Consider the following 57,671-nt stretch of genomic DNA (forward strand, 5'->3'; position numbering starts at 1 on the left):
AATCACAAGCAAAACCCGCCAAACGATAAATCCGGTTGCGGGAATGGAGTTCAGACGTTTGATTTTCCGTTGTGCTCCCTTCCCGCCGGGGAAGGTCGCTCACGGCGGCGTGGTTCTCGTTACTCCTTCGGCGGCTGGACGGCGCGGAACACCTCGGTGTCGGCAGCGTCGTCGTCGGTGCGGTGGCGGGCCTGGCCGGTCTCGTCGTATGCCTGGTACACCTCGGTGGGCGTGTCGTCCGAGTAGGGGCCCTCGGCGAATCCGTACCCGGTGTCGCCGCTCTCGTCCGACCACTGATCCTCGTGCGACCACTGCTCGACCGCCTCGGAGGCACCCGCCGCGCCGACCGCGACCGGCACCTGGGCCGGGGCGGCCACGGCCGCCCGCTCGTCCTTCTCCGCGTCCCGGTGGGCGATGAACCGGCCCACGGCGACCGCGAGCATCGCGGGTACGAACACGAGCAGCAGGGTGAACGCGGCGCCGGAGGTCAGCTCGAAGAACAGCGAGTTCTCGCCGAGCGCGATGTCCGAGACGGCGCCGACGAGCCAGCAGACCGCGCCCGAGAGCAGTCCGGCGACCGCCGCGGCCTTGAGCCACCGCATCGTCAGGTCCGTCTCGTCGCCCTCGGCCGGATGCGCCCGGGCGTCGCGGATGCCGTCGATGCCCGCCCAGACGAGGGCCGCGAGAACGACGACGATGATGCCGAGCCACCGCATCAGGGAGCCGTGCAGGGGCCACGCGGTGATGGCGATTCCGAGCACGACGCGCGTCACGACGTGTACGAAAGCCATACCGAGACCACGAACAATCCAGGGGTTCATGCGGACAGCGTAACGAGCATCACGTTCGCGTTGTGACCCAACCGACACTCGAGGTGACAGACATCCGGCGAATCGGACGATCGCCCTCGTCCGGATCGGGCTCGACCTGTCGTACGTTGAACACATGTCCTCTGCCGACCATGCTGCGCGACGTGCCGCGCTGCGCCACCTGCTCGCCGACCGCGACCTCGACGTTCTGCTGGTCACCGACCTGCTCAACATCCGCTACCTGACCGGATTCACCGGCTCGAACGCGGCGCTGATCGTCGACCTCGGCGACGAACGGGGCGCGGAGGACCGCACGATCATCTGCACCGACGGTCGCTACGTCACACAGGTCGGAGAGCAGGTGCCGGACCTGCGTGCCCTGATCGACCGGTCGAGCGCAGGCGCGCTGGTCCGCAGCCTCGCCGACCGGGACGGGGTGCGGGTCGGCTTCGAGAGTCACGTGGTGACCGTCGACGCCCTCGCGGCGTGGCAGTCCGCGGCGCCCGACCTGACCCTGACCCGCAGCCCGGGCCTGGTCGAGCGGCTGCGTGAGGTGAAGGACGAACACGAGATCGGTCTGCTGCGACGGGCCTGCGCAGCGGCGGACCTGGCCCTGGCGGTGCTGATCGAGCGCGGGGGCCTCCGGCCGGGCCGGACCGAGCGGGAGGTCGGCCGCGAGCTCGAGTTCCTGATGCTCGAACACGGCGCCGACGGCATCTCGTTCGAGACGATCGTCGCGGCCGGGGCGAACTCGGCGATCCCGCACCACCGGCCCACCGACGCGGTGCTGGCGTCGGGGGACTTCGTCAAACTCGACTTCGGTGCGACCGTCGCGGGGTACCACTCCGACATGACCCGTACCTACGTGCTCGAGTCGGCGGCGGCCTGGCAGCGCGACGTGTACGACCTGGTGCTGCGCTCGCAGGCGGCAGGCCGGGCGGCGTTGGCGCCGGGCGTCGAGGTGGGTGCGGTGGACGCTGCGTCCCGTGCGGTGATCGAGGAGGCGGGCTACGGGGAGCTGTTCCTGCACGGTCTCGGACACGGCGTCGGCCTGGAGATCCACGAAGCGCCGGGGATCGGCAAGGGCGGCACCGGTACACTGCTAGCCGGTGCTGCGGTGACCGTGGAGCCGGGGGTGTACTTCTCCGGGCGCGGAGGCGTCCGGATCGAGGACACCCTCGTGGTTCGCGAGCAGGAGCCGGAGCTCCTCACGCTCACCAGCAAAGATTTGACAATCGTCTAAAGGAGACGCGAAGCCAGTGGCTGACACCAGTGATTTCAAGAACGGGCTCGTACTGAAGATCGAGGGCCAGCTCTGGCAGATCGTCGAGTTCCAGCACGTGAAGCCGGGCAAGGGTCCCGCGTTCGTGCGCACCAAGCTGAAGAACGTCACCTCGGGCAAGAACGTCGACAAGACCTTCAACGCCGGCGTCAAGGTCGAGACCGCGACGGTCGACCGCCGCGACATGACCTACCTGTACCACGACGGCAGCGACTACGTGTTCATGGACGGCGAGACCTTCGACCAGATCTCGATCCCCGAGGCCACCGTCGGTGACGGCCACCGGTTCCTGCTTGAGAACATGCAGGTCCAGGTCGCCACGCACGAGGACGCGCCGCTGTTCGTCGAGCTCCCGGTCACCGTCGAGCTGCTGGTCCAGCACACCGATCCCGGACTGCAGGGCGACCGCTCCACCGGCGGCACCAAGCCCGCCACCCTGGAGACCGGTGCCGAGGTCCAGGTCCCGCTGTTCATCAACACCGGCGACAAGCTCAAGATCGACTCCCGTGACGGCAACTACCTGGGTCGCGTGAACTCGTAGCGTGACCGACAGCAAGAAGAAGTTCGGGGCCCGGCACAAGGCCCGCAAGCGCGCCGTCGACTTCCTGTTCGAGGCGGAGGCGCGTGACCTCGACCCGGTGAACCTCGCGGCCGAGCGTGTCGAGCTGTCCACCAAGGACGACACCGTCGCGCCCGTCAACCCGTACACGGTGACCGTGGTGACCGGCGTCGCGGAGAACCTGGACCGGCTGGACCGGGTCATCTCGGACCATCTGCAGGACTGGACGCTCGACCGGCTGCCCGCCGTCGATCGCGCCATCCTGCGGATCGCGGTCTGGGAACTGTTCCACGCGACCGACGTGCCGCCGGTGGTGGCCGTCGACGAAGCGGTCGAGCTCGCCAAGGAACTGTCCACGGACGAGTCGCCGGGGTTCGTCAACGGCATCCTCGGGCAGGTCGTCCTGGTCGCACCCCAGGTGCGGGCGGCGGCGGCGGCGACCGCGCAGTCTGCCTCGCCGCAGCAGTCGGCGAACACGGACGACGCCTGATTCGAACACCTCGGCTCCGCCTGGCTGAAGGGCACCTTCGTACGGTCCGACCGTACGAAGGTGCCCTTCGGCCGTTCCGGGTGTTGTGGCTGAGCACACCCCGTGCGGGTGCGGGTGATCGAGGCCCGCGCTGATAGGCTGAGCGACGTCAGACATCCTTTAACGACCCGTCCCGAGAGGCGGAGAAGGAGGTCCAGTTTGTCCACGCCTGCCGACTCCTCGGCGCACGAAGAACCCGGGGCGCCCAAGCCCTCCGGCCGCGAGTTGCTCTCCGCAGCCGACGTCGGTCGCACGATCGCCCGGATCGCGCACCAGATCATCGAGAAGACCGCGCTCGACGCGGAGACCGATCCACCTCGGGTGGTGTTGATCGGGATCCCGACCCGCGGCACAACGCTCGCTCACCGCCTCGCGGCGAAGATCGAAGAGTTTTCCGGGATCCGGCCACCGGTCGGTTCCCTCGACATCACCCTCTACCGCGACGACCTGCGTACCAAGCCGCACCGGCCGCTCGAGCGCACCTCGGTGCCGGACGGCGGCGTGGACAGCGCGCTGGTGATCCTCGTCGACGACGTGCTCTTCTCCGGCCGCTCGGTGCGGTCCGCGCTGGACGCGCTGCGCGACCTCGGTCGCCCGCAGGCCGTGCAGTTGGCGGTTCTCGTCGACCGCGGCCACCGCGAACTGCCGCTGCGCGCCGACTACGTCGGCAAGAACGTGCCCACCGCGCGCAGCGAGGACGTCCAGGTGCTGCTGGTCGAACAGGACGGCGTCGATGCCGTCACGCTCAGCAGCGGAGAGAATGAGGGAACCCCCCAGTGAAGCATCTGCTCTCGGTCACCGACCTGACCGCGGAGTCGGCCACCGCACTGCTCGACGAGGCCGAACGATTCCAGCAGGCGCTGCTCGGCCGTGAGGTCCGCAAGCTGCCGACCCTGCGCGGTCGCACCGTGATGACCGTGTTCTTCGAGAACTCCACCCGCACCCGCGTCTCGTTCGAGGTCGCCGGCAAGTGGATGAGCGCGGACGTGATCAACGTCAGCGCCTCGAGTTCGTCGGTGAAGAAGGGGGAGTCGCTGCGCGACACGGCGCTGACCCTGCACGCCGCCGGCGCGGACGCGCTGATCGTGCGACACCCCGCGTCGGGTGCGGCGCACCGGATCGCGGAGTGGACGGGCGCCGACGGCGACGGACCCGCGGTGATCAACGCGGGTGACGGCACCCACGAGCACCCCACGCAGGCGCTGCTCGACGCACTGACCCTGCGCCAGCGGCTCGGCGAGATCGCCGGCAAGCGGATCGCGATCGTCGGCGACATCCTGCACAGCCGGGTGGCCCGCTCGAATGCCTTCCTGCTGGCGATGCTCGGTGCCGAGGTGGTGCTGGTCGCGCCGCCGACCCTGCTCCCTGTCGGGGTGTCCACCTGGCCCGTTTCGGTCTCGCATTCGCTCGACGCCGAACTGCCCGGCCTGGACGCCGTGCTGATGCTGCGGGTGCAGGCCGAGCGGATGAACGGCGGGTTCTTCCCGTCGCCCCGCGAGTACTCGGTCACCTACGGGCTGTCCGAGAAGCGCATGGCGCAGCTGCCCGAGCATGCGGTCGTGCTGCACCCCGGTCCGATGCTGCGCGGCATGGAGATCTCGTCCGCCGTCGCAGATTCACCGAAAACTGCTGTACTGCAGCAGGTTACGAATGGAGTTCACATCCGCATGGCCGTGTTGTTCGGATTGCTGGTCGGAACCGAGGAGGGGGCGGCGCTGTGAGCTCTCCCGAAGTCCTCATCACCGGTGCCCGGATCTACGGCGAGGGCGAGCCGACCGACGTGCTGATCCGCGGCGGCGAGATCGCCGAGATCGGTGCAGGCCTCGAATCGCCCGCGGGCGCGACCGTCGTCGACGCCGCGGGCCAGATCCTGCTGCCGGGCTTCGTGGACATGCACACGCACCTGCGCGAGCCCGGCCGTGAGGACACCGAGACCATCGAGTCCGGGTCGGCGGCCGCCGCGCTCGGCGGTTACACCGCGGTGTTCGCGATGGCCAACACCAATCCCGTCGCCGACTCCGTGGTCGTCACCGACCACGTGTGGCGCCTCGGGCAGGAGGTCGGCCTCGTCGACGTCCATCCCGTCGGAGCGGTCACCGTCGGTCTCGCGGGCAAGCAGCTCGCCGAGATGGCGATGATGGCCGGCGGCGTCGGGCAGGTCAAGATGTTCTCCGACGACGGCCACTGCGTCGACGACCCGCTGATCATGCGCCGCGCCCTCGAATACTCCAGCGCGCTCGGCGTCCTGATCGCCCAGCACGCCGAGGAGCCGCGCCTGACCGTCGGTGCCGTCGCGCACGAGGGCCCGACCGCCGCCCGTCTCGGCCTCGGCGGCTGGCCGCGTGCCGCGGAGGAATCGATCGTCGCCCGCGACGCACTGCTCGCCCGGTACGCGGGCGCCCGAGTCCACATCTGCCACGCGTCCACCGCGGGCACCGTCGAACTGCTGAAATGGGCCAAGGGGCAGGGCATCTCGATCACCGCCGAGGTCACCCCGCACCACCTGCTGCTCGACGATTCGCGGCTCGAGACCTACGACGGCGTGAACCGGGTGAACCCGCCGCTGCGCGAACGCTCCGACGTGGAGGCACTGCGCGCGGCGCTCGCCGACGGCACCGTCGACTGCGTCGGCACCGACCACGCCCCGCACGCCGAGCAGGACAAGTGCTGCGAGTTCGCGCAGGCGCGGCCCGGCATGCTTGGGCTCGAGACCGCGCTGTCGATCATCGCGCAGACCATGGTCGAGCCCGGCCTGCTCGACTGGCGTGGCGTCGCGAAGGTGATGAGCGAACGCCCCGCGGAGATCGTCGGACTGCCCGACCAGGGCCGTCCGATCGCGGTCGGCGAGCCCGCCAACCTGACCCTGGTCGACCCGAGCCACGAATGGACCGTGCACGGGCCCGACCTCGCCTCGATCGCGAACAACACCCCCTACGAGGCGATGACGTTCGGCGCCAAGGTCACCGCAACGCTGCTGCGCGGCAAGCCGACCGTGCTCGATGGGAAGGTGCAGCGATGAGCCGGGTGCTGATCACCGTCGGGTTCATCGCGGTTTGGGTGCTGTTCGTGGCACTGATGTACTGGGGCTGGAAGGGCCGGGCCAAGCGCCAGCAGGATCGGGTCGGGGAACTGCCTGCGGTGCCGGCCGACCTCGGTGCCCAGCTGATCGCCCCGAGCACCGGGCTGTACGTCGGCAGCACGCTCGCACCGAGCTGGCAGGACCGGATCGCGGTCGGGGACCTCGGGTTCCGCGCCACCGGACAGCTCAGCCGCCACGAGCGTGGTGTCCTGCTGGAACGCGACGGGGCATCGGCGATCTGGATCCCGCAGGAGTCGATCCGTGCGATCCGCACCGAGCGCGGCCTGGCGGGCAAGGTCATGAGCAAGGACGGCGTCCTGGTGATCCGGTGGGAGCTGCCCACCGGAACGGAGATCGACACCGGATTCCGTGGAGACGACAAGACCGTGTACCCGGTCTGGGTGAACGAAGTGAGCCAGTGATGGCTGCTGAACGGAGAGAAAGCGTGAGCATCGTGCATGGTGGGCCCGCGGCCCTGGTCCTCGAGGACGGACGGATCTTCCGCGGCGTCGAATTCGGCGCCGTCGGACAGACCCTCGGCGAGGCGGTGTTCTCCACCGGCATGACCGGCTACCAGGAGACGCTCACCGACCCCAGCTACCACCGCCAGATCGTGGTCGCCACCGCGCCGCAGATCGGCAACACCGGCTGGAACGGCGAGGACGGCGAGGCGCTGTCCGCCGGACCGCAGGCGTCCGGCGAGTCGAACAAGATCTGGGTCGCCGGCTACGTGGTCCGTGACCCGTCGCGCCGCACCTCCAGCTGGCGATCGACCGGGTCGCTGCAGGACGAGCTGGTCGCCCAGGGCGTCGTGGGCATCGCCGGAATCGACACCCGCGCCCTGGTCCGGCACCTGCGCACCCGCGGCTCGATGCGCGCCGGTGTCTTCTCCGGCAGTGCGCTCACCGATGACGCCACCATGCTCGCGGCCGTCCAGGGACAGCCGTCGATGCTCGGCGCCGACCTGGCCCGCGAGGTCAGCACCGATGCCGGCTACGTCATCGAACCGATCGGTGGCGAGGCACGGTTCACCGTCGCCGCCATCGACCTCGGCATCAAGACCAACACCCCGCGGATGTTCGCCGAGCGCGGCATCCGCGTGCACGTGCTGCCGTCCACGGCGAGTCTCCAGCAGATCCTCGACCTGAACGCCGATGGAGTGTTCCTGTCCAACGGCCCCGGCGACCCGGCGACCGCGGACGGTGCGGTGCACCTGACCAAGGAGGTCCTCGGACAGGGCCTGCCCCTGTTCGGCATCTGCTTCGGCAACCAGATCCTCGGCCGCGCGCTGGGACTGAGCACCTACAAGATGAAGTTCGGTCACCGCGGCATCAACATCCCTGTGGTCGAGCACGAGACCGGCCGGATCGCGATCACCGCGCAGAACCACGGGTTCGCGCTCGAGGGCGAGGCCGGTCAGGAATTCGACACCCCGTTCGGTCGCGCCCAGGTCAGCCACACCTGCGCCAACGACGGCGCGGTCGAGGGTGTCCGTCTGCTCGACGGCTCCGCCTTCTCCGTGCAGTACCACCCCGAGGCCGCGGCCGGCCCGCACGACGCCGCGTACCTGTTCGACCGCTTCACCAGCCTGCTCGAAGGAGCCAAGAACTAATGCCACGCCGCACAGATCTTCAGCACATCCTGGTGATCGGTTCCGGACCGATCGTCATCGGCCAGGCCTGCGAGTTCGACTACTCCGGCACCCAGGCGTGCCGCGTGCTCCGCGAGGAGGGCCTGCGGGTCTCGCTCGTCAACTCCAACCCGGCCACGATCATGACCGACCCGGAGTTCGCCGACGCCACATACGTCGAGCCGATCACCGCCGACTTCGTCGAGAAGGTCATCGCCCGAGAAGCCGAGCAGGGCAACAAGATCGACGCCGTGCTCGCCACTCTCGGCGGGCAGACCGCACTGAACACCGCCGTCGCGCTGCACGAGCGCGGCATCCTCGCCAAGTACGACGTCGAGCTGATCGGCGCCGACTTCGACGCCATCCAGCGCGGTGAGGACCGGCAGAAGTTCAAGGACATCGTCGCCAAGGTCGGCGGCGAGTCGGCCCGCTCGCGGGTCTGCTTCACGATGGAGGAGGTGCACGACACCGTTGCCGAGCTCGGCTACCCGGTCGTCGTGCGGCCGTCCTTCACCATGGGCGGCCTCGGCTCCGGCATGGCGTACAACGAGAAGGACCTCGAGCGCATCGCCGGTGGCGGCCTGGCCGCGTCCCCGACCGCGAACGTCCTGATCGAGGAGTCCATCCTCGGCTGGAAGGAGTACGAGCTCGAGCTCATGCGCGACGGCCGCGACAACGTGGTCATCGTCTGCTCGATCGAGAACGTCGACCCGGTCGGTGTGCACACCGGTGACTCGGTGACCGTCGCCCCGGCGATGACGCTCACCGACCGCGAGTACCAGAAGATGCGCGACCTCTCGATCGCGATCCTGCGCGAGGTCGGCGTCGACACCGGTGGCTGCAACATCCAGTTCGCGATGGACCCGACCGACGGCCGCCTGGTCGTCATCGAGATGAACCCGCGCGTGTCCCGCTCGTCGGCGCTGGCGTCGAAGGCGACCGGCTACCCGATCGCGAAGATGGCCGCCAAGCTGGCCATTGGCTACACGCTCGACGAGATCGTCAACGACATCACCAAGGAGACGCCGGCCTGCTTCGAGCCGACGCTCGACTACGTCGTCGTCAAGGCCCCGCGCTTCGCGTTCGAGAAGTTCCCGGGCGCGGACGGCACGCTGACCACCACGATGAAGTCGGTCGGCGAGGCGATGTCCATCGGCCGCAACTTCACCGAGGCGTTCGGCAAGGTCATGCGGTCGCTGGAGACCAAGCGCGCCGGCTGGTGGACGGGCCCGGAGATCGAGGCCGAGAGCCTGGAGGCCCTGCTGAAGGACCTCTCGGTTCCGCAGGACGGCCGCATGTACGGCATCGCGAAGGCATTTGCGCTCGGCGCGACCGTCGAGCAGCTGTTCGACGCGACCAGGATCGACCCGTGGTTCCTCGACCAGTTCCAGCAGATCCACGAGCTGGGCGAGCACATCCGCGGCGCCGAGAACCTGGACGAGCTGACGCTGCGCCAGGCCAAGTACCACGGCCTGTCGGACCGGCAGATCGCCGCGCTGCGGCCCGAGCTCGGCGACGACCGGGCGGGGGAGGACGCGGTCCGCGCGCTGCGTGACGAGCTGCACGTGCACCCGGTGTACAAGACTGTCGACACCTGCGCCGCCGAGTTCGAGGCCAGGACCCCGTACCACTACTCGACGTACGAGCTGGACCCGAACGCGGAGACCGAGGTCGCCGAGCAACGGGACAAGCCGAAGGTGCTGATCCTCGGCTCCGGCCCGAACCGCATCGGCCAGGGCATCGAGTTCGACTACTCGTGTGTGCACGCGGCGCTGACCCTGTCCGAGGCCGGGTACGAGACCGTGATGGTCAACTGCAACCCGGAGACCGTCTCCACCGACTACGACACCGCGGACCGGCTGTACTTCGAGCCGTTGACCTTCGAGGACGTGCTCGAGGTGTTCCGCGCGGAGTCGGCGTCGGGCACCGTCGCCGGCGTCATCGTGCAGCTCGGCGGCCAGACCCCGCTGGGTCTGGCGCGGCGGCTCAAGGAGGCCGGAGTCCCGATCGTCGGCACCAGCCCCGAGGCCATCGACCTGGCCGAGGACCGCGGCGAGTTCGGTCGCGTGCTCACCGAGGCCGGCCTGCCCGCGCCGAAGTTCGGCACCGCCACCACCTTCGACGGCGCCCGCGACATCGCCGCAGGCATCGGGTACCCGGTGCTGGTGCGTCCGTCGTACGTGCTCGGCGGCCGCGGCATGGAGATCGTTTACGACGAGGCCTCGCTGCAGGACTACATCTCGCGCGCGACGGAGATCTCCGACGATCGTCCGGTCCTGGTCGACCGGTTCCTCGACGACGCCGTCGAGATCGACGTGGACGCGCTGTGCGACGGCACCGAGGTGTACCTCGGCGGCGTGATGGAACACATCGAGGAGGCCGGCATCCACTCCGGCGACTCGGCGTGTGCGCTGCCGCCGATCACGCTCGGACGCGCCGACCTGGAGAACGTGCGCCGGTCCACCGAGGCGCTGGCGAAGGGCATCGGCGTCAAGGGCCTGCTGAACGTGCAGTACGCGCTCAAGGACGACATCCTCTACGTGCTCGAGGCCAACCCGCGCGCGTCGCGGACCGTGCCGTTCGTCTCCAAGGCGACCGCGGTGCAGCTGGCGAAGGCGTGTGCCCGGGTGATGCTCGGCGAGTCCATCGCCGATCTGCGGGTCTCCGGGGTGCTGCCCGCGAAGGGCGACGGCGGTACCACGCCGGACGGCGCGCCGATCGCGGTCAAGGAGGCGGTGCTGCCGTTCAACCGGTTCCGTCGCGCCGACGGCACCGGTATCGACACCCTGCTGAGCCCGGAGATGAAGTCGACCGGCGAGGTGATGGGCATCGACAAGGACTTCGGTACCGCGTTCGCCAAGAGCCAGACCGCGGCGTACGGGTCGCTGCCGACGAGCGGCCGGGTGTTCGTCTCCGTCGCGAACAAGGACAAGCGGTCGCTGATCTTCCCGGTCAAGCGGCTCGCCGACCTCGGTTTCGAGATCCTCGCGACCGAAGGGACCGCGGATGTTCTGCGCCGCAACGGAATCGAGTGCGAGCAGGTGCACAAGCATTCCGGGGAGACCCTGCCCGAGGGCGCGCTGACGATCGTCGACCAGATCAAGGCCGGCGACGTCGACATGGTGATCAACACGCCGTACGGCAACTCGGGACCGCGCGTCGACGGTTACGAGATCCGTGCGGCGTCTGTATCAGCCAACATCCCGTGCATCACCACCGTCCAGGGCGCCTCCGCGGCCGTCCAGGGCATCGAGGCGGGTATCCGCGGTGACATCGGGGTGCGTTCGCTGCAGGACCTGCACGCCGTGCTGCGCGAGCAGACCTCGTGACCGAACCCGCTTGGGGCGACCGGCTCCGGACCGCGGTCCGGAGCCGGGGTCGGCTGTGCGTCGGCATCGACCCGCACCCGCCGCTGCTGGAGGCGTGGGGGCTGCCGCGCAGCGCCGCGGGACTCGGGGCGTTCGCCGAGATCTGCGTCGAGGCGTTCGCAGGCGAGGTGGCCCTCGTGAAGCCGCAGGTGGCGTTCTTCGAGGCGTACGGCTCCGCAGGCTTCGCGGTGCTCGAGAGCACGATCGTGGCGTTGCGTGAGGCGGGCACCCTGGTGGTCGCCGACGCCAAGCGCGGCGACATCGGCTCGACGATGTCGGCCTATGCGCAGGCATGGCTCGGCGACGGCTCGCCCCTGGCATCGGACGCGGTGACGGTGTCGCCGTACCTCGGTTTCGGGGCGCTCGATCCGGCGGTCGCGCTGGCCACCGAGACCGGCAGGGGACTGTTCGCGCTGGCCCGCACCTCCAATCCCGAGGGTGGGGTGTTGCAGGGCGCCAGGACCGCCGCTGACGGCGTTTCCGCTGGGCAGGGTCCGTCCGGTGCCGGGCAGGGGCCGTCGGTGGCCCAGTCGATCGTGGACGCCGCGGTGGCGCAGAACCGTGACGGCAACGACACGGTGGGCCTGGTCGTCGGGGCGACCCGCGGCCATGGCCTGGATTTGTCGGAGTTTTCCGGCCCGATCCTCGCTCCCGGCCTCGGCGCCCAGGGCGCCACCGTGACGGATCTCGCAGAGATTTTCGAAGGATCACGAGAGTTGTTGCTGCCCAACACTTCTCGTGACGTCCTCAAGCACGGTCCGTCCGTGACCGCGCTGCGAGAGGCGGCGCAGCGGGTCCGCGACGAGGTCGAGGCCGGACTCGCATAGCCGACCCGGTTCGACGCCGCCGTCCCGGGGGTGGGTTAGCAATCGGCGCCCGGCGTGAGTACGGTCGCTATCGCCCCTGGTTATCCGGGGGTTGTAGACATTGCACACGACGAGACGGAGGAACCGTGGCCCTTCCCCAGTTGACCGATGAGCAGCGCGCTGCTGCTTTGGAGAAGGCGGCTGCCGCCCGTAAGGCCCGGGCTGAGCTCAAGGAGCGCCTCAAGCGCGGCGGCACCGACCTCAAGCAGGTCCTCAAGGACGCCGAGAACGACGAGATCCTCGGCAAGATGAAGGTCTCGGCCCTGCTCGAGGCCCTGCCCAAGGTGGGCAAGGTCAAGGCGCAGGAGATCATGACCGAACTGGAGATCGCCCCGACCCGCCGCCTGCGCGGCCTCGGCGATCGCCAGCGCAAGGCCCTGCTGACCAGGTTCGATTTCGAGGCCTGAGTTCACAGGTGGCTGACGCATACAACGTGTCAGACCGCGAGACCACCCCGCCGCCCGCGGCGGGGGAGAACGCAGTGCGGAGGGGCCGGCTGGTGGTACTGGCCGGCCCCTCCGCCGTCGGTAAGTCGAGCGTGGTGCGCAAGCTCCACGACCGGCTCCCCGACCTGGTCTTCAGCGTGTCTGCAACGACGAGAGACCCGCGACCCGGCGAGGTCGACGGCCGTGACTACCGGTTCGTCACCCCGGCCGAATTCGATCGGATGATCGCAGACGGCGACCTGCTCGAGTGGGCAGAGATCCACGGCGGACTGCAGCGGTCGGGAACCCCGGCCGCCCCGGTGCGGGCCGCGATCGAGGCCGGACACCCGGTGCTGGTGGAGGTCGACCTGGCCGGCGCCCGCGCCGTCCGGGCCGCGATGCCGGAGGCGGTGCTCGTGTTCATGGCGCCGCCCAGCTGGGAGGAACTGGTCTCGCGGCTGACCTCCCGCGGCACCGAATCCGAGGAGGCCGTCGCGCGGCGATTGGAGACCGCGCGTGTCGAACTCGACGCCCAGGACGAGTTCGACGAGGTGATCGTGAACCACGACGTCGACCGAGCCTGCGACGAGTTGGTATCCTTGTTGGTCGGCAACAAGCGATAGCACCTCTTGTCGTAATTTCGTCTGTTCTCAACCGCACCACCAGGAGACCTAGTGAGCGCAACCACCGTCGCGACCGATCGTCACGGCATCCCGGCCTACGACACCCCGCTGGGCATCACGAACCCGCCGATCGACGAGCTGCTCGAGCGCACCTCCTCGAAGTACGCGCTGGTGATCTACGCGGCCAAGCGGGCCCGGCAGATCAACGACTACTACAACCAGCTCGGCGACGGCATCCTCGAGTACGTCGGCCCGCTGGTCGAGCCGGGCCTGCAGGAGAAGCCGCTGTCCATCGCGATGCGCGAGATCCACTCGGACCTGCTCGAGCACACCGAGGGCGAGTGACCCACTCCGCTGACAGCGGTGTGACCCACCCCGCTCACACGGGAGTGACCCACTCCGCCAGCCCCGCACACGTGCGGATACTGTGACGTCCGTGACGGATTCACATTCCGATACCGCCGGTTCACCGCGACGCATCGTCGTCGGGGTGAGCGGCGGTATCGCCGCATACAAGGCATGTTCGATCATCCGCAGCTTCACCGAGGCTGGTCATCACGTCCGCGTGGTGCCGACCGCGGCGGCGTTGGAGTTCGTCGGCAGGGCCACGTTCGAGGCCCTGTCGGGCAACCCGGTGGACACCGAGGTGTTCGCCGACGTACCGCAGGTTCCGCACGTGCGGCTCGGGCAGGAGGCCGACCTGGTCGTCGTCGCGCCCGCCACCGCCGACCTGATGGCGCGCGCCGCGCACGGCCGCGCCGACGACCTCCTGACCGCGACCTTGCTCACGGCCCGCTGCCCGGTGCTGTTCGCGCCGGCGATGCACACCGAGATGTGGGAGCACCCCGCCACCGTCGACAACGTCGCCACCCTCCGGTCGCGCGGGGTCGTCGTCATCGAACCGGCGTCGGGCCGGCTGACCGGGAAGGACACCGGCGCGGGCAGGCTGCCCGACCCGGACGAGATCGTCGCGCTGGCGAACCTGCTGATGGAGCGCGCGGACGGGCTGCCGCGCGACCTGGAGGGCAAGCGGATCGTGGTCTCCGCGGGCGGCACCCGCGAGCCACTCGACCCGGTGCGGTTCCTCGGCAACCGGAGCTCGGGCAAGCAGGGCTACGCGATCGCCCGGCTCGCCGCCCAGCGTGGCGCCCAGGTCACCCTGATCGCCGGCTACACCGCGGAGCTGGCCGATCCGGCCGCCGTGGACGTGGTCCGGGTCAAGACCGCACAGGAGATGAAGGTGGCGGTCGACAGAGCTGCCGGGATCGGCGCTGCAACCGCCGCCGACGCGGTCGTGATGGCCGCCGCGGTGGCCGACTTCCGGCCGTCGACGGTGGCGGCCGCCAAGATCAAGAAGGGCGCCGACGAGCCCGACGTGATCCCGCTGACTCGCAACGACGACATCCTCGCCGGACTGGTCCAGGCCCGCCGCGACGGTGACCTGCCCGCCGGTATCCGGATCGTCGGGTTCGCCGCCGAGACCGGGGACGCGCAGGGCGACGTCCTCACCCACGCCCGGGCCAAGTTCGCCCGCAAGGGCTGTGACCTGCTCGTCGTCAACGCCGTCGGTGACGGCAAGGCGTTCGAGGTGGACAGCAACGACGGCTGGCTGCTCGCCTCGGACGGGTCGGAGCACGCGCTCGCCCACGGCTCGAAGGCGCTGATGGCGAGTCGGGTGCTCGATGCGGTCACCGACCTGCTTTCCGGCTAGCCACGCGGGTTGCGGGTGCCGGGTGAGCCGGATACTCGTACTGTGAAGTCATAAGCGGCAACCGGTGCCCGGTTGCCTGATTCGAATTGTTCTTATCCGTACAGCCAGGCACTAGGGTCGTGTCCGGTACACAACGTCAGTTGGTGAGAGGGAGATCTGTGAGCAAGTCCGGTAGTCGGCTATTCACCAGCGAGTCCGTGACCGAGGGTCACCCCGACAAGATCTGTGACGCGATCAGCGACTCCGTCCTCGACGCCCTGCTCGAACAGGATCCGCGCAGCCGCGTCGCAGTCGAGACGCTGGTGACGACCGGCCAGGTGCACGTCGCGGGTGAGGTCACCACCTCCGCCTACGCGGACATCCCGAAGATCGTGCGCGACAAGGTGCTCGAGATCGGCTACGACTCGTCGGCGAAGGGCTTCGACGGCAACTCGTGCGGCGTGAACATCGCGATCGGCGCGCAGTCCCCGGAGATCGCGCAGGGCGTCGACCATTCGCACGAGGCGCGGGTCGAGGGCAGCTCCGACGACGACATCGACCGTCAGGGCGCCGGTGACCAGGGTCTGATGTTCGGGTACGCGTGCACCGACACGCCCGAGCTGATGCCGCTGCCGATCGCGCTCGCGCACCGGCTCTCGCGCCGCCTCACCGAGGTCCGCAAGACCGGCGTGCTGCCGTACCTGCGCCCGGACGGCAAGACCCAGGTCACCATCGAGTACGACGGCGACCGGCCGGTCCGCCTCGACACGGTGGTCGTGTCCACGCAGCACGCCGCCGACATCGACCTGGACAACCTGCTCACCCCGGACATCCGGGAGAAGGTGCTCGGCTCGGTGCTCACGGATCTCGCCAGTGAGACCCTCGACACCTCGAACGTCCGCCTGCTGGTCAACCCCACGGGCAAGTTCGTGCTCGGCGGCCCGATGGGCGATGCCGGCCTGACCGGCCGCAAGATCATCGTCGACACCTACGGTGGCATGGCCCGCCACGGCGGCGGTGCCTTCTCCGGCAAGGACCCGTCGAAGGTGGACCGCTCGGCCGCGTACGCGATGCGCTGGGTGGCGAAGAACGCGATCGCCGCGGGCCTCGCGGACCGCATCGAGGTTCAGGTCGCGTACGCGATCGGCAAGGCCGCCCCGGTCGGACTGTTCGTCGAGACGTTCGGCACCGAGAAGACCGACCCGGCCCGCATCCAGGCCGCGATCTCGGAGATCTTCGACCTGCGTCCCGGCGCGATCATCCGCGACCTGGACCTGCTGCGCCCGATCTACGCGCAGACCGCGGCGTACGGCCACTTCGGCCGCACCGACGTCGACCTGCCGTGGGAGCACACGGACCGCGCCGAGAAGCTGCGCGCGGCCGCCGGGCTGTAAGTGATCTCTGCGTCGAGCCGCTCACCGATCCCGGTGGGCGGCTCGCGTCTTTGTGCCCGGTGGGGCGCGTGACCGCCGCCCGTGAGGCCGCGGCCGAGCTGCCGGTCGCGCGGGTGCTGCCGATGCTGCCGCTGCCGCACCTGGACCGGGTGTTCGACTACCTGGTCCCGCGCGAGATGGACGAGCAGGCCGAGCCGGGGGTGCGGGTGCGGATCCGGTTCTCCGGCCGCCTGGTCGACGGTTTCCTGCTCGACCGCGCCGCCACGAGCGAGCATCCCGGCAAACTGGGTTACCTGGAGCGCGTGGTGTCGTCCGAACCGGTGCTCACGCCCGAGGTCGCGACGCTGGTCGACGCCGTCGCCGCCCGGTACGCGGGGACCCGAGCGGACGTGCTGCGGCTCGCGATCCCACCGCGCCACGCGCGAGTCGAGGCCGAACCGGCGCCCGAGCCCGCCGAGGTGACCGGGGAACCCGTGGACCCGCAGCCGTGGACGGCGTACCGGCACGGCGACAGCTTCCTGACCGCCCTCGGTGGTGGTCGCGGCCCGCGCGCAGTGTGGCAGGCGTTGCCGGGGGAGGACTGGCCGCGACGGCTCGCCGAGCTCGCGGCCGTGGTCGCGCAGGGCGGCCGGTCGACGGTGCTCGTGGTCCCCGACCAGAAGGACCTCGACAGGGTCGCGCAGGCGTGCGTGGAGGTCCTCGGCGACGATCTGGTGGTGCCGCTCGCGGCGGGCCTGGGACCGGCCGTGCGCTACCGCCGTTGGCTCGCCGCGCTGCGGGGCACCGCGAAGGTGGTGGTCGGCACCCGGAGCGCGGTGTTCGCGCCGGTGCCCGATCTCGGGCTGATCGTGGTGTGGGACGACGGCGACGACCTGCACGCCGAGCCGCGGTCGCCCTACCCGCACGCGCGTGAGGTGGCGTTGCTGCGCGCCCACGGTACCGGCTGTGCGGCAGTGGTCGCCGCACACTCGCGGACCGCGGAGGCGCAGGCCCTCGTGGACACCGGCTGGGCGAACGACCTGGTCGCCGACCGGGCCGTGGTGCGGGCGCGGGCCCCGCAGGTCACCGCGCTCGCCGACAGCGATCACGCGCTCGCGCGGGACCCCGGTGCGAGGGCTGCGCGGCTGCCCGCGATCGCGTTCTCGGCCGCTCGTGAGGCCCTCTCCGCCGGTGCCGGTGTGCTGGTGCAGGTGCCCCGGCGCGGGTACGTCCCCTCGCTCGCCTGCGGCAAGTGCCGCGCTCCGGCCCGGTGCCGACACTGCAACGGTCCGCTCTCGCTGCCTGCCGCCGCCGGGCCGGACGGGGCGGGGACCCCGAGCTGCCGCTGGTGCGGTGTCGCCGACGCGACGCACCGATGCGGCACGTGCGGTTCGCGGCAACTGCGTGCCGTGGTGGTCGGTGCGGGTCGCACCGCGGAGGAGCTCGGTCGCGCGTTCCCCGGCGTGCCCGTCCGGACCTCCGGGGGTGGCGACGTCCTCACCACGGTGAAACCCGGTGCGGCGCTGGTCGTCTCGACGGTGGGGGCGGAACCGGTGATGCCCGGCGGGTACGGCGCCGCACTGCTGCTCGACGGGTGGGCGCTCCTCGGCCGCGCAGACCTGCGCGCCGAGGAGGAGACCCTGCGCCGGTGGATGACCGCAGGGGCGCTGGTGCGACCGGCCTCCGAGGGTGGCCGCGTGGTCGTGGTCGCGGACGCGTCGATCCCGGTCGTGCAGGCACTGGTGCGCTGGGACCCGGCCGGCGCGGCGCAGTCGCAGCTGGACCAGCGTGCCGAGGTCCGCTTCCCGCCGACCGTGCACATGGCGGCAGTCGACGGCGGACATGCGGCGATCGAGAGTCTGCTCGCGGCGGCGGCGCTGCCGGACGAGGTGGAGGTCCTCGGGCCGGTGCCGCTGCCACCGGGGGAGCGGTTGCCGCTGCACGGTGACGACCCCGAACCGGACGAGGTCGAGCGGATGCTGCTGCGGGTGCCGCGCGGGGCGGGCGGCGCACTGGCGCGGGCGCTCGCACAGGCCCAGTCGGCGCGCAGCGCGCGCCGGGAGCCCGGATCGGTTCGGGTGCAGATCGATCCGCTGCGCGTCGGATGACGCCCGGACCGTCTAGTCTTCTCGACCATGACCACTGCTCTGGACACTGTCGTCGACGACGAGGTCCCCGCGTCCGCCTCGCCGGGCCGCTGGGATCGGTTGCGGCGCTATCTTGGTCGCCTCCATCCCGTTGGGCTGGCGACGGCCCTGCTGTTCTTCACCTGGTCGATGAGCCCGTCGCTGCTGCCGCGGGCCTGGTATCTGCAGGGTCTCGCGACCGGGATCTCGGTGGCGATCGGCTACGGAATCGGCTGCCTCGCCGCCTGGTTGGTGCGCGGCTGCGGCGTGAGCCCCGCGTGGTCGCCGCGCACCCGCCGGATCGGCTGGTGGCTGCTCGGGGCAGCCGCGGTGATCACCGTCCCGGTGCTCCTCGTCCTGGGCGGTGTGTGGCAGAACCAGGTTCGCGATCTGGTGTCCGTGGAGCACACCGAGAGCGGTCACGCGCTGTTCGTGTTCGTCGTCGCGGTGGTGGTGTGGTTCGTGCTGCTGTCGGCTGCCCGCGGTATCCGCGCAGGCACCATTCGCATGAGCCGGTTCGCCAGGCGGTACGTGCCTCGTGCTGCCGCGAACGTCGCAGGTCTGATCGCGGCGGTCGTGCTCGCTGTGCTGGTGATCAACGGCGCTCTGTACAACGGCTTGATCGCGTTCGCCAACTGGAGCTTTTCGGGGGCCGACACCGCAACGGCCGAGGGCGTCACGGAGCCCACGGCACCCGAGCGCAGCGGGTCACCGGCGTCCGCTCAGGCCTGGGACACCCTCGGCCAGGAGGGCCGGACGTTCGTCGGACGCGGTCCCGACGCCGCCGCCATCACCGCGGTCACCGGACGCCCGGCACTGGAACCGATTCGCGTCTACGCCGGCCGCGAGTCCGCGGACTCGGTCGCCGAGGTCGCGGACCTGGTGGTTGCCGAACTCGACCGCACGAAGGCATGGGAACGAAAGGTGTTGGCGGTCAACACCACCACGGGTCGTGGATGGGTGAACCAGAACGTCGCCTCCTCGCTCGAGTACATCGAGGGTGGCGACACGGCGATCGCGTCGATGCAGTACTCGTTCCTGCCGAGCCCCTTGGCCTTCATCGCGGACCGGCAGACGCCGCAGGTCGCCGGCCGGGCGCTGTTCAACGCGGTGTTCGCGCGCTGGATCGACCTGCCGACGGAGACTCGGCCGAAGCTGGTCGTCTTCGGCGAGAGCCTCGGCTCCTACGGCGGCCAGAACGCGTTCGCGGGTTACCAGGACATGGCCACCCGCGTCGACGGTGCGCTGTGGGTGGGAACGCCGAACTTCACCCCGCAGTGGCAGGAGGTGACGGCGGACCGTGACGCCGGTTCGACCGAGATCCTGCCGGTGATCGACGGGGGTCGGGCAGTGCGGTTCGCGTCCGACCCGCAGGATCTCGACCTGGGAACCGAGTGGGGACCCCGACGGGTCGTGTACTGGCAGCACGCCAGCGATCCGATCGTGTGGTGGTCGCCCTCGCTGCTGTTCAACAAGCCGGACTGGCTCGAGGAGCCGCGGGGCCGCGACGTGGATCCGAACATCAGCTGGATGCCCCTGGTCACGTTCTGGCAGGTGACCCTCGACATGGTGTTCTCGGCGGACGTGCCGGCCGGCCACGGCCATGCCTACGGCCCCGAGGCGGCCGACATGTGGGCGCAGATCCTGTCGCCCGCGGGCTGGACGCAGGCGGACACCGACCGGGTGCGGGCGGCGCTGACCGGGTAATGAGTGGCCTCACACCCGTGTGGTGACCGGCCGCGGAATGCGCGGTTTCGCTGCCGGCGGCCGTTGGCATGCGGCCATGCGCCTGAACGAGTCGAAGCGAACGCGGCCGCGGCAGGAGCCGGTCGCGCGTTCGTCCCGGTCGTGGGCGGACCTGGAGCGCGAGGCTGAGGAGCAGGAGGTATCGACCTCGCGGGCCAGAATCTGTCCGGCCTCGATCTGTCCGGCGACAACTTCTTCGAGGCGATCCTCTCCGAGACCGACCTGAGCAGCGTCAGGTTCCAGGGCGGCAACCTGGCCCGCGCCGACCTGTCCGAGTCCGATCTGTCGGACGCGGTCCTGGGGCAGAGGCGGTCTTGACGGGGGCCGACCTCGCCGGCGCGAACCTCACGGGGGTGGCGCTGACGGATGCAGTGCTCGACGGCATCTGTCACGACGACCGCACGCGCTGGCCCGAGGGCTTCGAGCCGCCGGAGAGCGCCGGGGACTGCTGAACTGTGAGTTGAACCACTCCGTGGGTTGCCGTAGACCTATTGCCGATATATCGTGGACGTGTCGATATGGACGCGGTCGAGGCGAACGTACGCCCCGTGGTCCGAATTACGAGAGGAACATCCAACATGGAGAACTTCCAGCGAGATTTCGATCGCCGAGGGCGTGGCAGGCGGCCGGGCCGCATCGGTCGCGACGCTCGACGCGACTTCGGGCCGTCTGCAGGTGGCGCCCCCGGTCCTGACGAATCGGGCTCCGGTGCAGCCGATTTCGGTCCCCGAGGAGACTTCGGTCCGCGTGGTGACTACGGTCCGCGAGGGGATTTCGGTCCCCGTGGTGACTACGGCCCCCGGGGCGACTACGGCCCGCGAGGGGATTTCGGTCCCCGCGGGGACTACGGCCCGCGAGGGCACTACGGTCCCGGCTTCCGGCGCGGAGCCCAGGACCCGGCAGGCGAGCGGGTCGGCCGCGGTCGAGGCCGCGGCGGCCGCGGTCGACGCGGCGACGTCCGGTCGGCGGTTCTGCTGCTGCTCGGGGAGGAGCCGATGCACGGTTACGAACTGATCCAGCGCATCGCCGAACGCAGCAACGGCGTGTGGAAGCCGAGCCCCGGTTCGATCTATCCGGCGCTCGCGCAGCTCGAGGACGAGGGTCTGGTGCTGATCGAGAAGGTCGCCGGCCGCAAGACCGCGCGCCTGACCGAGGCCGGGACGGCGTACGTCGAGGAGCACCGGGCCGACCTCGGCAACCCGTGGGATGAGGTTCGCGCGGCGGTGGGCAGGCCCGCCCAGGAGTTGCGGGCACTGCTCGGTCAGCTGACCAGCGCGGTCCGGCAGGTCGGCTCCGCCGGAACCGCCGAACAGGCCGCGGCCGCGGGCGAGGTGCTCGCCGAGGCGCGTCGCTCGATCTACCGCATCCTCGCGGAGGATCCGGCGTCCCACTCGGCCACCGCCGCCGAGCCCGACATCGCGGACTGAGCGCCTTTTGCTGTGAATCTCCTGGTAACTCGGCGATGATGGACGACACCATTTGGGTCGGGAGGGGAAACGCAATGTTCAGGAACGTGGTGGCGGCAGCGCTGACGTGTGTCGGTGCGCTGGGGGTGTGGCCCGCCGCGGCGGTGGCAGCGCCGGATCTCGGCAGCGTGGCGGGCTCGGCGGATCCGGGCAGCGTGGGTCCGCCGGTCGGGACCCCGTCGGTGTCACAGACTCCGACGGTGCCGGGCCCTGTGCAGACGACCCACGCCGCAGCCGCCGACTACGCCGACGCCCACCCCGGCAGTGTTCCGCCCGGAACCAACGACTTCGGGTGCCTGCCAACCGATCGCCACCCGAACCCGGTGATCCTCGCGCACGGCAGTGATTCGAACTCCTACTCCGACTGGGCCGCCATCGCCCCTCGGCTGAAGGCCGACGGCTACTGCGTGTTCGCCGTGAACTACGGCGGAGCTCCGGGCGCGGATACGTTCGGCACCGAGGACATGTACCTCAGCGCGGATCAGGTCGCCGAGTTCGTCCACCGCGTGCGCGGTGCGACCGGCGCCGAGAAGGTGGACCTCGTCGGCTTCTCCCAGGGCGCGACGGTGACTCGCTACTTCGTGAACAAGCTCGGCGGCGCGGCGGTCGTGGACCGGTGGGTCGGAGTGGCCTCACCCAGCTACGGGGGCATCTTCTACGGCCTCGTCCCCGTGGCGGACGCGGTCCCCGGAGGGCGCCAGGTGGTCAGCCTGTTCACCACCACGGCGGTCGAGCAGCAGGCGCAGGGCTCGGACTTTCTCGCCGGACTCAACGGCGGCAGCGACACGGTGCCCGGGGTGCGGTACACGACGATCGGCACCCGCTACGACGAGATGATCCAGCCGTACACCAACATCGCGCTGCGCGGTGCCGGCGCGACGAACATCCTGATCCAGGACATGTGCCCGCAGAACAAGACCGGCCACATGAACATGGTCTACGACGCGTTCACCGTCGGCCTCGTCCGGCAGGCACTCGACCCGGCGGCCGCCGCGCCGGCGTGCGTACCGGTACCGCTCGGCACCGGCATGATCGGCATGATCGGGCGCTGACCTCGTGGGGTTTCTCGGCGCGAGAGTGCGCGCAGGGCACCTCCTACCGTGCTCCGATACTGCTGAACGGCACCGTCAGTTGAATCGGAGTTCCATTGATCGCCGACAGTTCACCGCTCCACGCAGCCTGGTACAGGCTTTTCAGATCAGCTTTGTCGTCATCGGTCAACACACTCTGGCTGCCATAGTTCATGATGGTGAGTGGCTTGTGCTTCCCGAACAGTTCGCTGGGCCAGGCGGTCTCGCTGATGTTCGCGAAGAAGTGCCGTAGACCGAAGGTGTGACCTATTTCATGAACCAGGGTCTCCACTTGTTCGTTCGCACTCTGCGTGAACATTCGGGGATAGATCACCAGTTCGTGGCGGCCCGGGTCGGGAAAGAAGGCGCTCGCCAGGACACACCCGTTGACGCTGCATCGATCGGACTCCCTCACCACTATCTCGAAGTCCCAGGCGTCGTTTCCCTCGGTGAATTTGACCGGAGCTGCGTCACCCCACGCCAAGAGCGCTTTCCCGAACAGCTTCTTGACAGCCGTTCTGGCGGAATCCGGGTTCTCGAAGAGGAGCATGGATCGTTCCTGAAATCGCCACCGCAGGGTGACGTCTTTCGCCCAAAGTGGAATGAACCCCTCCGGCGCATTGATGATGAGTTCGGCCGGTGATCGGTTTCCCGGAGTCGGGAATCCTCGGGTATCGGTGTCGCAAATGGCGCCGGGCCCGTAGACATGGACCAGCGGTTCGGCCTCGCGGGCCGCATCATCGCGGTTTCGCGGCCGAAACGGATCGGTGTTCGGCTTGACTTGTGTCGAGTAACCACCACCGGTGGTCAAAGTCGCGGCCTCCGTCTTTCCTGACATCGTGGCCCCCTCCTCCTGGATCCTTGGGTGATCAGTAGGTGCTGAGAATGCGTGAACAACGGCGCTGTGTTCGCAGCCGTGACGCCTCGACCTCGCCGGCCGATCGGTCGAGGTGTTGGCAAGAACCGCCGCCGCGCAGCAGGCTCCGTGTCCACCCGTCCAGATTGATGTCCCCGGTGCGGGAACACACGAGTAGCCGACTACCCGACTTCGAGGTCAGCCATCCGCACTGGGAACTGCGTGTTCCTTCACCCGCTTGTCGCCCCGCTCGTCGTCAGTCGGTTCGGGATGGCCCGCGCGCATCCTTAGACTGTTCACGACACCGCATCGAGTTCCCCGGGAGCAGCCACGTGAGTATCCAGCCCGTTCGCCTCTTCGGCGATCCCGTCCTCCGGACCCGAGCGGACGAGGTGGTCACCTTCGACCGCGAGCTGGAGCAACTGGTGACGGACCTGTTCGACACGATGCGTGATCGCGGCGGCGTCGGGATCGCGGCCCCGCAGATCGGAGTGTTGCTGCGGGTGTTCGCCTACGACTGCGACGGCATGGTCGGGCACCTGGTCAACCCCACCTACCAGGTGCTCGGTGGCGAGGAGCACGTGCGGAGCGAGGGGTGCCTGTCCATTCCCGGTGTGCGCGGCGACGTCCGGCGGGCGATGGATGTCCGCGTCTCCGGCGTCGACCAGCACGGCGAGCCGGTGTCCTTCGAGTGCAGCGGGCTCATGGCGCGGTGCGTCCAGCACGAAACCGACCACCTCGACGGGGTGCTGTTCCCGTCCCGGATGGAACCCGAGGCGCGCAAGGTCGCGATGCGGACCATCCGCGAATCCGACTGGTTCCGTGCCGGTGTCACGGTCGGGGGCCGCTGACATGCGCATCGTCTTCGCGGGCACCCCGGAGCCCGCAGTCCCGTCCCTGGCCCGGCTGCTCGCCTCGCCGCGCCACGAGGTGGTCGCCGTGGTGACGCGCCCCGACGCCGTCGCCGGTCGCGGCCGCAAGGTCACCCGGTCACCCGTCGGCCTGCTCGCCGACGAGCACGGCATCGAAGTCCTCACCCCGGCCCGCGCGTCGGATCCCGACTTCCTGTCGCGGCTGCGTGAACTGGCGCCGGACTGCGCCCCCGTCGTCGCGTACGGCGCGCTGCTCCCGCGTCCGGTGCTCGACGTCCCGAAGTACGGCTGGGTGAACCTGCACTTCTCGCTGCTGCCCTCGTGGCGCGGCGCGGCTCCGGTGCAGGCGTCGATCGCGGCCGGTGACGACATGACCGGCGCCAGCGTCTTCCAGCTCGAGGAGGGCCTGGACACCGGGCCGGTGTTCGGGGTCGCCACCGAACGTATCCGGGACACCGACACCACCGGTGACCTGCTCGGCAGGCTCGCGGACAGCGGCGCCGTGCTGCTCGAGTCCGTCCTCGACGGCATCGAGGACGGTGCGCTGACCGCCGTGCCGCAGCCCGTCGACGGCGTCTCACACGCCCCGAAGGTCACCGTGGAGTCGGCGCGGATCCGCTGGGATGCCCCGGCGCAGGCGGTGGATCGCCTGGTCCGCTCCGTGACACCCGCGCCCGGCGCGTGGACGCAGGTGGGGGAGTTGCGGCTCAAGGTGGGCCCGGTGACCCCGGTCCCGGACGGCACACTGCCCGAGCCGCTGGAGGCCGGACAGTTCCTGGTTCGCAAGGACGGCTGCTACGTCGGGACCGCGACGACCGCGGTCCGGTTGAGCCAGGTTCAACCACAAGGAAAGAAGCTCATGGCGGCAGCAGATTGGGCGCGTGGAGCGCGCCTCGACCCCGAGGTGCGTGCACAGTGACCGAGTCCCGTCGTCCCTCCCGTGGCCATCGCGGCGGACCCCGTGCCGGGGCCGAATCCGGGCAGAAGCCCGGGTCCGGGAACCGGAACGCCAAGCGGCCCAACACTCGTCCGCGCCAGGCCAAGCGGCCCGACGGCGCCGGTGTCGATCGGCCCCGGCTCGCGGCGCGGGACGTGCTGCGCGCGGTCCGCGAACGCGACGCCTACGCCAACCTGGTCCTGCCCGCGCTGCTGCGCGAACGGGGCATCGACGGCCGGGACGCGGCGCTGGCCACCGAACTCACCTACGGCGCCTGCCGGGCCCAGGGTCTGCTCGACGCGGTGATCTCCGCCGGTGCCGGCCGGTCGGTCGACGAGATCGACGGCCCGCTGCTCGACGTGCTGCGCCTCGGTGCGTACCAGTTGCTGCGCACCCGGATCTCGGCGCACGCCGCCGTCGACACCTCGGTGGACCTGGTGCGCACCGAATTCGGTGGTGGCCGAGCCGGATTCGTCAACGCGGTGCTCCGTCGCGTCGCGGAGAAGTCCGAGGACGAGTGGGTGACCGCGCTCGCCCCCGACGCCGCGCGGGACCCGGTCGGGCATCTCGCGTTCCGGTACGCCCACCCGGTGTGGATCGCGCAGGCGTTCGCGGACGCGCTCGGCGCGGACGCCGCGGAACTCGAGCAGGTCCTCGCCGCCGACGACGCCCGCCCCGCCGTCCACCTGGTCGCGCGGCCAGGGGAGATCTCCGCCGAGGAGCTGGCGCTGATCACCGGCGGCGAGGTCGGCCCCTACTCGCCGTACGCGGTGCATCTCGACGGCGGCGACCCCGGCCTACTCGAGCCGGTCCGGGAGGGCCTGGCCGCCGTGCAGGACGAGGGCAGCCAGCTCGTGGCTCGCGCCCTCACCCTCGCGCCGGTCGTCGGTGCGGACGGCGGGCGATGGCTGGATCTGTGCGCCGGCCCCGGCGGCAAGGCCGCCCTGCTCGGTGCGCTCGCGGACATCGACGGTGCCCGCGTCGACGCCGTAGAACCCGCGCCGCACCGCGCCGACCTCGTCCGCAAGACCACCCGCGGGTTGCCGGTCGACGTGCACGTCGCCGACGGTCGCGATCCCGGCCTGACACCGGGATTCGACCGGATCCTCGTCGACGCCCCGTGCACCGGTCTCGGTGCGCTGCGGCGCAGGCCCGAGGCACGCTGGCGGCGCCGCCCCGAGGACGTCACCGGACTGGTCACCCTGCAGCGTGAGCTGCTGGCGTCGGCGATCAACTTGGTCCGGCCCGGCGGCGTGGTGCTGTACTCCACCTGTTCGCCGCACCTGTCGGAGACCGTCGCGGTGGTCGCCGACGCGGTCCGCAGGCACGGGGTGACGCAGCTGGACACCCGCGACTTCGTCCCGGACGTCCCCGGACTCGGCGCCGGCCCCGGTGTGCAGCTGTGGCCGCACCGGCACGGCACCGACGCGATGTTCATGGCGGCGCTGCGCAAGCCGGAGTGACAGCGGGCGCTGGCCCGCGTGGCGAGGAGCGCCGTCACGGGGCAGACTCGGCGCCATGAGTGCATTCTCGCGAGCGGCGGCGTTCGCCAACAGGCTGGTCGTGCCTGCCCTTTCCCTTCCGGTCGTCGGGCGGATGCTCGGGCGGGGGATCGTCGTCGTCGGCTACACCGGGCGTCGGTCGGGTTCGAGGGTCGAGCTTCCCGTCTCCTACCGGCGCGAGGGAGACGAGCTGCTGATCCGGGTCGCGATGCCCGACCAGAAGTCGTGGTGGCGCAACTTCACCGGAGACGGTGGGCAGATCGAGGTGCAACTGCCCGAGGGGACGCGAACCGGGCACGCCGTGAGCAGCCGGGACGCGGCCGGGGCGGTCACGGTCGCCGTCGATCTCGATCCGGATCGGGCCGAATCCGAGCGAGGACGCCGGTAGTCCGGTGCCGGGTCGGCGCCGTCAGGCGGGGGCCGACATCGTGTCGCCGTCGGCGCGGCGGGACGGTTCGATGTCGCGCCGTTTGACGAGGAGGACGGCGGCGATGAGCGGGTACGCCAGGATCGGTGCGAAGGACCCCGCGTAGCCCTGCTGATCCACCAGCACGGCGGTGCCGCTGAGCAGCGCGAAGTCGAACAATCCGTGCAGAACGGAGTTGAGGACGTTGCTTCCGGAGACTCGGCGCGTGAGGTAGAAGAAGTACCCCGCGAGGCTGACCAGGATCGCTTGCGGGAGCGCGGACGCGCCGTGACCGAAGACGTTCGACAGGTGGACCGCACCGAAGATGACGCTGGACCACAGTGCGACCTGACCTTCGCGGAGTCCGTGGTTCCGCAGCACCGTCACGCCGATGCCGCGGAACATGCCCTCCTCGCCCCAGCCGACGAACTGGGTGACGACGAGCAGGGTGACGACGAACAGCCAGCCCTTCTCCGCGAGCGCGCCGTAGTCGATTCCGAGCAGGATCGCCACGACGAGGACTACGGGCACGAACCACACCCAGCGGTTGACGGGGCGGTCGTCGGTGATGGCCGGACGCCACCATCCCAGAGCCGCGATGACACCGTAGGTGAACGCCAGGGCGAGTCCGAGGGGGATGAGCATGGTGAAGACCACCCCGCGGATGGTCAGGGTGTCGTCCTCGTCGGCCCAGCCGGCGATCAGGTGCCCGCCGAACTGGATGATCGCCAGGTACACGACCACGATCACGGCGAAGGCCAGGTAGGAGAGGTTCCGTCCGGTGATGCGGGGCGACGCCTCGTGCTTCGGGGTGTCCACGACGCCAGACTAGGGGCGTGTCGGGCGATTGCGCGCACACCGCGCCCCGTGTCGGCTTCGGTGTCGGGTCGTCGCCTAGGCCGACGACCCGACGGCTGGCGGGGTCGCTACCGTGACCGGTCCACGGTGCTGCGTGCGCCGCGTCGCAGCCCGGTCGCCGTCAGCGCCGCCACGACCGCCGCGAGCGCGGCGAAGCCCGCCGTGAGGGTTGCGGCCGCCGCGACGCCGGCCACCAGCAGCGGGCCGCCGGCGTCGCCGAGTTCGCGTCCGAGCTCCGCGGCGCCCATCGTCTGGCCGATGCGTTCCGGCGGGGTCGACGACGCGAGCGCGGCGAACCCGAGCGGTGTGATCACCCCGGTGCCCACACCGATCCCGACCGCGGCGAGCAGCACCCCGGCCAGGCCGGGGACCATCGCGAATGCCAGACCCACGGCGGTGATCACCATTCCGGTGGTCATCCCCGCCGAGGCCGAGAAGCGTCCGGCGTCGAGGGCACGCCCGACGCGGGGCTGCACGACCGCCGCGGTGGCGGCGAGCACCGAAACCGCGGCACCCGTGGCGACGGGGCCGAGTCCGGCGGCGGCGCCGGACACCGGCAGGAAGCCGACGCCCACCGAGAGGGCGGCGGTTGCCGCGGCGAGTGCGGTCGTCGGTCCGAGGAACGTCCGGTCGCTCAGACGGCGCGCCAACCCGAGCAGCGTCTGGCGCGGCTTGGGCAGCGGCGGCACCGTCGGGACCGCGAGCGTCGCCCACACCGCGGTCGCGGCGGCGATGACGGTGAGCACGACGAACAGTGCGGGCAGCCCGCCGAGCCAGACGATCACACCGCCGAGCAGAGGGCCGAGGGTGTAACCGAGGCTCTTGTAGAAGCCGTAGCTCCCGAACGCGCGGCCGTGCGACGCGCTCGGATTCAGCCGCGCGACCAGCGCGCCTGCGGCGGGGGAGAACGCCGACGCGGCCGCACCCTGCCCCAGTCGCGTGACCCACAGCCAGGCGGTGTCGTCGGCGGCCACGAACACCGCCGAACACACCGCGAACGCGATCAGGCCGCCGATCATCACCGGCCGTGCCCCGATCCGGTCCGCGAGCGTGCCGAACACCGGCTTGAGCACGACTTCGGCGCCGTCGTACAGGGCCAGCAGCAGGCCCAGGTACAGCAGCGACGTGTGCAGGTCGCTGCCCTCCGACCCGAGGCTGGCTGCCACCGAGTGCGCTCCGAACGCGGTGGTGAACCCCGCCGCGTACAGCGGCCACAGCTGCGACCGCGTCGCGGCCGTCTGCGGTGCGTTCATGCCCGCGCCTCGTCCCCGTCGGTGGTCGCCGAATCGGCGCCGTGGAGCGCCTCGAACACGCGCTCGGTGTAGTCCTGGAGTCGCTCGGTGCACACCCGCAGTCGTTCGGTGGCGGTGGCGGCGCTCGGTGCGCCGAACACGTCCCTGGCCTTGATGTCGCGATGCCAGCGGCGCAGGCGGTCGAGGCTCTGCTCCTCCTCGTCGAGCTCGGCGAGCGTGAACTTGGCCGTGCGGATCTCCTTGTCCAGCTCCGCTTCGTACTTCCCGCAGTCGGCCAGGAACTCCGACCAGTCGTCCTCGCGTGCCGCGGTGAACATCGCCTCGAATCGGTCGCCGTCGTCGTCCGTGACACCCGAGGCCCGCAGCATCACGGTCTCGCCGCCGGCCCGATCGGTGAGTTCCCGCGCCCGCGTGAGTCCGGGCGCGAACACCGGCACGTCGGGCACCGCCCAGACGCCCTGCCCCAGGGACAGGGCGCCGACCTTGCGTAGTTCACGCCACACCGCGACACGGTGCCGCGACGGCTGTGCCGCCAGCTTCACCATCAGCACCATCCATCGCGACCGCGACGTTTCGGATTCCATCACACAGGGAAAAGTAGCAGGCGTTACATCTTCTTCTGTGTCGAGTCCTGCTCGCGCGGATCGCGGTGACGCAGGGAGCCGCGCGTCTGCGCCGGTGGACGACCGGGCGCGGCGACGTGGATCCGGGCGATGCGATGGCCGTCGAGCTCGCTCACGGTCAGCCGGTGGCCCGCAACGGTCACCTCGTCGCCCACCCGGGGGAGGCGCTGCAACCGGTGCAGCAGGAAGCCGCCCGCCGTGTCGTACGGTCCGGGCGGCAGGCGGATGCCGGTGCTCTTCTCGAAGTCGGCGACGACGAGCAGGCCGTCGACGGTGTGGCTGTGCTGCCCGGCGGCGTCGGGGACGGCGGGCGATGTGCGGTCGAACTCGTCACCGATCTCGCCGACGACCTCCTCGACGATGTCCTCGAGCGTCGCGATGCCCGCGGCGCCTCCGTACTCGTCGATGACGAGGACCATCTGCTCGTGGTCCCGGCGCATCTCGGCGAGTGCGGCCAGCGCCCGCTTGCTGCCGGGGAACTGGAGCAGCGGCCGGCACAGGTCGGCGACGATGGACCCGCGGCCGGGATCGGCGCGCAGCAGGTCGCGGACGTGGACGAAGCCGACGACGTCGTCGAGCGAACCGCCGACGACGACCGGAAACCGGCTGTGTCCGAGTGTGATCGCCTGTTCGCGGGCGTCGTCGACCGTGGTGTCCGCCTCCAGGCAGTCGACGTCCGTGCGCGGCCGCATCACCTCGGTGAGGGAACGTTCGCCGGCGTCGAACACCTCCGACAGCACGCGGCGTTGTTCCTCGGGCAGTGCGCGGTGGCCGGTGACGAGTTCGCGCAATTCCTCGGGTGTGACGTCCTCCGACTTGCGGGCCGGGTCGCCGCCGAGCATCCGGACAAGGAGGTCGGTCGTGCCGGACAGCAGCCAGATGACCGGTCGCACCAGGGTGGCGAACCGATCCAGGGGCGGCCCGGTGGCGAGTGCGACACCAGTCGATCGTTGCAGCGCAATGCGTTTCGGCACCAGCTCGCCCAGGACCAGCGACAGGTACGCGACCACCAGCGTGGTTCCGATCAGGGCCGCCGCATCGGCCGCCTCGCCCGGCAGACCCCAGTCCCGCAGGGTGGGTGCGAGATCGGGGGCGATCGTGGAGGCTCCGTACGCCGCCGAGAAGAACCCGGCCACGGTGACGCCGATCTGCACCGCGGACAGGAACCGGTTGGGATTGCGGGCGAGACGGGCGGTCCGGGCACCGCGGCGGCCGCGCCGGGACAACGCCTGGAGCTGGCTCTCTCGCATCGACACCAGCGCGATCTCCGTCGCCGCGAACACGCCGCCGATCAGTACGAAAGCCAGTACGAGGGCGACGTTGAGTGCGGTGCCCGCGTTCACGAGATCCACCCGGTGGGAATCGGGCGGCCGGGTCTGTCGTGGCCGTCCATGCCTTTCACCTCACACCCCGGCCGACCATCCCGGGTATGTGGTCAGTCTAGGCAGGCGCGGCGGCCCACGACAGGTCCGTGGCGGCGGGCGACCCGAGGGCCGTTCCTGCCGCCACGGGCCGGGTCAGGTCGCGACGCCGTTGGTCGGCAGCAGGCGGGCGAGGACGTCGGCGAGGGTGATCAGGCCGACCAGCCGATCGTCCTCGCCGCGCACCACGGCGATGTGGCTGCGGGTCTCGCGCATCGTGGCCAGCGCCTCGTACACCGGCGTCCGGACGTCGAGTGCCAGCACCGGCCGCATCAGGTCGCGGGCGCGGAGGCCGGCCGGCGCCCGCACGCTGTCCCGCACGTGCAGCACGCCCTCGATGGCGTCGGCGCCGCGGACCAGCAGCCGCAGGTGCCCGCTGCGGTCGGCGACGGCACGGATCTCCTCGACCGTGGCATCCCCGTCGACGCTGCTCGGGTCCGCGTTCGGGCGGACGATGTCGCCGACGGTGAGCGACTCCAGCTCGAGTGCGCTGGTGAGGTGACCGTGGTACCGCTCGTCGAGCGTGCCGACCGTCGCGGAGTGCTCGACCAGGTGCCGCAGCGCCTCCGGGTCCTGTCCGGACCCGACCTGGTCGACCGGCTCGACGCCGACCTTCTCCAGCAGCCGGTTCGCCATCCGGTTGAGCCACGTCAGCAGGGGCCGGGTGAGCCACATGAACCCGCGCATCGGGATCGCCAGGATCGTCGCGGACCTCTCCGGGTGTGCGATGGCCCACGACTTCGGTGCCATCTCGCCGACCACCAGGTGCAGGAAGGTCACGATGAGCAGGGCCAGGACGAAGCCTGCGACGTCGGCCAGCCACGCGGGTGCGCCCCAGTCGGCGAAGAGCGGGGTGAGCCAGTGGTGCACGGCGGGTTTGGTCACCGCACCGAGGGCCAGGGTGCACACGGTGATGCCGAGCTGCGACCCGGCGAGCAGCACCGACAGCTCGGAGGCGCTGCGCAGCGCCGCCCGTGCCGACCGGCTCGTCGGGGCCGCGTCCTCGAGCCGGTGCCTGCGGGCCGCGATGAGCGCGAACTCGACCGCGACGAAGAACGCGCTCGCCGCGATCAGGGTGACGGTGACCGCCAGGACGATCCACGGATTGCTCATCGGCTCGGCTCCTCTCCGTCGGTGCGGACGGTCACGAACAGTGACGACGGCACGTGCTTCTCCACGGCCCGCACCTCGACGTGCAGTGACGTCGGCGGGGGCGGTTCGTCGGCGACCAGATCGGCCGGGTCGACGGGCAGTCGGATGCTCAGCGTGTCCCCGGCCCGGGGGAGCCCGCCGAACTCGGCGATGACGAGACCGGCGAGGGTCTCGTAGTCGTCGTCCTCCGGCAGATGTTCGTCGAGGATGCGCGCGACCTCGTCGACGTGGACCCCGCCCGGGATCAGCCAGCCGCCGTCGACGGCCTCGACCGCGTTGGCCTCGCGGGCCGGGTCGTGCTCGTCGGAGATCTCCCCGACCAGTTCCTCGGCCATGTCCTCGACGGTGACCACGCCGGCGAACCCGCCGTACTCGTCGATGACGAGCGCCATCTCGTCCCTCGCGGTGGTGAGCTGCGTGAGCACGTCCGGCAACGGCAGCGTGGTGGGCACGATCACCGCCGGCCGAATGTGGGCCTCGGCGGTGCCGTCTGGTTCCGGTCCGAGCAGGTCGTGCAGGTGGATCACGCCGAGCAGGTCGTCGCTGGAGGATCCGATCACCGGGTAGCGGGTGTGACCCGAACCCATCCGGGCGAGCACGGTCTCGATCGGGTCGTCGGCGCGGACGGTGTCCACCCGGGCCCGCGGGATCATCGCGTGTTCGGCGGTGCGGGTGGGGAAGTCGAGGACGCGGTCGAGCAACGCCGACAACTCTCTCGGCAACTCTCCCGTGTCCCGGGACTCGGCAACGATGTGCTCGAGATCGCGCGGGGTCGCCGAATGTTCCACATCGTGGACCGGTTCGATCCGCAGGGCCCGCAGCAGCAGGTTCGACGACTGGTCGAACAGCCGGATCAGCCAGCCGAACAGCTTGAGGTAGATCGTCGTCGACAACGCCAGGCGTCCGGCGACGGGTTCCGGGCGGGCGATCGCGAGGTTCTTCGGGAACAGTTCACCGAAGAGCATCTGCACGATCGTGGAGAACAGCACCGCCAGGACGGCGCCGACCGTGACACTCACCGCGGTGGGGATGCCGATCCCGCCGAGCGCGTCGCCGAGTCCGCGCCCGATGAGTGGCTCGGCGACGTAACCGACGAGCAGTCCGGTGACGGTGATGCCCAGTTGGGCGCCGGACAGCATGAACGAGGTGCGGCGGGTGACGGCAAGGGCGCGGGTGGCGGTGGCGTCGCCGGCTTCGGCGCGGGCCTTGAGCCGCGACCGGTCCACGGCCATGAACGCGAATTCCTGAGCGACGAAGTAGCCGGTCAGGGCGGTGATCAGCAGGACGACCACGATGCCGAGGAGGATGCTCAGGGCGGTCAGCACGGGCTCACCGCCGCAGTGGGGGCGGCACCGTGATCAGTGCGGGGCGGGACGGGTCTTCGGTATTTGCGCGACGCGCGTCTCATGAACTCTCTCTGAAGGGGTGGCGACAAGGGCGCACCCGAGAATAGGGCAAATCGCCCAAATTGCCGGCGCCGGGGACGGGGCGGCCCGGTCAGGGCACGGCGGCCCGCACCGCGCCCGGGTGGATCGCGCGTCGGCTCAACAGCGCTGCGGCGAGGAAGCACAGGGCGCCGAGGAAGGTGCCCAGGTTCGCCCAGAACGAGCTGACGAGGTCATCGGTCGCGGGAAGCGTGTACGCGCCGACGGCAGAGAAGGCGAAGAACACGGATCCGAGCATGTTGAGCCAGGTGCCGTGCCACGTCCGGGCCCGCGTGTCCCAGAGTGTGTGGCGATCCCTGGTGGCGACGACCGCGAGGCCGCTGGCGACCAGGAAGCAGATCGAGCCGACGGCGTCGGGTCGCCAGCCGTCGGACAGGCGTGTCTCGGTGTCGACGGCCGTGATCAGGGCGTCCGTCGTGCTCACGTTGAAGCAGAGCGTGCCGCCGAACTGGACGGCCGCCGCCCACCAGTCGGCCCGGTCCGCCGGGTTCGTGTGGCGCCGGGGCGCCCGTCTGCCGCTGAGGGCGAGCTGGATCAGGGCGGCGACGGTGAAGAAGACGGCGCCGACGAAGAACGTGAGGTTGGTGAGGACGGGGCCGACCGCCTCGGCGTACTGCGGCACCGCCCCGACCGCGAACAGGACCGATCCGATGGCGAATCCCCACGCCTCACGCCGCAGGCGGACGATGCGATCGGGCGTCACCGGTCGAGCGTAGCCGCGAGGGGCCCGCCGCGCGCGGTTCCCGTTCGTCCAAGCCTGCCGGGTCGCGGTGGCGCACACTCGATTCCATGCACACCTGGGACGACGTGGTGGCCCTCGCGAGCCGGCTGCCGGAGGTCGAGGAATCCACCTGGTACCGCACGCCCGCGCTGAAGGTGGCGGGGAAGGGCTTCGCGCGGCTGAGGTCGGAGGCGGAGGGCGGACTGGTCCTGATGTGCGGACTCGACGAGAAGGAGGCGCTGCTGGCCTCCGGTGATCCGGCGTACTTCACCACCGCGCATTACGACGGACACGGCGCGATCCTGGTCGATCTCGACATCGTCGACCGCGATCGATTGGTGGAGCTACTCGCCGAATCGTGGCGCCTGAAGGCCCCGAAGCGCTTGCGCGCCAGCCGCGGCGAGGACGATCCGGGCACCCACTAAACTCGCAGGTGTGGCTCACCCGATGATCGCTCCGTCCATCCTGTCCGCCGATTTCGCTCGACTCGCCGACGAGGCCGCCGCCGTGGCCGGCTCCGACTGGCTGCACGTCGACGTGATGGACGCGCACTTCGTGCCCAACCTGACGCTTGGACTGCCGGTCGTGCAGTCGCTGCTCAAGGCCACCGACATTCCGCTCGACTGCCACCTGATGATCGAGAACCCGGGCCGCTGGGCGCCGCCGTACGCGGAGGCCGGCGCGCACAACGTCACGTTCCACGCCGAGGCCACCGACGACCCGATCGCCGTGGCCCGCGACATCCGCGCCGCGGGCGCGAAGGCCGGCCTGTCGGTCAAGCCGGGCACCCCGATCGAGCCGTACCTGGAGATCCTCAAGGAGTTCGACACGCTGCTGGTGATGAGCGTCGAGCCCGGCTTCGGCGGCCAGTCGTTCATCCCGGAGGTGCTGAGCAAGGCGCGCGCGGTGCGCAGGCTGGTCGACTCCGGTGAGCTCACGCTGATCGTCGAGATCGACGGCGGCATCAACACGGACACCGTCGAGGCCGCCGCCGAGGCGGGTGTCGACTGCTTCGTCGCAGGCTCCGCCGTCTACGGCGCCGCCGACCCGGGCGAGGCGGTCCGGAAGCTGCGCGCGCAGGCGGCGTCGGTGTCGCCGCACCTGACCCTGGCAGTGTGACGTGCCGGATTCGGCGCAAGAGCTGACCGCGTTGGAGGTGGCGGTCGACGCCTCCGAACGGGTGCGCGGGACCACCAGCCCGAATCCGCCGGTCGGTGCTGTGATTCTCGACGCCGACGGTGCGATCGCCGGGGTCGGTGCGACCAGTCCGGTCGGCGGGCCGCACGCCGAGGTGATGGCATTGCGCGCCGCCGGTCCCCGCGCCCGCGGCGGCACCGCGGTCGTCACCCTCGAGCCGTGCAACCACGTCGGTCGCACCGGACCGTGCGCGGACGCGCTGCTCGAGGCCGGGATCGCCCGCGTCGTCTACGCCGTCGCCGACCCGAACCCGCAGGCCTCCGGTGGCGCGGCCACCCTGCGTGCCGCCGGTGTCGACGTGGCCGGGGGAATCGGGGCCGAACTCGTCGCGTCCGGGCCGCTGCGCGCGTGGCTGCACCGGCAGCGCACCGGGCGGGCCCACGTCACCTGGAAGTTCGCGGCCACCCTCGACGGCCGCAGCGCCGCCGCCGACGGAACCAGTCAGTGGATAACCGGGCCGGTCGCCCGTGCCCGCGTGCACGCCGACCGTGCGAAGCTCGACGCGATCGTCGTCGGCACCGGCACCGTCCTCGCCGACGACCCGTGGCTGACCGCCCGGGAACCGGACGGCACCCTCGCGGCGCGGCAACCGCTCCGGGTCGTCGTGGGCGAACGCGAGATCCCGCACTCGGCCCGGATCCTCGACGACGCCGCCGAAACGCTGGTGCTGCGCACCCGCGACCCGCACGAGGTGCTCGCCGCGCTCACCGACCGGCCGGACGTACTGCTGGAGGGCGGTCCGCGACTGGCCGGGGCGTTCCTGGCCGCCGGGCTCGTCGACCGCGTTCAGGCATTCCTCTCACCGGTACTGCTCGGTGCGGGCGCCGCGGCCGTGGAGGATGCTGGGGTCGGCACCATCGCGCAGGCGTTGCGGTTCGAACGCGAGTCGGTCGAGACCCTCGGACCCGACTTGCTGCTGACCCTGCGCCCCGAACGGCCCGACAGACCCGAACGGCCCGACGGCCCCGAACGTCCCTGACGATCCCGGCTTCCCACAATCGAAGACGCGTCACCCACCACACGAGGAGATACAGAGACTGTGTTCACCGGCATCGTCGAAGAACTGGGCGAGATCGTCGCCAAGGAGGACCTGGCCGACGCGGCCCGCTTCACGGTCCGTGGCCCACTGGTGACCTCCGACGCCGGCCACGGTGACTCGATCGCGGTCAACGGCGTCTGCCTGACCGTCGTCGACGTCGTCGACGGCGACTCCTTCACCGCCGACGTGATGGCCGAGACGCTCAACCGGTCGAGCCTCGGCGCCCTGGTCGTCGGCAGCAAGGTGAACCTCGAGCGTGCGGCCGCGCTGAACAGCCGGCTTGGCGGCCACCTGGTGCAGGGGCACGTCGACGGCACCGGATCGATCGTCAGCCGCGCGCCGTCCGAGAACTGGGAGGTCGTGCGGATCTCGCTGCCTGCCTCGATCTCGCGGTACGTGGTGGAGAAGGGCTCGATCACCGTCGACGGCGTCTCGCTGACGGTGTCCGCGCTCGGCGGCGACGCGGATCGGGAGTGGTTCGAGATCTCGCTGATCCCGACCACGCTCGCGCTGACGGTCCTCGGGACCGCCACGCCGGGCACGCTGGTGAACCTCGAGGTCGACGTGATCGCCAAGTACGTCGAGCGGCTGCAGAACGCCGGCCGTTAGGGCCTGGTGGGTACCGCCCGGTAGGCCTGGTGGGTACCGCCCGGTAGGACACGGTGACGGCCTCACACGGAGGGGGCCGTACTGTTGAGGTGCACCTCAAGGGTGCACGACGCATTCGAGAATGATGGAGCGCAGGACGTGACCAGGTTCGACAGTATCGAGCGCGCAGTCGCCGATATCGCGGCAGGCAAGGCGGTCGTCGTGGTCGACGACGAGGACCGCGAGAACGAGGGCGACCTCATCTTCGCCGCCGAGAAGGCGACACCCGAACTGGTGGCCTTCATGGTCCGCTACACCTCCGGGTACCTCTGTGTTCCGCTGGACGGCGAGGACTGCGACCGGCTCGGGCTGCCCCCGATGTACTCGTCCAACCAGGACAAGCACGGCACCGCGTACACCGTCACGGTCGACGCGAAGGAAGGCATCGGCACCGGCATCTCGGCGTCCGACCGGGCCGCCACGATGCGACTGCTCGCCGACCCGAACTCCGGCGCGGGCGACTTCACCCGCCCCGGCCACGTCGTGCCGCTGCGCGCCAAGGAGGGCGGCGTGCTGCGCCGGCCCGGCCACACCGAGGCCGCCGTCGACCTGGCCCGGATGGCGGACCTGCGCCCGGCCGGCGTGATCTGCGAGATCGTCAGCCAGAAGGACGAGGGCCACATGGCCCAGACCGACGAGCTGCGCGTCTTCGCCGACGACCACAACCTCGCGTTGATCTCCATCGCGGACCTGATCGCGTGGCGCCGCAAGCACGAGAAGCACGTCGTGCGGATCGCCGAGGCGCGGATCCCCACCCCGCACGGCGAGTTCAAGGCTGTCGGCTACCAGAGCATCTACGACGAGGTCGAGCACGTGGCCCTGGTCAAGGGCGACCTCGCCGGCCCCGACGGGGACGGCGGCGACGTACTCGTCCGGGTTCACTCCGAGTGCCTGACCGGTGACGTGTTCGGTTCGCTGCGCTGCGACTGCGGCCCGCAGCTCGACGCCGCGCTCGAGATGGTCGCGGCCGAGGGGCGGGGCGTGGTGCTGTACATGCGCGGGCACGAGGGCCGCGGCATCGGCCTCATGCACAAGCTGCAGGCGTACCAGCTGCAGGACGCCGGCTCCGACACCGTCGACGCCAACCTCGAGCTCGGACTGCCCGCCGACGCCCGTGACTACGGCATCGGTGCGCAGATCCTCGTCGACCTCGGCATCACGTCGATGCGGCTGCTGACCAACAATCCGGCCAAGCGCGTCGGCCTGGACGGCTACGGGCTGCAGATCCTCGAGCGGGTGCCGATGCCGCTGCGCGCCAACGCCGAGAACCTGACCTACCTGCGCACCAAGCGGGACCGGATGGGCCACGACCTGGCCGGCCTCGACGAGTTCGAGCAGGGCGGCGCGCTGTGAGCGGACAGGGACTGCCCGACCTGCAGCTGGGCCAGGCGAAGGACCTCACGCTCGCAATCGTCGCCGGCTCGTGGCACCCCGAGATCTCGGAGGCGCTGATCGCCGGGGCGAAGCGGGTGGCGAAGCAGGCGCAGATCGAGGACGTCACCCTGGTCCGGGTGGCCGGCGCGATCGAACTCCCCGTCGTCGCGCAGCAGCTGGCCCGCACCCACGACGCCGTGGTGGCGCTGGGTGTCGTGATCCGCGGCGGCACACCGCACTTCGAGTACGTGTGCGACGCCGTGACCTACGGACTGACCCGGATCGCGCTCGACGAGGGAACCCCCGTCGCGAACGGGGTGCTGACCACGGACAACGAGCAGCAGGCCCGGGACCGGTCCGGGCTGCCCGGCTCCGTGGAGGACAAGGGTGGGCAGGCGTGCGCCGCGGCGATCGACACCGCGGTCACCCTCAAGAACCTGCGCGAGCGAGCGGGGAACTGAGTGGCCACCTGGGACCTCGACGTCCGCTGCCGCAAGTCGGCCAGAGCGGCGATGATCGTGGCCGCCGCCTGCGTGGTCCTGTTCGTCGTGCTCGGCATCTTCCTCCGCAGTTCCGCGACCGGGGTGTACTTCCGGCTGATCGACCAGTTGGCGATGGTCGGCATCGGCGTCCTGCTTGCGGGCCTGGTTCTGCTGCTCGCCCGGCCGCGGCTGCGTGCGAACGCGGACGGTGTCCTGGTCCGCAACGCGTTCGGCGAGCGCCGGGTGGACTGGGACCTGGTGCAGGGCCTGTCGTTCCCTGACGGGGCCGCCTGGGCGCGGATCGAGCTGCCCGACGACGAGTACATCCCGGTGATGGCGATCCAGGCCAACGACCGCGAGCACGCAGTCTCCGCCGTCCGGTCGTTCCGGACGCTGGCCGCGAGGTACGCACCCGACGACCGGGGCTGACCCCGACGTGCGCCGCGGACTCGCCGGTCCGCGGCGCGTCGGAGCATCCGACTAACCTGGATTCGTGCCCGATCCCGCCACCTATCGCCCCGCCACCGGAACCATTCCGACGCAGCCGGGCGTGTACAAGTTCCGCGATCCCCACGGCCGGGTCATCTACGTCGGCAAGGCGAAGAGCCTGCGGAGCCGGCTGAACTCGTATTTCGCGGACGTCGCCTCGCTGCATCCGCGGACCCGGCAGATGGTCACCACGGCGGGCAGCGTCGAATGGACGGTGGTCGGCACCGAGGTCGAGGCGCTGCAACTCGAGTACAACTGGATCAAGGAGTTCGACCCCCGGTTCAACGTCCGCTACCGCGACGACAAGACCTACCCGGTGCTCGCGGTGACGCTGAACGAGGAGTACCCGCGGCTGTTCGTCTACCGTGGCCCGCGCCGCAAGGACGTCCGCTACTTCGGTCCGTACTCGCACGCCTGGGCGATCCGCGAAACACTCGACCTGCTGTTGCGGGTGTTCCCGGCGCGCACCTGCTCGGCGGGAGTGTTCAAGCGGCACAACCAGATCGGCCGCCCCTGCCTGCTCGGCTACATCGACAAGTGTTCCGCGCCGTGCGTCGGGCGGGTCAGCGCCGCCGAGCACCGGCGCATCGTCGAGGACTTCTGCGACTTCCTCGCCGGGCGCACCGACAAACTGGTCCGTGAACTCGAGCACCGCATGCAGCGTGCCTCCGACGACCTGGACTTCGAGAGCGCGGCCCGGCTCCGCGACGACCTCGGGGCGCTGCGCAAGGCGCTGGAGAAGCAGGCCGTGGTGCTCGGCGACGGCACCGACGCCGACGTCGTCGCGTTCGCCGCCGACGACCTCGAGGTCTCCGTGCAGGTGTTCCACGTGCGCGGCGGCCGGGTCCGCGGACAGCGCGGCTGGGTCGTCGAACTCACCGGCGACAGCGACGACAACGCGGACGGCGGGTTGGGGGACCTCGTCGAACAGTTCGTCACCCAGTTCTACGGCGAACAGGCCGCGCTCGCCGACCCGCCCGGACTGCAGGCCGACAAGGTGACCGTCGTGCCGCGGGAGGTGCTGGTGCCGGTGCTGCCCGCCGACGTGGACAAGTTGCAGGAGTGGCTCAGCGGGCTCCGCGGGTCCGCGGTGTCGCTGCGGGTCCCGCAACGCGGCGACAAGAAGACCCTCGCCGAGACCGTCGAACGCAACGCGAAAGAGGCTCTCGCGCAACACAAGCTCAAGCGGGCGGGTGACCTGACGTCGCGCTCGGCGGCCTTGCAGGGCATCCAGGAGGCGCTCGACCTGGACGAGGCGCCGTTGCGCATCGAGTGCATCGACATCAGCCACGTGCAGGGCACCGACGTGGTCGCCTCCCTCGTCGTCTTCGAGGACGGCCTGCCGCGCAAGTCCGACTACCGGCACTACTCGATCAGGGAGGCCGCCGGGGACGGTCACTCCGACGACGTCGCCTCCATCGCGGAGGTGACCCGGCGGCGGTTCCTGCGGCACGCGCAGGACACGGCGGCGGTGCCGCCCGTGGACACGGCGGCGGTGCCGCCGACCAACACGGCGGCGGCACTCGATCAGGACGGCGGGGACCTCGCGCCGGCCGCGGCGCTGGACCCGCAGACGGGCCGGCCGCGGCGGTTCGCGTACCCGCCGAACCTGTTCGTCGTCGACGGCGGCAAGCCACAGGTCACCGCGGCTGCGGCGGTCCTCGACGACCTCGGCATCACCGATGTCGCGGTCGTCGGCCTCGCGAAGCGTCTCGAGGAGGTGTGGGTACCGGGGGAGGAGGACCCGGTGATCCTGCCGCGCACCAGCGAGGCGCTGTTCCTGCTGCAGCGGGTCCGGGACGAGGCGCACCGATTCGCGATCACCTTCCATCGCAGCAAGCGCTCGCGCCGGATGACCGCGTCCGCGCTCGATTCGGTGAAGGGTCTCGGCGAGACCCGCCGCACCGCGCTCGTCACCCACTTCGGTTCCGTCGCGAAGCTCAAGGAGGCGACGGTCGAGGAGATCACCGCCGTTCCCGGAGTCGGGATCACCACCGCCAGGGCGGTACTCGCGGCGCTCGGCGGGGACGCTCCGGCGGAAAACTCGGGCGGCACTGCGGTGAAGATCATCGGTGACACCGCTGACACCACGGCGGAGGAAACCGACGATTCGGTCCGCGTGGGGGATGATGATCCGCGATCGATGATTACCGAATCGAGAACCGCCGAGTCGAGAAGGGCAGGAGTCGAGTGACCGAGAACGCCCGCGAACAGCTGGACATCGACGTGGCCCTGGTGACCGGACTGTCCGGTGCGGGCCTGAGCACGGCCGCGAAGGTGCTCGAGGACATGGGCTGGTACGTCGCGGACAACCTGCCCCCCGAGCTGATCACGCGGATGGTCGACCTCGGGCTGTCCCCGACCTCGCGGATCCCGAAACTCGCGGTGGTCATCGACGTGCGCAGCCGGCGCTTCACCGGCGAACTGGCGACGGTCGTCAAGGAGGTCGCCGAGAAGGCGACCCGCACCCGGGTGCTGTTCCTAGAGGCCAGCGACGCCGTGCTGGTGCGCCGATTCGAGCACAACCGGCGCAGCCATCCGCTGCAGAGCGAGGGCAGCGACGGGACGCTGATCGAGGGCATCGCCGCCGAGCGGGCTCGGCTGGCGCCCGTGCGGGCCGATGCCGACCTGGTCATCGACACGTCGTCGCTTTCTGCGCACGAGCTGCGACACCGGGTGGAGGCCGCGTTCGGCGGCGGGAACGCCGCGTCCATCGCGGTGACCGTGCAGTCGTTCGGATTCAAGTACGGGCTGCCCATGGACGCGGACCTGGTCTGCGACGTACGGTTCCTGCCCAACCCGCACTGGATCCCCGCATTGCGCGAACACACCGGCCGCGAGGACTCCGTGCGTGACTACGTCCTCGGCCAGGAGGGCGCGCAGGACTATCTCGACACCTACCATCACGTCGTCGAATTGACGACGAACGGATACCGCCGGGAGGGCAAGCGCTACATGACGATCGCGGTCGGATGCACCGGCGGCAAACACCGCAGTGTCGCGATGACCGAGGCCCTCGCGGCCCGGCTCGCGGCGGACACGGGCATCACGGTGAAGGTCGTGCACCGCGATTTGGGGCGCGAATGACGGTGCCGGAACGGGACGGGCGGGGTCCGTCGATCGTCGCGCTCGGCGGCGGGCACGGACTGTACGCGACGCTCAGCGCGGCACGGCGGCTCAGTGACGACGTGACCGCGGTGGTCACGGTCGCCGACGACGGCGGCTCGTCGGGCAGGTTGCGTTCCGAACTCGGCGTCATCCCGCCGGGTGATCTGCGGATGGCTCTCGCCGCCCTCGCCGCCGACGAACCCGACGTGCAGACCTGGACGTCGACGCTGCAGCACCGTTTCGGCGGCACCGGCGCGCTGGCCGGTCACTCCGTCGGCAACCTGATCCTGGCAGGCCTCACCGAGGTGCTCGGCGACACCGTCAGCGCGCTCGACGAGATGGCCCGGGTGCTGCGGATCCGCGGCCGGGTCCTGCCGATGTCGCCGATCCCGCTCGCCATCGAGGCGGACGTGGTGGGGCTGGAGGCCGATCCGCGGGTGTGCCGGACCATTCGCGGGCAGGTCGCGGTCGCGACGACGCCCGGTCAGGTGCGTCGGGTCCGGCTCGTGCCGCCCGATCCTCCGGCCACCGCCGACGCGCTCGCCGCGATCGGGCGGGCGGATCTGGTGCTGCTCGGGCCCGGCTCGTGGTTCACCAGTGTCATCCCGCACGTGGTGGTGCCCGAACTGGCGGCAGCGCTGCGGGAGACGAGCGCGCGTAAGGCGCTGATCCTCAACCTCGCACCGGAACCGGGGGAGACCGCGGGCTTCTCCGCCGAACGGCACCTGCACGTCCTCGCGCAACACGCGCCGGACCTGCGGGTCGACGACGTCCTCGTCGATGCGGAATCGGTCCCGGCCGGACGCGAACGCGAACATCTGTGCCGCGCGGCCGGGCGCCTCGGCGCCACCGTCGGCTATGCCGATGTCGCGCGACCCGGAACCGCCACACATCACCCGGGCAAACTCGCCGCCGCGCTCGACGACATCGCCTCGGCGGCGCTCGCGCGGGGGGATCGGCACGGCTGTGCGGCCGGAGACACCGACGACCGCGAAGCGGAATCGACACATACGGGAAGGGAGCCCAGTTCGTGGCAATGACAGCAGAGGTCAAGGACGAGCTGAGTCGGCTCGTGGTGACCCAGGTGTCCGCACGCAAGGCGGAGGTGTCGTCGTTGCTGCGGTTCGCAGGCGGACTGCACATTGTCGCCGGTCGGGTCGTCGTCGAGGCCGAGGTGGACCTCGGCTCGACGGCCCGCCGACTGCGGGGCGAGATCCACGACCTCTACGGCTACGGCGCCGAGGTGCACGTGCTCGGCGCGGGTGGACTGCGCAAGAGCGCCCGGTACATCGTGCGGGTGAACAAGGACGGGGAGGCCCTCGCGCGTCAGACCGGGCTGCTGGACATGCGCGGCAGGCCGGTGCGCGGGCTGCCGGCCCAGGTCGTCGGCGGCAGCATCGTCGACTCCGAGGCCGCCTGGCGGGGGGCGTTCCTCGCCCACGGTTCGCTGACCGAACCGGGCCGCTCGTCGGCGCTGGAGATCAGCTGCCCGGGTCCGGAGGCCGCCCTCGCGCTGGTCGGTGCGGCGCGGCGCCTCGGGGTGTCGGCGAAGGCACGCGAGGTGCGTGGCGCTGACCGCGTAGTGGTTCGGGACGGGGACGCGATCGGCGCGCTGCTCACCCGGATGGGTGCCCAGGACACGCGGTTGACCTGGGAGGAACGGCGGATGCGCCGGGAGGTGCGCGCCACCGCGAACCGGCTCGCCAATTTCGACGACGCCAACCTGCGCCGGTCGGCGCGGGCCGCGGTCGCGGCCGCGGCCCGGGTCGAGCGGGCGCTCGACATCCTCGGCGAGGACGTGCCGGACCACCTCGCCGCGGCGGGCAGCCTGCGGGTGCAGCACCGCCAGGCATCGCTCGAGGAACTGGGCCAGCTGGCCGACCCGCCGATGACGAAGGACGCGGTTGCCGGGCGGATCCGCCGGCTGCTGTCGATGGCGGACCGGAAGGCCAAGGAGACCGGCGTCCCGGACACCGAGTCCGCGGTCACCGCGGACCTGCTCGACGAGGCATAGTCGTCACGGAAGCTGGTGCCGCGCACCACCGCGAAGCGCCCGCGCGCCGGGGTGGGGTTTCTCATTGAGCCCGTCCGGGGGAGTGGTGGGCGCCACCGAGTGCGCCCACTAGGCTGTGGCACACATCTGATCACTGCACATGAAAACTGGTCAAAAGGAGCGAATTGTGACTGTCCGGGTAGGCGTCAACGGCTTCGGCCGTATCGGACGTAACTTCTTCAGGGCCGTCGATGCGCAGAAGGCGCTCGGCACCACCGACATCGAGATCGTGGCGGTCAACGACCTGACCGACAACGCGACCCTCGCTCACCTGCTCAAGTACGACTCCATCCTCGGCCGCCTGCCGCACGACGTCTCGCTCGAGGGCGACGACACCATCGTCGTCGGCGACAAGAAGATCAAGGCGCTCGCGCACCGCGGCCCGCTCAACGAGCTGCCGTGGGGCGACCTCGGTGTCGACGTCGTCGTCGAGTCCACCGGCATCTTCACCGACGCCGCCAAGGCCAAGGGCCACCTCGAGGCCGGCGCCAAGAAGGTCATCATCTCCGCGCCCGCCAAGGGCGAGGACATCACCATCGTGATGGGCGTCAACGACGACAAGTACGACGGCAGCCAGAACATCATCTCCAACGCCTCGTGCACCACGAACTGCCTCGGCCCGATCGCCAAGGTGCTCGACGACGAGTTCGGCATCGTCAAGGGTCTGATGACCACGGTCCACGCCTACACCCAGGACCAGAACCTGCAGGACGGCCCGCACAGCGACCTGCGTCGCGCCCGCGCCGCCGCGCTGAACGTCGTCCCGACCGGCACCGGCGCCGCCAAGGCCATCGGCCTGGTCCTGCCGCAGCTGCTCGGCAAGCTCGACGGCTACGCGCTGCGCGTGCCGATCCCGACGGGCTCGGTCACCGACCTGACCGCGAACCTGAAGAAGACGGCGTCCATCGAGGACATCAACGCCGCGATGAAGGCCGCGGCCGAGGGCCCGCTCAAGGGCATCCTGAAGTACACCGAGGCGCCGATCGTCTCCTCGGACATCGTCACCGACCCGCACTCGTCGATCTTCGACGCCGGGCTGACCAAGGTCATCGACGACCAGGTCAAGGTCGTCTCCTGGTACGACAACGAGTGGGGCTACTCCAACCGTCTCGCGGACCTCATCGGTCTCGTCTCGAAGTCCCTCTGATCGCGGTGGGAGTCAAGACGCTGAAGGACCTGCTGGACGAGGGGGTCGCCGGTCGCGCCGTGCTGGTGCGCTCGGACCTCAACGTCCCGCTGGACGGAGACACCATCACCGATCCGGGCCGCATCCTGGCCTCGGCGCCGACCATCTCGGCGCTGGCCGAGGCCGGGGCCAAGGTCATCGTGATGGCGCACCTGGGTCGCCCGAAGGGCGAGCCGGACCCGGCGCTGTCGCTGGCGCCGGTCGCCGCGAAGCTCGGCGAGGTGCTCGGCCGCAACGTCCAGCTCGCCGGTGACGTCGTCGGCCAGGACGCGCTCGCGCGGGCCGAGGGCCTCACCGACGGAGACGTGCTGCTGCTCGAGAACATCCGCTTCGATCCGCGCGAGACCAGCAAGGACGACGCGGAGCGGCTCGCGCTGGCGAAGGCACTCGTCGAACTGACCGACATGAACGGCGCGTTCGTGTCGGACGGGTTCGGTGTCGTGCACCGCAAGCAGGCGTCCGTCTACGACGTCGCGACGCTGCTGCCGCACTACGCGGGCACCCTCGTCGCGACCGAGGTCGAGGTCCTGCAGAAGCTGACGCAGGACTCCGAGCGGCCGTACGCGGTCGTGCTCGGCGGTTCGAAGGTCTCCGACAAGCTCGCCGTGATCGAGGCGCTGGCCACCAAGGCCGACACCCTGGTCATCGGCGGCGGCATGTACTACACCTTCCTTGCCGCGCAAGGGGTCTCGGTGGGCAACTCGCTGTGCGAGGAGTCGATGATCGAAACCTGCAAGTCGCTGCTGGAGCGGTACGCCGACGTCATCCACATCCCGCAGGACGTGGTGATCGCGGACTCCTTCTCCGCCGACGCGGAGGCCAGGAGGGTGTCCGTGCTGGAGATCCCGGACGGCTGGATGGGCCTGGACATCGGACCGGAGTCGGTGGAACGCTTCGCGGCGATCCTGTCCGGCGCCAAGACGGTGTTCTGGAACGGGCCGATGGGCGTGTTCGAGTTCGAGAAGTTCTCCGCCGGCACCAAGGGGGTCGCCGAGGCGATCATCGGTGCCACCGGCAAGGGCGCGTTCAGCGTCGTCGGCGGCGGCGACTCGGCGGCCGCGGTGCGGCTGCTGGGTCTGCCCGAGGACGGCTTCTCGCACATCTCCACCGGCGGCGGCGCCTCCCTCGAGTACCTCGAGGGCAAGACGCTGCCCGGCCTCGAAGTGCTGGAGGCGTAGGCATGGCACGCAAGCCGCTCATTGCAGGCAACTGGAAGATGAATCTCAACCACCTCGAGGCCATCGCCCTGGTGCAGAAGATCGCCTTCTCGCTGCCCGAGAAGTACTTCGACAAGGTCGACGTGACGGTGATCCCGCCGTTCACCGACATCCGGTCCGTGCAGACCCTGGTCGAGGGCGACAAGCTCCTGCTCACCTACGGTGCGCAGGACGTCTCCCAGCACGAGTCCGGCGCGTACACCGGTGAGATCAGCGGGTCGATGCTGGCCAAGCTGGGCTGCACCTACGTCGTGGTCGGGCACTCGGAGCGTCGCCAGTACCACGGCGAGACCGACGAGATCGTGCTCGCGAAGACCAAGGCGGCGCTGGCGAACGGGATCACCCCGATCGTCTGCATCGGCGAAGGTCTCGACATCCGCGAGGCCGGCGACCACGTCGCGTACAACGTCGCGCAGCTGAAGGGCTCGCTCGCGGGCCTCTCGGCGGAGCAGATCGGCAAGATCGTCGTCGCGTACGAGCCGGTGTGGGCCATCGGCACCGGCAAGGTGGCCTCGGCCGCCGACGCGCAGGAGGTGTGCGCCGCGGTGCGCGCCACCCTCGCCGAGCTGGCCTCCGCCGAGGTCGCGGCGGACGTGCGGGTGCTCTACGGCGGCTCGGTCAACGCCAAGAACGTCGGTGAGCTCGTCGCTCAGCCCGACGTCGACGGCGGCCTCGTGGGCGGAGCCTCGCTCAAGGCCGACGAGTTCGCGACGCTCTCCGCGATCGCCGCCGGGGGACCCCTCCCGTGATCTGAGTGTCACCGAACGAACGCCGGTGGGCGCGTGGACCTTTCGAGGACGACGCGCCCACCGGCGTTTCGGGCTCGGTTCAGTCGTGCTGCTCCAGCTCCCGGAGGCGGGCGTCGAAGGCCGCGATCCGGGTGGTGTCCTCGAAGAAGTCCTCCTGCTCGACGACGCGTCCCCACCTCGTGCGCAGCAGGAGAACGGAGCGGTTCCGGTACAGGACTGCACCGTCGGGTCCGATCGCGTGATCGTCGAAGCGGGCGACGATGGTCAGCCGCCACGGCGCGCCGCCGAAGTAGGCCTCGACGATCTCGCCCTGGAGTCCGGTCCTGACGAAGCTCTCGAGGAAACGCTCGATCGCCGGCCGGCCCCGGTGTACGCCCGCCCAGCGGTGATCGCCGTCGGCGAAACGGAGGACGGCGTCGGGGTGATACGAGCCGAGCAGCGGGCGATGGTCTCCGGCGTTGAGCGCGGCGAGGTCTCCGCGGAACTTGCGCAGCAGCGCGCGGAGCAGCAGATACCGTCCGGCGATCACCGTCGCCGCACCCAGGGGGAACCAAGCCCTCATCACTCCAGTGTCGCGGATCCGGCCGAACTTGGCAGTGCGGCGAGGAAGTCGGTCCCCGGACGGGCGCGCCGACACCTGGACGCGCCCGTCCGAACTCGCCTACCCGACCAGAAGCGTGAACTTCAGCTTGGCGATCGTCGCGGGCGAGAGTCCGAGGCCGTCGACGAGGTACCGGTCGAAGGTGCCGTAGTTCTTGTCGACCTCGGCGAACGAGGCCTCGAGGTAGCTCGCGTCGACGCCGAGGAGTTCCCGGTAGACCGCGGCGGCCGCCTCGCCCTTCGTCGCGGCAACGCGGTCGATCGAGGCCTGGATGGTCGCGGCGGAGTACTCGTTGCTCAGCAGGTAGTCCTGCACGATGGTCTCGCGTGAGACGCCGACGATGCTCAGCAGCAGCGCGGTGGCCCAGCCCGTGCGGTCCTTGCCCGCGGTGCAGTTGAAGACCTGCGGCCCAGAGGTCTCCGCGAGTGCGGTCAGCAGTTGTCCGTAGCCGGCCCGTGCCACGGTGTCGTTCGCGGTGTCGCGGTATCCGCCCTGCACGTAGGCGCGAGCCTGCTCCGGGGTCTCGAGGGACGCGATGTCGGCGCTGGGGTCGGCGGCGAGGACCGAGATCCGGGTGTAGGCGGCCCCGGTGGGCACGGTCTCGGGCTTGGCGGCAACCTCGGCCTCGGTGCGCAGGTCGTACACCGCCGTCAGACCCAGACTCTCGAGCGCGGCGAGATCTGCCGCGTTCGGCGTGAGGACGTTGGACCGGTAGAACAGCCCCCGGCGGACATGCAGGCCCCCGGCGCCGACATAGCCGGAGTCCGGTCCCGCGATGTCCCGGAAGTTGTTCACCGAGGACAGGCGCGGAGTCTCCGCCGGTGACGTGGTGGCGGATCCGAGATCGGCGAGGCCGAAGGTGGCGGGCTCGGCGTGCGCAACGAGAGGGCCGGTGATCGACATGGCGCCGGTCAACGCAATGGCGGCGAGGGCGTGGCGACGGATCCGGTTGGCGGACAGGCTCATTGGGGTCCCTTCATGCGGTTTGGGCATTCCGGGACGGTAGGGCGGCGAGGGTGCCGACGTCGGTTCTGTCCCGATCAGTGGGTGCCGGGTGTGATTTCGGTCGCCCTGGCCGGGTCCGGTCTGGTTACGCTTGGTCACACACAATCCGGAGGTGGTCTCGTGCAGATCGAGGAGAACCCGATCGTCAAGAAGGCCGGAGTGCAGGTGCTGCGATTCCATCAGTGGGTGTACGAGCGCACGAACGGCCGGATCGGTCACCGCATCCTCGGGGTGCCGTGCCTGCTGCTCGACACCGTCGGCGCCAAGACGGGGCAGCCGCGCGTCAGCAGCCTGACGTACGTGCGGGACGGCGAGGACTACGTCGTCGTGGCGTCCAAGGGTGGTGCCCCGCAGTCGCCGGGGTGGTACTTCAACCTGAAGGCGCACCCGGAGGCGTCGATCCGGGTCGGCACGACGAGGATTCCGGTCACCGCTCGGTTGCTCGGCCCCGACGACCCGGACTACGCGCGACTGTTCGCCGCCGCCGATGCCAACAACGGTGACCGGTACAGCGCGTATCAGCGGCACACCACCCGCCCGATCCCGGTCGTGGTGCTCGCCCCGCGCTGAGCGCCGGGTCGTTCGGGCCTACTGCGCGAGGAAGTCGCGCTGGAAGATTCCCATCCGGGTGGCGTCGCGATAACTGCCCGCGGCGAAGAACTCCTCGCGCAGTACGCCTTCGACGGTGAAGCCGACCTTCTCGTAGATGTGCACGGCCGCGTGGTTCTCGGTGTCGACGAGAAGGTAGACCTTGTGAAGGTTGAGCACGCCGAACGCGTGGGCGAGCACCTTGCGGGTCGCGATGCCGGCATAACCCTTGCCCTGGTGCCCGGGCGCCACGATGATCTGGAACTCGCAGTTGCGGTGGATGTAGTCGATTTCCACCAGCTCGACGAGGCCGACCGCGCCGTCGTCCACCTCGATCACGAAGCGTCGCTCCCGTTCGTCGTGGACGTGCCGGTCGTACAGCTCCGTCAGTTCCGCGAGGGACTCGTACGGTTCCTCGAACCAGTAGCGCATCACCTGCGAGTCGTTGAACAGCCGATGCACGAACGGCAGGTCGGTTCGTTCCAGGGGGCGCAGGTTCGCCGTCGTCGAGTTGTCGGCCATGAAATCGAGCGTATCGCCGACGGGTCGTGCCCGGCCGCTGTCGCGGCGGTGTGGCGCAGACTCGGACGGTTGCCCGGATCGACCCCACCGGACCGTTCGATACATTAATGTATCGAACATGCCGAGGAGTCGAGCGCAGACGCGGGAGCGGTTGCTTGCCGCCGCCCTCGACGTGTTCGCCGAGGAGGGGTTCGGTCGATCGACCGTCGAGCAGGTCTGCGAGCGGGCCGGATTCACGCGCGGGGCGTTCTATTCCAACTTCGACTCGCTCGACGAGTTGTTCCTCGCGATGTGGGAGCAGCGGTCGGCCGCAATGCTCGCCGACATCCGGGACGCGGTGGCAGCGGACGAATCGGCCGACGAGTTCGACCTCGACCTCGACCGCGCCGCCGCCCGCATCCTCGCCGCGATCCCGGTCGAGGACCGCTGGTACCGGATCACCGCAGAGTTCACCGCGCACGCCCTCCGGAACCCGGCACTGAAATCGGTGATGGCGGCCAGGGAGGCTGCCATCCAGGCGACGATCCTGCCGGTCGTGGAGAACGCACTGGCGCGCGCCGGGCGCCGCATCACCGACCCGCAGGCGCTCGGCCGTGCGTTGGTCGCCGTCCACGACGGCACGTCCGTCCAGGTCCTGATGGAACCCGACGACGCCCGGATCGCCCGTGCCCGAACCGACCTGTTCGTCCACGTCCTCCGTAGTTACAGCGAAAACAAGTGAGGTGCAGATGTCCGAGACAGCCGATGTCATCGTCGTCGGAGGTGGGCTCGCCGGCCTGGTCGCCACCTACGAACTGACCAGGGCGGGCAAGTCCGTCGTGGTCGTCGAGCAGGAGAACGAGGCCAACCTCGGCGGGCAGGCGTTCTGGTCGCTCGGCGGCCTGTTCCTCGTCGACAGTCCCGAACAGCGCCGCATGGGGATCAAGGACTCCTACGAGCTGGCGCTGCAGGACTGGCTGGGCAGTGCCGGATTCGACCGCGAGCGCGAGGACCACTGGCCGCGGCAGTGGGCCCAGGCGTACGTGAACTTCGCCGCCGGGGACAAGCGCTCCTACCTGCACGAGCTGGGCCTGCGGGTGATGCCGAACGTCGGGTGGGCCGAACGCGGCGGCGGACTGGCCACCGGGCACGGCAATTCGGTGCCGCGCTTCCACATCACCTGGGGCACCGGCCCCGAGGTGGTGCGGGTCTTCCGCGAACCGGTGCTCGAGGCCGCGGCCCGCGGGCTGGTCACCTTCCGGTACCGGCACCAGGTCGACGAGCTGATCGTCGAGAACGGTGCGGCGGTCGGTGTCCGCGGCACCGTGCTCGCCCCGTCCCACGAACCGCGCGGCGTGAAGTCCAATCGGGACCGCGCCGGCGAGTTCGAGCTGCGCGCGCAGGCGGTGATCGTCACCTCCGGCGGCATCGGCGGCAACCCCGACCTGGTCAAGAAGAACTGGCCGACCGAACGGCTCGGCCGGGTCCCGGAGCGGATGATCACCGGTGTGCCCGCGCACGTCGACGGCCGGATGCTCGGCATCACCGAGGACGCGGGCGGCAACATCGTCAACCGCGACCGCATGTGGCACTACACCGAGGGCATCGTCAACTGGGACCCGATCTGGCCGAATCACGCCATCCGGATCATTCCGGGCCCGTCGTCGCTGTGGCTCGACGCGACCGGACAGCGCCTGCCCGTCCCGCTGTTCCCCGGATTCGACACCCTCGCGACGCTCAAGCACATTCTCGGCACCGGACACGACCACACGTGGTTCGTCCTCACCCAGTCGATCATCGAGAAGGAGTTCGCGCTCTCGGGCTCCGAGCAGAACCCCGACATGACCGGCAAGGACCTCAAGCTGCTGCTCGGCCGCGTCAAGAAGGGCGCGACCGGACCCGTCGAGGCGTTCAAGCAGCACGGCGAGGACTTCGTCGTCCGCGACAACCTGCGCGACCTCGTCGACGGGATGAACGCCATCAACCCCGGTCCGCCGCTGGACTTCGCGCAGGTGGAACGCGAGGTCGTGGCCCGGGACCGGGAGGTGGACAACACGTACTCCAAGGACATGCAGATGATGGCCGTCCGCAACGCCCGCACCTACCCGGCGGACAAGGTGATCCGCGTCGCCAAGCCGCACAAGCTGCAGGATCCGGCGCACGGTCCGATGATCGCGGTTCGGCTGAACCTGCTGACGCGCAAGACGCTCGGTGGGCTCGAGACGAACCTCGACGCGCAGGTGATCCGACCGGACGGTGCCGCGTTCGACGGGCTGTACGCGGCGGGCGAGGTCGCGGGCTTCGGCGGCGGCGGCGTCCACGGCTACAACGCGCTGGAAGGCACCTTCCTGGGCGGCTGCATCTTCTCCGGCCGCAGCGCCGGGCGGGCGCTGGCGCGCCGGCTGTAGCGGCGCCGTGGCCCGTGCGTGGTGGTCACCCCGGTCGGGGCGCGCACCACGCACGGGCGTCCCCGGTGATCAGCCGATCAGCTTGGCCTTCAACAGGCCGACGGTGCCGGCGGACAGACCGAGCCCCTTGGTGAGGTACGCGTCCAGGGTGCCGTAGTCGGCCGTCAGCTGGTCGATGCCCGCCTGCAGGAAGCTCGGCTCCACCGACACCAGCGGCGCCATGTTCACCGCGGCATCGCCGAAGAGGCGCTGCAGGGACTCGAGATTCGCGGCGATCGAGTTCTTCGCGTACTCGTTGGTGAGCAGGTAGTCGTCCATGATCGTCTCGGAGTTCACCCCGGCGATGGACAGGAGCAGGTAGGTCGTCCACCCTGTCCGGTCCTTGCCCGCGGTGCAGTGGAACACCATCGGCCCCTGCGCGGTGGCCATGTCGGTGAGCATCGCGCCGAACATGGCGCGTTCGTTCTCACCGGTGACGAACTGCCGGTTCATCGACTGCATGAAGGTGCGCGAGTCGTCGGGGGACTTGATCCGTGACAGCTCTGTGCTGAAATCCCCTGCTCCGATCGGCAGATGGGTGTAGGTGACGCCGTCGGGGAGCACGTCGGGCTTCTTTGCGACCTCGGCGTCGGTGCGCAGGTCGAAGACGGTGGACAGGTTGAGGCCCGCGAGGGTGGCGAGATCGGCCTCGTTCGGGACGATCGCGTTGGAGCGGTAGAACACGCCCTTGTTCACGTGCGACAGGCCGAAGACCGCCGAGTACCCGTCGCCCGTACCTGCGACGTCACGGAAGTTGTCGACGCTCGCCAGGCGCGGCGCATCGGCCGCCGGAGCGGCACTGCCGAATCCGCCTGCGGACCCGGTGCCCAGGACGTCGGCGATGACCACCGGGACTGCAGGGGCGGCCTGCGCGATTCCAGTGGTGACGAGGGGTGTGAGCAGTGCAACGGTCGTGACGGCGAGGAGGCCGGTCACCGTGCGGGACTGTGCCATCGAGGGCCCTTCTGACGGAGGTGCGTGCGCTTCCGGAGTGGAAGTGAGACGAGGGTCACAGGGAAAGGGTCGATGGCGGCGAAACGGTCCCGTTGGGCGGGAGATTCCACGTGAATGTGATTCACATCACAGTCCGATCGATGATCGGCGGCCGCACGAGGCGAGCGCTCGCGCTGAACGAGCGCAATTCTGGGCAGTCTCGAAAAACGACCAGATGTCGTCGGCGGTGCGGCCGTGCGGGTAGGCTGGGACGACTTGTGGCCACAACCGTTTCGTGAAGGGCAGCGTACCGCCGAGATGAGACTTTTCCTGGACATCCTGCTGATCGTGACCAGCCTCCTGCTGGTCCTGCTGGTGCTGCTGCACCGCGGCAAGGGTGGCGGCCTGTCCAGCCTCTTCGGCGGCGGCGTGCAGTCCAGCCTGTCCGGGTCCACCGTCGTCGAGAAGAACCTCGACCGGCTGACGGTCTTCACCGCCGCGTTGTGGCTGATCGCCATCGTCGGCATCGGCCTCGAGATCAAGTTCAGCTGACGTGGCGGACCTGATCCGATCCGCGGTCCTTCCCGACGCGGGTGCCGCGCTGATCGACGCACCCGAGTTCGCGACCCTCGCCACCGTCGAGCCGTCCGGGCAGCCTCAGCTGTCGGTCATCTGGGTGCAGCGCGATGGCGGCGACGTCCTGTTCTCCACCGTTAAGGGCCGCCGCAAGACCGGCAACCTCGAACGTGACCCGCGGGCGACGCTGCTGGTGTATCCCGCGGCGCGGCCCTACAGCTACCTCGAGGTGCGCGGCACGGTGACCTTCACCGACGACCCGGACGGGTCGCTGATCCACACCCTCGCCACCAAGTACACCGGCGCCGAGCGCTGGGAGTTCGATGCCCCCGGCACGCCCCGGGTGATCGGCAGGCTCACGCCCGACGCGGTCGTTTTCAAGGCCTGACGCTCGCACTGCGGGACCTCGTCGTCGCCCCGATACTGGGGCGATGACGACGTCGCAGCACAGCCCCGACCCGTCCCGCGCTTCCGGCGCGCAGCGCAGCGGAGCCGCCGCATCGGGTACCGGCGCGCAGCGCAGCGGAGCGGCTGCATCCGGACTGTCCGCCACCGAGCCGTTGCGTGAGGACATCCGCCTGCTCGGCGGCCTCCTGGGGCGGGTCGTCCGCGAACAGGCCGGTGTCGAGGTGTTCGACCTGGTCGAACGCGCGCGGGTCGAGTCGTTCCGGGTGCGCCGTTCCGAAGTTGACCGCGCCGAACTCGCCGACCTGTTCGCCGAGACGCCGGTAGATCAGGCGATCCCGGTGATCCGGGCATTCAGCCACTTCGCGCTGCTGGCGAACCTCGCCGAGGACCTGCACCGCGAGCGGCGCCGCGCAGTCCACATCCGGGCGGGGGAGCCGCCGCAGGACAGCAGCCTCGCCGCGACCTATGCGAAACTCGACGCCGCACAGCTGGATTCGGCCGTGGTCGCGCACGCACTCGCGGGCGCACAGGTGGTACCGGTGATCACCGCCCATCCGACCGAGACGAGGCGTCGCACCGTCTTCGAAACGCAGAACCGGATCACCGACCTGATGCGGCTTCGGGACCGGACCGTGCTGGACGCCGCGGAGGCCGCCGAGGTCGAGGGCGGGCTGTACCGGCAGATCCTCACCCTCTGGCAGACCGCACTGATCCGGTTGTCCAGGTTGCGGATTCAGGACGAGATCGAGGTCGGGCTGCGGTACTACGACGCCGCGCTGTTCGAGGTGGTTCCGAGGATCAATGCGGCGCTGCGCCGGGAGTTGCGGACGCGGTGGCCGGACGCCGGTCTGCTGCCCGAACCGATGCTGCGCACCGGGTCCTGGATCGGCGGCGACCGGGACGGCAACCCCAACGTCACCGCCGACGTGGTGCACCGGGCCACGCACCGGGCCGCGGCCACCGCCCTCGACCGGCACCTGCACGACCTCGAGACCCTCGAGCAGGAACTGGCGATGTCGGTGCGCCTGGTGACCGTCTCGGCCGAACTGGAGGCCCTGGCCGCGGCGTCCGGGGACGACGCGCCGTCGCGGATGGACGAACCGTACCGGCGGGCGCTGCGCGGGATGCGGGCCCGGCTCACGGAGACCGCGATCGCGGTGCTCGGCGACGACCTCGCCCGCACCTCGTCGGCCGCCCTCGCCGACTCCGGGCTCGCGCCCTACGGGACCGCCACCGAACTGCTCGCCGACCTGGCGGTCCTCGACACCTCCCTACGCGGGCACGGCGACGGCGTCCTCGCCGACGACCGGCTCGCGACGATCCGGGAATCGGTGGAGGCGTTCGGATTCCACCTGGCCGGCCTGGACCTGCGGCAGAACTCGGAGGTGCACGAGGAGGTGATCGCTGAACTGTTCGCGTGGGCGGGGGTGCATCCGGACTACCGGTTGCTCGGCGAGGACGAGCGGGTCACCCTGCTGGCCGCGGAACTGCGCACCCGGCGCCCGCTGACCCGTCCCGGCGCCACGTTCGGTGAACGCACCACCTCGGAGCTGGCCATCTTCGCGGCCGCCGCCGACGCGGTCGCCGAACTCGGCGCCGCCGCCGTCCCGAACTGCATCATCAGCATGTGCACCTCCGTCAGCGACATGCTCGAGGCCGCGGTGCTGCTCAAGGAGGTCGGGCTGCTGGTTCCGGGGGAACCGGACCATCGCGGACCGAACGTGGTGCCGCTGTTCGAGACCATCGAGGATCTGCGCGGGGGAGCGGCGACGCTGCGCGCCGCTCTCGCGGTGCCGGAGTACCGGTCCCTCGTCGACGCCCACGGCGGGCTGCAGGAGGTGATGCTTGGCTACTCGGACTCCAACAAGGACGGCGGCTACCTCGCCGCGAACTGGGCGCTCTACCGCGCCGAACTCGACCTCGTGGAGGCCGCCCGCGACACCGGAATCCGATTGCGGCTCTTCCACGGTCGCGGCGGCACCGTCGGCCGCGGCGGCGGACCGAGCTACGAGGCGATCCTCGCCCAGCCGCCCGGCGCGGTCGCCGGGTCGCTGCGGATCACCGAACAGGGTGAGGTGATCGCCGCGAAGTACGCCCAGCCCCCGATCGCGCACCGCAACCTGGAGACACTGCTCGCAGCCACCCTGGAGTCGTCGCTCCTCGACGTCGAGGGACTCGGACCCGACGCCGACGACGCCTATCTGCTGCTCGACGACCTCGCCGAACGGGCCCGCGTCGCGTACGGGGAACTCGTCCACGACACACCGGGTTTCGTCGAGTACTTCACCACCTCCACCCCGGTCGCGGAGATCGGGGCGCTGAACATCGGGTCCCGGCCCACCTCCCGCAAGCCCACCCGGTCGATCGCCGACCTGCGTGCCAT

The 57,671-nt window shown here is 70.3% G+C and carries 58 protein-coding genes (1 of these 58 running past the window's edge); 45 read left to right on the forward strand and 13 right to left on the reverse strand.

What is annotated here, in order from left to right; genetic code table 11:
• Positions 1-119: 119 nt before the first annotated feature.
• Positions 120-821 (reverse strand): B-4DMT family transporter, encoded by a 702-nt coding sequence (locus ACWDU4_RS19815; protein WP_450115629.1) that lies wholly within the window; start codon positions 819-821, stop codon positions 120-122.
• A gap of 124 nt (positions 822-945) precedes the next feature.
• Between ACWDU4_RS19815 and ACWDU4_RS19820 the strand changes: the two genes are divergently transcribed.
• From ACWDU4_RS19820 to ACWDU4_RS19920, 21 genes are all read left to right on the forward strand, one after another.
• Positions 946-2,052 carry an aminopeptidase P family protein gene (locus tag ACWDU4_RS19820; RefSeq protein ID WP_450115630.1) on the forward strand — a complete coding sequence of 369 codons (1,107 nt, stop codon included), beginning with the start codon at positions 946-948 and terminating at the stop codon, positions 2,050-2,052.
• 16 nt (positions 2,053-2,068) lie between these two features.
• The gene (efp, locus tag ACWDU4_RS19825) at positions 2,069-2,632 is read left to right on the forward strand and encodes an elongation factor P (RefSeq protein WP_450115631.1); all 564 of its coding nucleotides are present in this window, start codon (positions 2,069-2,071) and stop codon (positions 2,630-2,632) included.
• Between the two features lies 1 nt (position 2,633).
• Entirely contained in the window at positions 2,634-3,140 is a 507-nt protein-coding gene (gene nusB, locus ACWDU4_RS19830; RefSeq protein WP_450115632.1) for a transcription antitermination factor NusB, read from the forward strand.
• A gap of 198 nt (positions 3,141-3,338) precedes the next feature.
• Complete coding sequence (gene pyrR / locus ACWDU4_RS19835) at positions 3,339-3,959, forward strand: bifunctional pyr operon transcriptional regulator/uracil phosphoribosyltransferase PyrR (RefSeq protein ID WP_450115633.1); 621 nt, start codon at positions 3,339-3,341, stop codon at positions 3,957-3,959.
• Positions 3,956-4,900 carry an aspartate carbamoyltransferase catalytic subunit gene (locus tag ACWDU4_RS19840; RefSeq protein ID WP_450115634.1) on the forward strand — a complete coding sequence of 315 codons (945 nt, stop codon included), beginning with the start codon at positions 3,956-3,958 and terminating at the stop codon, positions 4,898-4,900. Before pyrR ends, ACWDU4_RS19840 begins: the two co-directional genes overlap by 4 nt.
• Complete coding sequence (locus ACWDU4_RS19845) at positions 4,897-6,198, forward strand: dihydroorotase (protein ID WP_450115635.1); 1,302 nt, start codon at positions 4,897-4,899, stop codon at positions 6,196-6,198. The genes ACWDU4_RS19840 and ACWDU4_RS19845 overlap by 4 nt, the downstream gene beginning before the upstream one ends.
• On the forward strand, positions 6,195-6,680 hold the full coding sequence (locus ACWDU4_RS19850) for a PH-like domain-containing protein (protein WP_450115636.1): 486 nt from the start codon (positions 6,195-6,197) through the stop codon (positions 6,678-6,680). Before ACWDU4_RS19845 ends, ACWDU4_RS19850 begins: the two co-directional genes overlap by 4 nt.
• Before the next feature lie 23 nt (positions 6,681-6,703).
• Entirely contained in the window at positions 6,704-7,870 is a 1,167-nt protein-coding gene (gene carA / locus ACWDU4_RS19855) for a glutamine-hydrolyzing carbamoyl-phosphate synthase small subunit (protein WP_450115637.1), read from the forward strand.
• Entirely contained in the window at positions 7,870-11,217 is a 3,348-nt protein-coding gene (gene carB, locus ACWDU4_RS19860) for a carbamoyl-phosphate synthase large subunit (RefSeq protein ID WP_450115638.1), read from the forward strand. Before carA ends, carB begins: the two co-directional genes overlap by 1 nt.
• Positions 11,214-12,083, forward strand: coding sequence for an orotidine-5'-phosphate decarboxylase (pyrF, locus tag ACWDU4_RS19865; RefSeq protein ID WP_450115639.1), 870 nt, complete (start codon positions 11,214-11,216; stop codon positions 12,081-12,083). The genes carB and pyrF overlap by 4 nt, the downstream gene beginning before the upstream one ends.
• 125 nt (positions 12,084-12,208) lie before the next feature.
• On the forward strand, positions 12,209-12,529 hold the full coding sequence (gene mihF, locus ACWDU4_RS19870) for an integration host factor, actinobacterial type (RefSeq protein ID WP_050066004.1): 321 nt from the start codon (positions 12,209-12,211) through the stop codon (positions 12,527-12,529).
• A gap of 74 nt (positions 12,530-12,603) precedes the next feature.
• Positions 12,604-13,170 carry a guanylate kinase gene (gmk, locus tag ACWDU4_RS19875; protein ID WP_450115690.1) on the forward strand — a complete coding sequence of 189 codons (567 nt, stop codon included), beginning with the start codon at positions 12,604-12,606 and terminating at the stop codon, positions 13,168-13,170.
• A 51-nt stretch (positions 13,171-13,221) separates the two neighbouring features.
• A complete protein-coding gene (gene rpoZ / locus ACWDU4_RS19880) occupies positions 13,222-13,515 on the forward strand; it encodes a DNA-directed RNA polymerase subunit omega (protein ID WP_378506277.1) in 294 nt (97 codons plus the stop codon).
• A gap of 82 nt (positions 13,516-13,597) precedes the next feature.
• Positions 13,598-14,881, forward strand: coding sequence for a bifunctional phosphopantothenoylcysteine decarboxylase/phosphopantothenate--cysteine ligase CoaBC (gene coaBC / locus ACWDU4_RS19885; protein WP_450115640.1), 1,284 nt, complete (start codon positions 13,598-13,600; stop codon positions 14,879-14,881).
• 158 nt (positions 14,882-15,039) lie between these two features.
• Positions 15,040-16,254: a methionine adenosyltransferase gene (gene metK / locus ACWDU4_RS19890; protein ID WP_450115641.1), complete on the forward strand. Its 1,215-nt coding sequence runs from the start codon at positions 15,040-15,042 to the stop codon at positions 16,252-16,254.
• A 122-nt stretch (positions 16,255-16,376) separates the two neighbouring features.
• Positions 16,377-18,341, forward strand: a complete 1,965-nt coding sequence (locus tag ACWDU4_RS19895; protein WP_450115691.1) for a primosomal protein N' — start codon at positions 16,377-16,379, stop codon at positions 18,339-18,341.
• A 27-nt stretch (positions 18,342-18,368) separates the two neighbouring features.
• Complete coding sequence (locus tag ACWDU4_RS19900) at positions 18,369-20,066, forward strand: alpha/beta hydrolase (protein WP_450115642.1); 1,698 nt, start codon at positions 18,369-18,371, stop codon at positions 20,064-20,066.
• 180 nt (positions 20,067-20,246) lie between these two features.
• Positions 20,247-20,423 (forward strand): pentapeptide repeat-containing protein, encoded by a 177-nt coding sequence (locus ACWDU4_RS19905; protein ID WP_450115692.1) that lies wholly within the window; start codon positions 20,247-20,249, stop codon positions 20,421-20,423.
• Positions 20,420-20,557, forward strand: a complete 138-nt coding sequence (locus ACWDU4_RS19910) for a pentapeptide repeat-containing protein (RefSeq protein ID WP_450115643.1) — start codon at positions 20,420-20,422, stop codon at positions 20,555-20,557. The genes ACWDU4_RS19905 and ACWDU4_RS19910 overlap by 4 nt, the downstream gene beginning before the upstream one ends.
• A 126-nt stretch (positions 20,558-20,683) precedes the next feature.
• On the forward strand, positions 20,684-21,532 hold the full coding sequence (locus ACWDU4_RS19915) for a helix-turn-helix transcriptional regulator (protein ID WP_450115644.1): 849 nt from the start codon (positions 20,684-20,686) through the stop codon (positions 21,530-21,532).
• A 74-nt stretch (positions 21,533-21,606) separates the two neighbouring features.
• A complete protein-coding gene (locus ACWDU4_RS19920) occupies positions 21,607-22,623 on the forward strand; it encodes an esterase/lipase family protein (protein WP_450115645.1) in 1,017 nt (338 codons plus the stop codon).
• A 43-nt stretch (positions 22,624-22,666) separates the two neighbouring features.
• On the opposite strand, the gene ACWDU4_RS19925 is transcribed toward ACWDU4_RS19920, so the two are convergent.
• The gene (locus ACWDU4_RS19925) at positions 22,667-23,479 is read right to left on the reverse strand and encodes a matrixin family metalloprotease (protein WP_450115646.1); all 813 of its coding nucleotides are present in this window, start codon (positions 23,477-23,479) and stop codon (positions 22,667-22,669) included.
• Positions 23,480-23,829: 350 nt separating this feature from the next.
• Here ACWDU4_RS19925 and def point away from each other — a divergent pair, with 350 nt between their 5' ends.
• From def to ACWDU4_RS19945, 4 genes are read left to right on the forward strand one after another with little or no spacing between them, the layout of a single operon-like run.
• Complete coding sequence (gene def, locus ACWDU4_RS19930) at positions 23,830-24,348, forward strand: peptide deformylase (protein WP_450115647.1); 519 nt, start codon at positions 23,830-23,832, stop codon at positions 24,346-24,348.
• A gap of 1 nt (position 24,349) precedes the next feature.
• Positions 24,350-25,288, forward strand: coding sequence for a methionyl-tRNA formyltransferase (gene fmt / locus ACWDU4_RS19935; RefSeq protein ID WP_450115648.1), 939 nt, complete (start codon positions 24,350-24,352; stop codon positions 25,286-25,288).
• Positions 25,285-26,769 (forward strand): RsmB/NOP family class I SAM-dependent RNA methyltransferase, encoded by a 1,485-nt coding sequence (locus ACWDU4_RS19940; RefSeq protein ID WP_450115649.1) that lies wholly within the window; start codon positions 25,285-25,287, stop codon positions 26,767-26,769. Before fmt ends, ACWDU4_RS19940 begins: the two co-directional genes overlap by 4 nt.
• Before the next feature lie 55 nt (positions 26,770-26,824).
• Complete coding sequence (locus tag ACWDU4_RS19945) at positions 26,825-27,196, forward strand: hypothetical protein (RefSeq protein WP_450115650.1); 372 nt, start codon at positions 26,825-26,827, stop codon at positions 27,194-27,196.
• Between the two features lie 21 nt (positions 27,197-27,217).
• Here the strand turns inward: ACWDU4_RS19945 and ACWDU4_RS19950 are convergent, their stop codons facing one another.
• From ACWDU4_RS19950 to ACWDU4_RS19980, 7 genes are all read right to left on the reverse strand, one after another.
• Complete coding sequence (locus ACWDU4_RS19950; protein WP_450115651.1) at positions 27,218-28,033, reverse strand: CPBP family intramembrane glutamic endopeptidase; 816 nt, start codon at positions 28,031-28,033, stop codon at positions 27,218-27,220.
• A 107-nt stretch (positions 28,034-28,140) separates the two neighbouring features.
• A complete protein-coding gene (locus ACWDU4_RS19955) occupies positions 28,141-29,325 on the reverse strand; it encodes an MFS transporter (RefSeq protein WP_450115652.1) in 1,185 nt (394 codons plus the stop codon).
• Positions 29,322-29,909 (reverse strand): Chromate resistance protein ChrB, encoded by a 588-nt coding sequence (locus ACWDU4_RS19960; protein WP_450115693.1) that lies wholly within the window; start codon positions 29,907-29,909, stop codon positions 29,322-29,324. The genes ACWDU4_RS19955 and ACWDU4_RS19960 overlap by 4 nt, the downstream gene beginning before the upstream one ends.
• 23 nt (positions 29,910-29,932) lie before the next feature.
• Positions 29,933-31,291: a hemolysin family protein gene (locus ACWDU4_RS19965; protein ID WP_450115653.1), complete on the reverse strand. Its 1,359-nt coding sequence runs from the start codon at positions 31,289-31,291 to the stop codon at positions 29,933-29,935.
• 174 nt (positions 31,292-31,465) lie between these two features.
• Positions 31,466-32,482 (reverse strand): hemolysin family protein, encoded by a 1,017-nt coding sequence (locus ACWDU4_RS19970; RefSeq protein WP_450115654.1) that lies wholly within the window; start codon positions 32,480-32,482, stop codon positions 31,466-31,468.
• Complete coding sequence (locus tag ACWDU4_RS19975) at positions 32,479-33,846, reverse strand: hemolysin family protein (RefSeq protein ID WP_450115655.1); 1,368 nt, start codon at positions 33,844-33,846, stop codon at positions 32,479-32,481. The genes ACWDU4_RS19970 and ACWDU4_RS19975 overlap by 4 nt, the downstream gene beginning before the upstream one ends.
• A gap of 172 nt (positions 33,847-34,018) precedes the next feature.
• Entirely contained in the window at positions 34,019-34,669 is a 651-nt protein-coding gene (locus ACWDU4_RS19980) for a hypothetical protein (protein ID WP_450115656.1), read from the reverse strand.
• Positions 34,670-34,755: 86 nt separating this feature from the next.
• On the opposite strand from ACWDU4_RS19980, the gene ACWDU4_RS19985 reads away from it, so the two are divergent.
• The 14 genes from ACWDU4_RS19985 to tpiA all read left to right on the forward strand — a co-directional run bounded on the left by ACWDU4_RS19985 (position 34,756) and on the right by tpiA (position 48,229).
• Positions 34,756-35,112 carry an MmcQ/YjbR family DNA-binding protein gene (locus ACWDU4_RS19985; RefSeq protein ID WP_450115657.1) on the forward strand — a complete coding sequence of 119 codons (357 nt, stop codon included), beginning with the start codon at positions 34,756-34,758 and terminating at the stop codon, positions 35,110-35,112.
• Between the two features lie 10 nt (positions 35,113-35,122).
• Complete coding sequence (rpe, locus tag ACWDU4_RS19990; RefSeq protein WP_450115658.1) at positions 35,123-35,806, forward strand: ribulose-phosphate 3-epimerase; 684 nt, start codon at positions 35,123-35,125, stop codon at positions 35,804-35,806.
• Position 35,807: 1 nt separating this feature from the next.
• Complete coding sequence (gene ribD / locus ACWDU4_RS19995) at positions 35,808-36,863, forward strand: bifunctional diaminohydroxyphosphoribosylaminopyrimidine deaminase/5-amino-6-(5-phosphoribosylamino)uracil reductase RibD (protein WP_450115659.1); 1,056 nt, start codon at positions 35,808-35,810, stop codon at positions 36,861-36,863.
• Between the two features lie 60 nt (positions 36,864-36,923).
• Positions 36,924-37,532 carry a riboflavin synthase gene (locus ACWDU4_RS20000; protein WP_450115660.1) on the forward strand — a complete coding sequence of 203 codons (609 nt, stop codon included), beginning with the start codon at positions 36,924-36,926 and terminating at the stop codon, positions 37,530-37,532.
• A 138-nt stretch (positions 37,533-37,670) separates the two neighbouring features.
• Positions 37,671-38,924: a bifunctional 3,4-dihydroxy-2-butanone-4-phosphate synthase/GTP cyclohydrolase II gene (locus ACWDU4_RS20005; protein WP_450115661.1), complete on the forward strand. Its 1,254-nt coding sequence runs from the start codon at positions 37,671-37,673 to the stop codon at positions 38,922-38,924.
• The gene (gene ribH, locus ACWDU4_RS20010) at positions 38,921-39,406 is read left to right on the forward strand and encodes a 6,7-dimethyl-8-ribityllumazine synthase (protein ID WP_450115662.1); all 486 of its coding nucleotides are present in this window, start codon (positions 38,921-38,923) and stop codon (positions 39,404-39,406) included. Before ACWDU4_RS20005 ends, ribH begins: the two co-directional genes overlap by 4 nt.
• A 51-nt stretch (positions 39,407-39,457) precedes the next feature.
• The gene (locus ACWDU4_RS20015) at positions 39,458-39,856 is read left to right on the forward strand and encodes a PH domain-containing protein (RefSeq protein ID WP_450115694.1); all 399 of its coding nucleotides are present in this window, start codon (positions 39,458-39,460) and stop codon (positions 39,854-39,856) included.
• 64 nt (positions 39,857-39,920) lie between these two features.
• A complete protein-coding gene (uvrC, locus tag ACWDU4_RS20020; protein WP_450115663.1) occupies positions 39,921-42,110 on the forward strand; it encodes an excinuclease ABC subunit UvrC in 2,190 nt (729 codons plus the stop codon).
• Positions 42,107-43,003 carry an RNase adapter RapZ gene (gene rapZ / locus ACWDU4_RS20025; RefSeq protein WP_450115664.1) on the forward strand — a complete coding sequence of 299 codons (897 nt, stop codon included), beginning with the start codon at positions 42,107-42,109 and terminating at the stop codon, positions 43,001-43,003. The genes uvrC and rapZ overlap by 4 nt, the downstream gene beginning before the upstream one ends.
• Positions 43,000-44,064, forward strand: coding sequence for a gluconeogenesis factor YvcK family protein (locus ACWDU4_RS20030; RefSeq protein WP_450115665.1), 1,065 nt, complete (start codon positions 43,000-43,002; stop codon positions 44,062-44,064). Before rapZ ends, ACWDU4_RS20030 begins: the two co-directional genes overlap by 4 nt.
• Positions 44,055-45,038: a DNA-binding protein WhiA gene (gene whiA / locus ACWDU4_RS20035; protein ID WP_450115666.1), complete on the forward strand. Its 984-nt coding sequence runs from the start codon at positions 44,055-44,057 to the stop codon at positions 45,036-45,038. The genes ACWDU4_RS20030 and whiA overlap by 10 nt, the downstream gene beginning before the upstream one ends.
• 166 nt (positions 45,039-45,204) lie before the next feature.
• Positions 45,205-46,224 (forward strand): type I glyceraldehyde-3-phosphate dehydrogenase, encoded by a 1,020-nt coding sequence (gene gap / locus ACWDU4_RS20040; RefSeq protein ID WP_450115667.1) that lies wholly within the window; start codon positions 45,205-45,207, stop codon positions 46,222-46,224.
• Between the two features lie 5 nt (positions 46,225-46,229).
• Positions 46,230-47,441: a phosphoglycerate kinase gene (locus tag ACWDU4_RS20045; protein ID WP_450115668.1), complete on the forward strand. Its 1,212-nt coding sequence runs from the start codon at positions 46,230-46,232 to the stop codon at positions 47,439-47,441.
• Positions 47,442-47,443: 2 nt separating this feature from the next.
• The gene (tpiA, locus tag ACWDU4_RS20050; protein WP_450115669.1) at positions 47,444-48,229 is read left to right on the forward strand and encodes a triose-phosphate isomerase; all 786 of its coding nucleotides are present in this window, start codon (positions 47,444-47,446) and stop codon (positions 48,227-48,229) included.
• Between the two features lie 79 nt (positions 48,230-48,308).
• Here the strand turns inward: tpiA and ACWDU4_RS20055 are convergent, their stop codons facing one another.
• Together ACWDU4_RS20055 and ACWDU4_RS20060 are read right to left on the reverse strand one after the other, a co-directional pair.
• Positions 48,309-48,791 carry a nuclear transport factor 2 family protein gene (locus ACWDU4_RS20055; protein WP_450115670.1) on the reverse strand — a complete coding sequence of 161 codons (483 nt, stop codon included), beginning with the start codon at positions 48,789-48,791 and terminating at the stop codon, positions 48,309-48,311.
• Between the two features lie 99 nt (positions 48,792-48,890).
• The gene (locus tag ACWDU4_RS20060) at positions 48,891-49,796 is read right to left on the reverse strand and encodes a tyrosine-protein phosphatase (RefSeq protein ID WP_450115671.1); all 906 of its coding nucleotides are present in this window, start codon (positions 49,794-49,796) and stop codon (positions 48,891-48,893) included.
• 165 nt (positions 49,797-49,961) lie between these two features.
• Here ACWDU4_RS20060 and ACWDU4_RS20065 point away from each other — a divergent pair, with 165 nt between their 5' ends.
• The gene (locus ACWDU4_RS20065) at positions 49,962-50,405 is read left to right on the forward strand and encodes a nitroreductase family deazaflavin-dependent oxidoreductase (protein ID WP_450115695.1); all 444 of its coding nucleotides are present in this window, start codon (positions 49,962-49,964) and stop codon (positions 50,403-50,405) included.
• 18 nt (positions 50,406-50,423) lie between these two features.
• Here the strand turns inward: ACWDU4_RS20065 and speG are convergent, their stop codons facing one another.
• On the reverse strand, positions 50,424-50,945 hold the full coding sequence (gene speG, locus ACWDU4_RS20070) for a spermidine N1-acetyltransferase (RefSeq protein ID WP_450115672.1): 522 nt from the start codon (positions 50,943-50,945) through the stop codon (positions 50,424-50,426).
• 118 nt (positions 50,946-51,063) lie between these two features.
• On the opposite strand from speG, the gene ACWDU4_RS20075 reads away from it, so the two are divergent.
• Positions 51,064-51,666, forward strand: a complete 603-nt coding sequence (locus ACWDU4_RS20075) for a TetR/AcrR family transcriptional regulator (RefSeq protein WP_450115673.1) — start codon at positions 51,064-51,066, stop codon at positions 51,664-51,666.
• Between the two features lie 7 nt (positions 51,667-51,673).
• On the forward strand, positions 51,674-53,332 hold the full coding sequence (locus tag ACWDU4_RS20080) for an FAD-binding dehydrogenase (protein WP_450115674.1): 1,659 nt from the start codon (positions 51,674-51,676) through the stop codon (positions 53,330-53,332).
• 69 nt (positions 53,333-53,401) lie between these two features.
• Here ACWDU4_RS20080 and ACWDU4_RS20085 read toward each other — a convergent pair whose 3' ends face one another.
• On the reverse strand, positions 53,402-54,325 hold the full coding sequence (locus tag ACWDU4_RS20085) for a tyrosine-protein phosphatase (RefSeq protein WP_450115675.1): 924 nt from the start codon (positions 54,323-54,325) through the stop codon (positions 53,402-53,404).
• Between the two features lie 297 nt (positions 54,326-54,622).
• On the opposite strand from ACWDU4_RS20085, the gene secG reads away from it, so the two are divergent.
• The 3 genes in view from secG to ppc are tightly spaced (at most 43 nt apart) and all read left to right on the forward strand, a layout consistent with a single transcriptional unit that may run on beyond the window.
• Positions 54,623-54,856, forward strand: a complete 234-nt coding sequence (gene secG / locus ACWDU4_RS20090) for a preprotein translocase subunit SecG (protein WP_450115676.1) — start codon at positions 54,623-54,625, stop codon at positions 54,854-54,856.
• 1 nt (position 54,857) lies between these two features.
• Positions 54,858-55,268 (forward strand): PPOX class F420-dependent oxidoreductase, encoded by a 411-nt coding sequence (locus ACWDU4_RS20095; RefSeq protein WP_450115677.1) that lies wholly within the window; start codon positions 54,858-54,860, stop codon positions 55,266-55,268.
• 43 nt (positions 55,269-55,311) lie between these two features.
• A protein-coding gene (ppc, locus tag ACWDU4_RS20100) for a phosphoenolpyruvate carboxylase (RefSeq protein ID WP_450115678.1) crosses the window boundary here: on the forward strand, positions 55,312-57,671 show its 5' portion. 502 nt of this gene lie beyond the right edge of the window; the window shows 2,360 of its 2,862 coding nt (coding positions 1-2,360); it begins with the start codon at positions 55,312-55,314; its stop codon lies beyond the right edge, outside the window.

Source organism: Rhodococcus sp. NPDC003348, from assembly GCF_053589375.1.

Coding starts and splice junctions, on each gene's coding strand:
- ACWDU4_RS19815 (WP_450115629.1), bottom strand. CDS start 821: ATGAACCCCTGGATTGTTCGTGGTCTCGGTATGGCTTTCGTACACGTC.
- ACWDU4_RS19820 (WP_450115630.1), top strand. CDS start 946: ATGTCCTCTGCCGACCATGCTGCGCGACGTGCCGCGCTGCGCCACCTG.
- ACWDU4_RS19850 (WP_450115636.1), top strand. CDS start 6,195: ATGAGCCGGGTGCTGATCACCGTCGGGTTCATCGCGGTTTGGGTGCTG.
- carB (WP_450115638.1), top strand. CDS start 7,870: ATGCCACGCCGCACAGATCTTCAGCACATCCTGGTGATCGGTTCCGGA.
- ACWDU4_RS19895 (WP_450115691.1), top strand. CDS start 16,377: ATGCTGCCGCTGCCGCACCTGGACCGGGTGTTCGACTACCTGGTCCCG.
- ACWDU4_RS19900 (WP_450115642.1), top strand. CDS start 18,369: ATGACCACTGCTCTGGACACTGTCGTCGACGACGAGGTCCCCGCGTCC.
- ACWDU4_RS19915 (WP_450115644.1), top strand. CDS start 20,684: ATGGAGAACTTCCAGCGAGATTTCGATCGCCGAGGGCGTGGCAGGCGG.
- ACWDU4_RS19920 (WP_450115645.1), top strand. CDS start 21,607: ATGTTCAGGAACGTGGTGGCGGCAGCGCTGACGTGTGTCGGTGCGCTG.
- ACWDU4_RS19925 (WP_450115646.1), bottom strand. CDS start 23,479: ATGTCAGGAAAGACGGAGGCCGCGACTTTGACCACCGGTGGTGGTTAC.
- fmt (WP_450115648.1), top strand. CDS start 24,350: ATGCGCATCGTCTTCGCGGGCACCCCGGAGCCCGCAGTCCCGTCCCTG.
- ACWDU4_RS19945 (WP_450115650.1), top strand. CDS start 26,825: ATGAGTGCATTCTCGCGAGCGGCGGCGTTCGCCAACAGGCTGGTCGTG.
- ACWDU4_RS19955 (WP_450115652.1), bottom strand. CDS start 29,325: ATGAACGCACCGCAGACGGCCGCGACGCGGTCGCAGCTGTGGCCGCTG.
- ACWDU4_RS19960 (WP_450115693.1), bottom strand. CDS start 29,909: ATGGAATCCGAAACGTCGCGGTCGCGATGGATGGTGCTGATGGTGAAG.
- ACWDU4_RS19970 (WP_450115654.1), bottom strand. CDS start 32,482: ATGAGCAATCCGTGGATCGTCCTGGCGGTCACCGTCACCCTGATCGCG.
- ACWDU4_RS19985 (WP_450115657.1), top strand. CDS start 34,756: ATGCACACCTGGGACGACGTGGTGGCCCTCGCGAGCCGGCTGCCGGAG.
- ACWDU4_RS20015 (WP_450115694.1), top strand. CDS start 39,458: ATGATCGTGGCCGCCGCCTGCGTGGTCCTGTTCGTCGTGCTCGGCATC.
- ACWDU4_RS20030 (WP_450115665.1), top strand. CDS start 43,000: ATGACGGTGCCGGAACGGGACGGGCGGGGTCCGTCGATCGTCGCGCTC.
- tpiA (WP_450115669.1), top strand. CDS start 47,444: ATGGCACGCAAGCCGCTCATTGCAGGCAACTGGAAGATGAATCTCAAC.
- ACWDU4_RS20055 (WP_450115670.1), bottom strand. CDS start 48,791: ATGAGGGCTTGGTTCCCCCTGGGTGCGGCGACGGTGATCGCCGGACGG.
- ACWDU4_RS20060 (WP_450115671.1), bottom strand. CDS start 49,796: ATGAGCCTGTCCGCCAACCGGATCCGTCGCCACGCCCTCGCCGCCATT.
- speG (WP_450115672.1), bottom strand. CDS start 50,945: ATGGCCGACAACTCGACGACGGCGAACCTGCGCCCCCTGGAACGAACC.
- ACWDU4_RS20075 (WP_450115673.1), top strand. CDS start 51,064: ATGCCGAGGAGTCGAGCGCAGACGCGGGAGCGGTTGCTTGCCGCCGCC.
- ACWDU4_RS20080 (WP_450115674.1), top strand. CDS start 51,674: ATGTCCGAGACAGCCGATGTCATCGTCGTCGGAGGTGGGCTCGCCGGC.
- ACWDU4_RS20085 (WP_450115675.1), bottom strand. CDS start 54,325: ATGGCACAGTCCCGCACGGTGACCGGCCTCCTCGCCGTCACGACCGTT.
- secG (WP_450115676.1), top strand. CDS start 54,623: ATGAGACTTTTCCTGGACATCCTGCTGATCGTGACCAGCCTCCTGCTG.